The sequence below is a fragment of the Thermonema sp. genome, assembly GCF_026003375.1.
GTDB classification, from domain to species: domain Bacteria; phylum Bacteroidota; class Bacteroidia; order Cytophagales; family Thermonemataceae; genus Thermonema; species Thermonema rossianum.
The window spans coordinates 591,769-643,678 of sequence record NZ_BPHD01000003.1 but is presented as its reverse complement, the minus strand read 5'-3'; the positions used below and the strand labels follow the sequence as shown (position 1 = coordinate 643,678).

Genomic DNA, 51,910 nt, shown 5'->3' with positions numbered 1-51,910 from the left:
CCATGATACAGTGGGGCTTGGCTCACCGGCAGGCCTACATGTCTGAGTAAAACCGTAGCTTTGCGCTCAAAAAAAGAACAATGAAAGTAGGTTTGTTTTTTGGTTCTTTCAACCCCATTCACGTAGGGCATTTGATTTTGGCAAATGTGGCGGTAGAAAGTACCGATTTGGATAAAATATGCTTTGTGGTATCACCACAAAACCCTTTTAAAAAGCGCAGCAGCCTGTTGCATGAATTTGACCGCTTGGATATGGTGCGGGCGGCCATCCATGACAACCCACGTTTTGAAGTGAGCGACATAGAGTTTCACCTCCCCCGCCCCAGCTATACCATAGACACGCTGACCTACCTTCAAGACAAGTATCCTCAGCGCCGTTTTGCCCTGCTCATGGGCGAAGACAACCTGACACACTTCCACAAATGGAAAAACTACGAGCAAATCCTCGAATATTATGAGTTGTATGTTTACCCCCGCCCCCATGCCGGCGAGCACGCTTTCCGTAATCACCCCAAAATACACCATATAGAAGCCCCCTTGTTAGATATTTCGGCTACTTACATTCGCCGTTGCATACAAGAAGGGCGCTCTATTCGTTACATGGTTACCGAACCTGTAGCAGAGTTGATTTACAGCCGGAAGTATTATCATTGATACAGCTTCACCGAAATCAAAGCTATATGAAACACCTGCGCCTCCTTCTGCCTTGTCTTTTCAGTATTGCGGGCAGTCTTTATGCTCAATCGGACAGCCTGCTTACCACCAAAGTGGACAGCTTGCAACAGCTGTTGTTCCGTACGCAATCTACCTACCGGGACAGTTTACAGCTGCTCCGGCAGCAATACATGGAATTATCGCAGCACGTGCAATGGCAGGGGCAAATGATTCGTGAGCTAAGGGAACGCCGCCGCGCCAGTGCCCGCACACAGCATGAACGCCATGTGCAAAGCATTCGCCAAACGGTTTTGTTTTGTGAGCAAAGCAGCCGCAGCCTGCAAGCCATTCAGAACTCCATTGCAGGCAGCTACTATTTCAACACCATCGGTAGCCTGCACAACCCCACCAACCAAGAGCTGGGTTTCAGTTTAAAAGAAGCGACCATCCGCTTGGCACAAGAAAAAATATTTTCGCGCGTCAAACGCTTCAAGAAAGGGGCGCGTCTCGTTGCCCTGATGCAGCATATCTTCGACTCGCCTTTGTCGCAAGCCGTCAGCGAGGTGATTCCCACCATTCATTATTTTCAGTCCATCACACAACTGATTTACAAGGCCGCCTTCGAAGAAGAAGACATAGCAATGAGCGACCTGAAGGCCTTTGAAGAAGAGCTGCAAAAGTATCTTCGTCACTACGAAGCCTTGTCGGAAGCCAACCGGGAATTTCAGCAAAACCTTTCGAGCCTGCGTGTGCGCAGCCAAGCCCTGCATCAACTGCTGCTTGACTTTGTACGCCAGCAAAGCAGCAGCCTGCACCCCGGCAAGCGGACTGAAATAGCCCGGCTACCCTTACAAGACCTCATCAACCATTATTATCAATACAGCCATGTCGATAGCCTCATCCGTAACATAGAAGCTTCTTATACGGAAGAAGGCATCATTCAATACGAGCCATTGGTAAGTGATGCGCGCCTGATGTATCCTGTAATAGGCATTCAAAAGGTGCATCAAATTGACCAAGAACTGGAAGCCCTCTATCGCGAATATCTGTCCTTGCTGGACGGCTATCATCAACGTATAGAAGAGATTCTTCGCAACAGCAGGCAGTTGTCTCAACAACCGGAAGCCATCGACAAGAAAATTCAGGAACTGCAAGAGCAGTATGGGCGATTGCGCGCCGAGATTGTGCGCAGTGTCAATATAGAGCAAGTACATCATTACATGCACCGCATTCCTCTTTACTGACTTGAATAAAAACGGCAAAGCAGCAGAAAAGCGGCACCGGCGGTGCCGCTTTTCTGTTTTCTTTCACCCCAAAAGGCTAATCAAGAAAGTGGCACGGCGCCAAGGTCTGTCCGTTCCACTCCTTCAAATTCAAGAATAAAGTCTTTACCGAATGCCTTGGAAGGCGTATAGAACCCCTTCATCTGGTGCGGTTCCAACAGGCGGCGGGCAATTTCCACGGCTGTCAGAGAAGTCAGGCGGTAACCTTCGGGGGTGATGAGTCGCGCTTCTCGTCGTTGACCTTCTTTGTTTTCCACACGCCCCCAAAGATAGCTTTTACCTTCTTTCAGCAGCTTGTCGTCCGGTCCGGTATAACGCTTTTCAGCCTGCTTTTTCAAATAGTTTTTTACAATGGACAACTTCAGCAGCCAACGCCAGCGATATGCTTGGCGCATTTGCTCTATCATTGGCTTGGGCAGCGCCATAAATACCTGAATGTTGGGAATGCCCGTGCTGTAATAAGCCGTTGACACATCGCCCCACGGGATGCGGGCAGCCGTGGACATCTCGCCGTCGCCAAAGTCCATCGTCATCACTTCATGAGCTGCGGGCACCTCCACTATTTTACCGTCACGGCGTATGGCGCCCCCCTTGCCCAGGTTTTCGACCATAGTAAGAGCCGTACCGCGGGACATGCGCGATACCCCTTTGAACGCCAAAGTGAGTGTGTGGGCATCGGGCAGCAGGCTTTTTAAATGAGCTGCCAGACAATCGGACGGCACCACGTCGAAGCCGCTGCCGGGCAACAACACGATACCGCGCGATGCGGCACGCCCTGACTGCGCTGCCAAGTACTCAAAAACCTCTATTTCGCCCGTAATGTCCACGTAGTGGGTTTGGGTGGTCAGGCAGGCTTCCAGCACCGGGCGGACGGTATGAATAAAAGGACCTGCACACTGCAAAATTACTTTCACCTCTTTCAGGGCATCGCGCAAGGCAAGTCCGTCATCCAGAGAAAAAACACGGTATTCCAAGTCGTACTGCCGGGCAAGGGCTTCTGTCTTGTCGCGATTGCGCCCGGCAATCACGGGGCGTAAGCCGCGGCGTACGGCTTCGGCCACTATCAGCTTGCCGGTAAAGCCATAAGCGCCATAAATCAGTAAAGGGCTTGATTGGGTCATGGTATTTTCTTTTTTTGAAAAAGATACGTAAAAAATATAAAAACAATGTTCAGATACCTCCTCATGCATTCTTTGTTATTTTACTGCTTGCTTGGGCTATGCTTTGGTTGCCGCACGAAACCCCATGCAGGCACCACACAAAAAGAACGGCGGCAAGCAGCGCTTCCGCTTCCTGCCGTGGCACGTGGCAACGAGCCTTTTTGGCTGCTGCAAATACCGGACAGCACGACTGCCCTATGGGAACGTCCCGGCAGGGGCATAGACACCTTTCGTATATTCGACCGCGCATGGCAAAACAAACAATGGAAAATACAAGCCCGGAATGCAACACATCACCTTCAGGTTGTCTTTAGCCCCCGGCAATGTAGCGACGGCATGTCTGACCGTCTCTACCCTTTTTCAGTGGAAGTGCTTATTTTTGACAGCAAAAATACCCATACGCCGCAGCACTATAAGGGCTGTGGCGAATAGCAGATAATATGCCGGCACGAACCAAAAACCATTTTTTTCGATTCAAACAGTTTACCGTAGAGCATGCCTTGTGCGGCATGAAGGTAAGCACCGAAGCTTGCATCTTGGGCGCTTGGGCACCGGCACCGGCCACGCCCCCCACCCGCATTTTAGATATAGGCACGGGCAGTGGCCTGCTGGCACTCATGCTGGCGCAGCGTTTTGCGCAAGCCGAAGTCCATGCCGTTGAAATAGAAGCCAATGCCTGCCGGCAGGCATCGTTGAATTTCGCACGCAGCCCTTTTGCGGAACGTCTCCGGCTGTTTGAACAGCAGGATGTATTGCGATGGGAAGCCCCTTGTCTTTACGACCTTATCGTGGTGAACCCTCCCTTTTTTGCCAGCAGCATGCGCCCCCAAGATCAACGCAAGCAGCTGGCAACCCACGGTGTCGATTCTCTTCCGCCCTCCCGACTGGCTGCCTGTTGTGCCCGCTTGCTTTCAACCGAAGGGCATTTGGCTGTGCTCTATCCCCCGCACGAAATGCAGCAGTTTGAGCAGCATGCAAGAGCAAGCGGCTTGCATCCGAGGCAGCAGCTGCGTATTTACCACAGCGAAAAGCACCCGCTCTTTCGTCTTATTACGGTATTTGGCAGGCAACCGGCAGCCGGAAAACAACAGCACACGCTTTACATACGCCAAGCCAATCAGACAGACTACCACCCTGCTTATGTAGAGCTGCTGCGCCCCTTTTACATTATATTCTAAGCGACGGTCTCTTGCCAATACTCCGTGTCAGGCTTGCCTTCCAATGCTTCAATGACACTTTCCAAATATTCTTTGTTTTCGTGAATCATATTGAGAAAAGTAGCGGCTTCGTTCAGCCCGTAAAGCACCGTACCCTGCAGCACTTCTTCGTTTAGCTGTTGCTGCCATTGGCGGTTCCGCTCCCAAAGAGCTTGCATCACCAAATCTTGGCTCTGCAACCAAAACTCTTTTTTCTCTTCCAAAGCAGCCAAGGTAGTGGCTACTTGTTCGCGCATGTGGGCAAGCAACAGCTGCACTGCTTCGCGCTCGTCGTGCCTGTAGTGCTCTATGTTGTGGCGTATGTCTTTTAAACTCTTGGCAGCACGCAACAAACGACGTACCGACCATAAAAGGCCGGTCAGGTTTTGTGCGTTGGCTTCGGTTTTCATGTGCTGTTGCAACTGCACGATGTAAGCGATGATTTCGCTTCCCAGCTGCTTGATGGAGGCATAAACCACAGTAGGCTCACCGGCACCGGCTGCCTCACCCAAGCCCCACAACAAGCGCCCCCACGCCAACACGCGTTCTGCCAAATGCACTACTTCTTTTTGAAGGGCAATCAGGGCGGCATCGGTTTGTGAAACGGGTACCCGGTGAATGAAGTGGGCTTCTGTCTTTTTCTTGGGTTTCACCAGACGTTCAATCAAACGCATGAACGGACGGATGAAAGGCAGGAAGAGCACAGCGCCCAATATATTCATTCCGGAATGAAAGGTAACCAATGCCAGCAGGGGATCTGTAATGCCCAATAGTTTTTCCACCGCGGCAATTTCCCAAGGCAGCAGTGCAAAAGCTATCAGGTTGACAATTAGATTGTAAAGAAAATGAGTCAAAGCCACTTGCCGCTTGGCAACGTTGCCATCGAGTGTTCCCAGAAATACGGTTATGGTAGTGCCCAAATCTGCGCCAATCATCAAGGCTGCCCCCTGATAAAAGCCCAAAATGCCGGCATGCATGGCACTCAAAGTGATGGCCATCGTAGCCGAGCTCGATTGAATGATGGCCGTCAACACAAAGCCAAAAACAAAGAGCGTGAGACTGCCTGCATCTTGCCAGGCAGAGAGGTCCACCACCTCGGCAAAACGGGCAATGGCATTTTTCATCCACTCCAAGCCTATGAAAAGCAAGGCAAAGCCCGCAATGGCTTGCCCCGACAGCTGCAGCCAACGTTTGTAGTTCCATATGACCGCCAAAAACGCCCCAATGCCCAAGCCCCACAGAGCCAGTTCTTCTATGTTCAATTTAAAACCCAGCAAGGTTACCAGCCATCCGGTAGCCGTCGTGCCTATGTTGGCGCCCATAATCAGACCGAAGGCCTGCGCGAGCGTCAAGATGCCGGCCCCCACCAAAGCCACCACCATCAAAGAGACCAAAGAGCTGCTTTGCAGCAGGGCAGTGGCTACTGTTCCCCAAAAGATACCCAACAGGGGGGTACGCGTAGCCTTTCGCAACAGACGACTGAAGGAGCTGCCGCCGAGCTGTTCCAAGCCTGTTTCCAAAAGATGCATTCCCAGCAAAAAAGCGCCCAGTCCGCCCAAGAGCCGGCTCCATTCAATGACTTGTCCCATCGTGTATTTTCTTTTGGTGCGAAAATAAGACTTATCTTTTAAGTCTGTGGCCTAAGAAGAAAAAAAACAGCTGTGGCTTCCCCTTAGCAGTCCTCTTCTGTTGCGTCTGTTTCTACCCGGAATAAAATCTTGGCTTGTTGCAGCTGCTGCCGGAGCAGCGCCGCCTCTTTATGCTGCATGATAACATAACCGAAATGCTCCCCCACCCCCGCACGCGGTTTCACACGGGTGCCTGCTTTCAGCTTTGTGAAGCGGCTTTCTACAACCGCAGGAAGCGCCGCTATGTCTTTTAGCCCATCCACCGAACGAATCACGCCCACAGGCGGATAAAAAAAGCGCACGGCTGCATGTACGTTTGCTTTTGCCGGGAAGGGCGCCACGGGCAAGTGGCTCATCAGACGCCACCACTGCCCCCAGCTGTCGATACCATAGGCAAGGTCCATGAGCTTCATAATATGCCCTCCGGGCGGCCGCAGGGCTATTTCTCCGAATATCCATTGCCCCGAAGGGGTAAGAAAAGCCTCCAGGTGTGTGAGCGCATTGCGTAGCCCCAAAGCGGCAATCACCTGCCGGTTTAGTTCTTTCAACCCCTGCAAATGCTGCTCTGCGAGCATGGCAGGCAACAAATTGGCAAACTTGGGCTCTACATATTCGGTGCAGTTTTCAAGCAAAATATTACCTTCCTGTACCCATGTTTCCATGCTGTACTCCACGCCTTCCACAAAAGACTCCACCAGCATGCCGGCAGGTAAGTGTGCCGGTAACTCTTCTTCGCTGCGAAAGATGCTTGTACCTCTGCTTCCCGAGCTGTCGGGGGGCTTAAGCACCACGGGCAACTGCCAGCTTTTCAAAAAATCTTGTTTGGAAACGGGCGCTTCCAAGAAAGCAAAGCGGGCCATAGAAATGCCGGCCGTCTGCAAAAAGCCCTTCATGACATGCTTTAAGCTGCCGCGCTCCGCTTGTTCTACGGTTATGCCCGGGAGCCCCAACACCGCCCGCATGTAGGCAGCAGGCAAAACAGCGGCTTCGGTGCATGCCAAAACTGCCTGCGGCATACCATACTCTTGAACGAGCTGCAAGGCTTGGGCTTCCCAAGCCGGGCGCAGCATGCCCCGCTCCATAGCAAGCACTTTTAGGCAAGCGGCTTGCACAGGCGGCGGGTTCAGCTTGGGGTCACACCATAAAACATAGCGCACGGTGGCAGGTAGCACATGCAACAAAGGGGCACGCAAGCCTACAAGCCATAAAGTTATAGACTGTTCCAAGTGATTCCCTGTTTATTTTTTCTTTTTTTGTTGCCCGGGTGCATAGGGCTTTGCCGACTGGCTGCCCGTTACTTTTTTCATCTGACCGGGTGGCAAGGGCTTCCCTGCCGGCACATGCACGGAAGCGCTACAGGCTGATAAAAGCCATACTGCCACGCTCATAAGCCACAATCCCCAACGACGTCTCATAAGAAAGAATTTTGGAGTTGAAATAACGTTTTTTAAATAAATTTGGTTACCTTTTCAGTACGAATATTGTCTCTTGGCTGTTCGTTCATCTTTCGTACTTTTCGTAACTTTAAAGCACTAAACAACTTCCGGTATGCAAAAAATAATTTTCCTGTTTGCTTTATTATGCCTTGCAGCGATTACTCCTTCAGCCATTGCACAACAAAAAGAAGACAGCCTGCAAACCGCCGATAGTGTGAGTGTGGAACAGCGTCGCCTTGACGCCATAGAAAAAAGCTGCCTTTCCAAGATAGCAGAAGGCTTTCAAGTAGTGAAGACTTACCGTTTCAACGTATCGACCAATCCCAAAGAAGGATACAAAATCAATCAGAATTACATATTCAGCAGTACAGCCCAATATAATATTGCCATTTGTGGCGAATGGGAGGAAGACCGGATGCCGGTAATTTATGTATTCGACAGCCGGAATAACAAAATAGCAGAATCGAAAAACGGCAGCGTAAGCATCAAGCCACAACAAGGCGGCATCGTGCGTATTGTGTATGATTTTAAGAATCCGCCTGCTCAACTGCTGGGAGTGAGTATTATTGCTTCGGCACCTAAGGCAAAAAAGAAATAGGCAGCATTGGGAAAGCTTACTTTTCTTCCTCAATGCTCCACTTGCTTCCGGGGCTAAGCTGCTTTTTCTTTCATCTTTGCCATCTTGCCTTTCCTTTTTTGTCATTTCGAGCGTAAGCGAGAAATCTCTTTTTTTCTTCTTGCGGCAGATTTGAGTTTTCTCGCTCCGCTTACGCTCCGTTCGAAATAATACACTTTGCCGCACCCCGTTTGCACTTGTCAATAATTTAATAACGGAAGGGGCGGCTTTGTAAGTTGTGGAAGTAATGAAAGGTGGTTTGCCCGGCTTCCACGTCAAAGACGAAGTTATAGGTCTTATTTTCGCCTTCTGCGCCTTGCACTACCAGCTTTACCGTTTGCTTTCCTTCCGGCAAGCGCACACGCGTGTAGTGAATGGCATAGGGCAAAGTCATCCATGCGCGGGTGTCGGACTGCTGCCCCATTTGTAACAAAAGCCCCACCCACATGGCGGACTCTTCGTTGTCTTCTTCTATGCCCTTTTCTATGGCTTTGCGTAAAGCCATACGAAGCACCGCCGAAGACACTTCCCAGAACAAACGTTGTTTCAGTGTATAAAAGGCAACCGCATTGATATCTTCTGCCAATTCAAAAGCAAGCGTGTCATTACCTGCCAGCAAATAGGCCGACTGATAAACAGGGGGGCGCTCTTTGTATTCGGGAATTACTACATTAAAGACTTCCAGCTTGTCCAGCTTCTCTTTTTCGTCTTTAGACAAACGACTTTCAAAAGTCCAGCCGTACTCTTCGTTGTAAAAATAGGCTTTGTTGCCCTTCACACGCGTAGCAAATGAAATGCTTTTATCTACTTTTACCGGCGCCAGGCCTGTATGCCAAAAGAATATGAGTTCGCCGTAATCAGACTCGGACGGTTCGGCTTCATAGGTCATGCCAAACTCTTTTTCATAAGCGTGCATTTCTTCAATGAAGCCGCTCAAATAAGCCGTACGTAGCAGATCTTTTTTCAATTGCTGTGGTGCATGCACCCCGAACAACTCACTGTGAATGGTTTGGTATGCGTTCCACGCATTGCGGTAAGCAATGAAGGCATTGTTGTAATCGTGCATGGCGTCGTAGGCAAGCCCCATAATCAAGTAGAAGAAGGCATCGCTTCTATACTTCACCTCTTCCGTATTCTTGTAATAGCTTGTCCAGCGTCGCAGCAAAATATCGACGCGGCGGCACTCCACCAGCGCCTCTTCGTAGCGTTTTAGTTTTAAGTAAGCCAGCGCTTTGTAATAGTGCACCATCAGCAGCTCGAAGTACTCTCCCCGGTAAGGCGCGTACATGGGATTGATCAGCTCGGCAGCCCCTTCCGCCAAGTAATTGCGCGACAGATTGTCGCCCAAGCGATAGGCTATTTCAAAATACTGAATGGCATCTTCATAACGCTGCGCCATGAAGGCAGCCATACCCATGTTCATATAATGCAGCAGGTAATTGCGGCGGGGCACTTTCGACTTCTTCAATATCTGCAGTGCCTGCTCAAAGTCGCCTTTTTCGAAGGCTTTGTGGTATTCAAGATAACGCACATAGTAGGAAGAGCAGCCTCCTAAAAAAAGCAGGCAGCAGCCAAGCAACAAGCTACGTAGCCGGCGGCGTATCATCTGTTTAGTTCTTTACAAACTTTTTGATTTCTTTTTTGCCTATCCAAACTACTTCGTTGGTCTCGATATTGGTAAGTTCCAAATTCACCTGATAATAGATGACACGCTTACGCTTTTCTATGTCCACAATGGAAGAGATGGTCCCCAACAACATGAAATCGGCACCCAACTCTTTGCCCCACTGCTTCTGTGTAGAAGGCGACGCAAAGTTTTGTTGGTCAAGGCGTTCTTCCCGCACTTTGTCGCGCAGGGCGGCATTTTGCACAACCCGCACCCGGCGCGACTCGATAAGCGCCCGCTCAATGTCTTTAATAAAAGTCTCTGTATTGATGTGTTCGTGTGTTTTATTTTGAATGAAGCCCACTATCACGACCGGTTCGCGTTCATGGTCCATATAAAAATTACGATGCCAATGGGCTTCCATGATTTGGCGTGTCATTTCTTCGGCTACCAAACGGGAATCGGTGTCGTTCCATACACCGCTTAGGTCAATGGCCTGTGCGGCGTCGATTCGCTGAACACTATGGGGGGCACAGGCTGCCGACAGCATCAAACAAAAGCAGGCAGTCAATAGTGATTTTATGCTTTTCATAATGTAGGTTTTGAGTTTTAAGCTTAAAATTCTCCCACTATGCGAAAGTTCAAAAACCTTGCCGAAAGCGTATTGGGCACGGCATATCTTTGCCCTGTCACGTCTTCTATCCATGTGTAGGAAATCACGTTGTTGATACCCAATACATTCAGTATATCGGCGCCTATCCATAGGGACTTCAGGAAGGGGCGTTCGCGCCAGCGCACATCGGTAATGTATTTTGAAAAGCCCAAATCCACGCGCCTGTAGGCTCTTCCTTGAAAAGCACTGCGAAAAGCCGGCTCATTGGGCACGCCAAAGGGCAAACCGGTCCCCCACTGAAGTTGCATATTCACCCGCCAAGACGGATTGGAAGGCAAGTGGTCTTCGAGATAGACCCCCACAGTCAGACGCTGATCCATGGGGCGGCGCAAGTGCCCCCTGTCGTCAAAAGCGAGGTCTTCTTCGGTGCGCAGCAGACTGAGGCTTATCCAAGACTCCGTGCCTCGAATCAGTTCGCCGTTCAGGCGCATGTCCAAGCCGGCAGCATAGCCTGTGGCATCGTTGCGGGCATAATATCGAATGCGCACATTCTCTACGTCATAAGGATTCAACTGCATCAGATGCTTGTAGTAGGCTTCGGCAGTGAAACGAAACGGGCGCCCCAACAGCGGCAAAAGCAAATCGGCACCCATCACCACATGCCATGCTTGTTGGGCACGCACCTCGGGATGCAACTGCCCGGCAAAGTCGCGTAACTCGCGATAAAAAGGGGGCTGCTGATAAAGCCCCACGGCCCCACGCCACACCCAGTCGGGGCGCCGGCGGCGGCGCACACTCCATTGCAAAGAAGGACTTGCGTTCCATTCGTTGTTGTAAGTCCAATAGGTAGCACGCACACCGGCACGCAAGCTCACCAATGAATCAAGGTAAAGGCTTTGTTGTGCAAAAAAACTAAGGCGTTGCCCGTCTACCCGGTTGTGCCCGTCTATTTGCTCCGTGATGCGCACATAGTCGGCAGAGTCCACAAAACGGTATTCGTCAATAAACTCCTCCACTGTTTCATAGCTCCACCGCATCCCCCACTCGGTAAGGTGCCCTTGGCGCCAGTGAAAGGCCGAACGGTTTTCCAGGGCGGCCACCCATGCCCCCATACGGTTGCGCAGGTGCAGGTAATTGCTGCCTGCCCCCACTTGTTTCACACATTGATTGAAACCACCGGCGCCATAATTTTGCCCTACTTCACAGAGTCGGTAAGCCCCCTCCACCTCAGTAAATTCCCGCTCAACGGTGCGCATGTAAGCGAGCACCCACTGTGTTTTCAGTTGGTCGCTCCAGTGGCTTTCCAGCTGCAGGCTGTTTTGAGTAATGTCATAACGCATCTGCTCTTGCCCGTCGAAGCCCACTGACAAGCGTAACTTGCGATTGACGGTGCCGAAGTCTGTTTGTGCAAAGTCGGGCTGCACAAAATAACGGTTGCGCGCATAGGTCAGCAGGCTCTTCAGACTATGGCGCGCACTCAGCTTGTAGGTAAGCCACGCTTGCACGTCTATAAAGTTGGGCAAATACTGCCCCTTTACCGGTAGCGTATTGAGCAAGTAGCGGGCACTTTTGCGACGCACACCGGCTACATAGGTCAAACGTCCACCGCCTGTGCTGCCCTCTACATGGGCAGCGCTGTTGAGAATGCCGGCACTCACCGACGCCTTGAATTCTTTAGGTTCTTTGTAACGGATGAGCATCAAAGACGACAGTTTGTCGCCATAGGCGGCTTGCCAACCGCCACTGTAGAAGCGTACTTCTTCCACCAAGTCGGGATTCACGAAGCTGAGCCCCTCTTGCTGACCGGCCCGAATCAACAAAGGGCGGTACACCATCATGCCATTGACATACAGCAAGTTTTCATCGTAGTTGCCACCACGAACCGAATAGGACGATGACAGTTCGTTGTTGCTCACCACCCCGGGCAAGGTAGCCAATATCTTATTGAAGTCGCCGAAGGGCGTGGGCGCCCGCTTGGCCTGCAGCGCAGTAAAACGGAAGGCACTTACCTCTTCTTGCAACAAGGTATCCTTGGCTTCCACCACTACTTCTTCTATGCGCAGGTTCTCCCAAATCCACCGTACAGGCTCTGCGGCGGGCATTTGCACCGAAAAGGTCTTTTCTTTTCCCAAAAAATAAACGCGCAAGGTTTGGGAACCGTCAGGCAGGCGCAGTTCAAAATAACCACTGCTGCGCGTGACGGTATAGCGGCTTGAGTCGGTTGTCCACACCACCACTGCCTGCTCTATGCCTTGCCCTTGGGGGTCGAGCAAATAGCCACGCAGGGGCGTCTCTTGCTGCGCCCATGCATGCCCCCATAACAACACAAGCAAGCACCCCCATGCCCAACGTGCCATCATGCCGTTGTTTGTTTAAGCGTGGCAATTGTGTGCAGAGGATCGGCAGCAGAAAAGACAAAGCTGCCTGCCACCAACACATCGGCACCGGCAGCGAGCAAATCTGCCGCATTGCTTTGCTTTACGCCTCCGTCTATTTCAATCAGCGTCTGCAAGCCTCGTTCATCTATCATGCGGCGCAGACGGCGCACCTTGTCGTAGGTGTGTTCAATGAATTTTTGCCCGCCAAAGCCGGGATTTACCGACATCATACATACCAAATCGGCTTCGTGCAAAATGTCCTGCAGTGCTTCCACAGGCGTATGTGGATTGATGGCAATGCCTGCCTTGCATCCCAGTTGTTTGATTTGCTGCAAAGTGCGATGCAAATGGGGGCATGCCTCATAGTGCACACTGATAATGGAAGCGCCCAAACGGCTGAAAGCTTCCAAATAGCGCTCGGGCTGCACTATCATCAGGTGCACGTCCAACGGCTTGGTGGCATGACGCTGCACGGCTTCACACACGGGCATGCCAAAAGATATATTCGGAACAAAAACGCCATCCATAATATCGAGATGCAGCCAATCGGCTTGGCTTTGGTTCACCATCTCAATGGCTGATTGTAAGTTGGCAAAATCGGCGGCTAAAAGAGAAGGGGCTACAATAGGCGTTCGCATCTTTTTTGTGCTTTGGTTGGTTTTGGTTTCAATAAAAAAAGGTGTTTTCTTCTTTCTGTTGAAGCCGTCACTGCCTTCAACTCAACAAAGATAATAAAGATAGCGTGGAATAAACGCCCCGGCGCCTTTGTCTTCCCCTGCTTTTGCGTTCGCCTTTCTGTCATAGCAAAGGACGAAGCATGCCGCCACGTCCATCTTTTTTCGTATTTTAGCTATGCGTTTCAAAGAACAACACCATGCCACAAGAAGAAAAAGTACGCTGCCCGCAATGCGAATGGGAACCCGACGGGGGCGCCTACTGGCAATGCCATTGCGGGCAAGTGTGGGACACCTTCGAGACCTACGGGCAGTGCCCCAATTGCAAGACCGTGCACCGGCACACGCAATGTCCCATGTGTCATCGCTGGTCACCACATGCCGACTGGTACATAGACCTACCCCCCATTCGTTTTGAAGAAAAAGAAAATACCGAAGCCAACTCAAAGAAAAGCACTTCATGAAACTACGGATGCTTGTTTGTCTGTGCTTGTGCCTGAGCCTTGGCACACAAGCACAAGACCTTGCGCGCGTGCGCCAAACCATCGACACTTTGTGCAGCCCTTTCATGGATGGGCGCGGCTACCGCCACAACGGAAGCCAAAAGGCAGCATTCTATCTGGCAGAAGAATTCCGCGAAATAGGGCTTCGCACATTTGCAGATGCCCCCAATTACCTGCAGCCGTTCAAGCTGACAGTCAATACTTTTGATAAGGCTGTGCTGCGGCTAAACGGGAAGAAGCTGCGGCTTGCCTACGACTACCTGCCACACCCGGCAGCGCGTGGTGGCAAAGGACGAAAACGCCTGCTTTTTTTGGACTCTTCCTTTGTTTGGGACACCTCCAAACGTCAAGCCTTACTTCAGATGAAACACCCCGGGCGCTATGCCGTCGTGACGGATGAACGCAGCCTTGCCTACCTGCAAGAAGACAGCCTCATAGCCCGTAAGCTACAGCAAACCGGTGCATGGATAGACTTTGTGCCCCGTGTCATGGGCAGCCTTGCGCCCCGCGCGGTGCTGGTGCCCACTTTTCAAGTCCATGATTCGCTTGCCGTCTTGGTGCATGCGAGCAAGCGGCTGCGGTTCAAGCTGAAGCAAAAACAAATTGCCGGGTATCCTTGCTACAATGTAGCAGGGTATGTAGAAGGCAGCCGCTATCCACAACATTTTTTGGTCATCACGGCACATTACGACCATCTGGGCAGCATCGGCGAAGTGTATTTTCCGGGCGCCAACGACAACGCCTCCGGGGTAAGCATGCTGCTGGAACTGGCCCGCTATTTCAAAGCGCACCCGCTGCCCTATTCGGTGGCTTTTATTGCTTTCGGTGCCGAAGAAATAGGGCTGAAAGGCTCTTTGCACTATGTGCAGCATCCCCTCTTTCCTCTTTCCGATATCCGCTTTTTACTTAATCTGGACCTGGTAGGCACCGGCGAAGAAGGCATTACCGTGGTGAATGGCAAAGTGTATGAAGAAGCCTTCCGCCTGCTTACGCGCATCGACCTGCAAAAACAGTATGTGGCAAGCATAGAAGCAAGGGGCATAGCGGCCAATTCTGACCACTATTTCTTTTCACGCATGGGCGTGCCTGCCTTCTTCATTTATGCCCGTGGCGGCTCGCAGGCTTATCATGACCCCGGCGACCGCCCCCAAGCGCTCTCGCTTGCCGCCTACCGGAATCTTTTTTCCCTGATTGTGGATTTTTTTCGAACCTTGAGCGAAGATGCATACAACACTTCTCAGCCATAGGCAGAAGCCACACATTTTTATATCTTTGCGTTGCAAAACCAATCCATCCGGTACCATGAAATTCTTTATCGACACCGCCGACTTAGACGAAATACGCGAAGCCGCCGAATTCGGCATTTTAGATGGCGTAACCACCAACCCCTCTTTGATGGCAAAAGTGGGCGTTTCGGGCAAAAAAAACATTCTCGACCACTATGTAAAAATCTGTGAGCTGGTAGATGGCGACGTAAGTGCCGAAGTGGTAGCTACCGACTTCAAAGGCATCATTGAAGAAGGTAAAGAGCTTGCAGACCTGCATCCCAATATTGTGGTGAAGGTGCCCATGATTCCCGACGGTGTGAAAGCCATCAAGTATTTTTATGAAGAAGGCATCCGCACCAATTGCACGCTGGTATTTTCGCCGGGGCAAGCCATTCTGGCTGCCAAAGCCGGGGCTACCTATGTGTCGCCCTTCATCGGACGCTTGGACGACATCTCAACCGACGGCATGGAACTCATCGAACAAATCGTAACCATTTACAACAATTACGGTTTCGATACGCAAGTATTGGCGGCGTCTGTACGCCATCCCATGCATATCATTCAAAGCGCACTGATTGGTGCCGATGTGGTTACTTGCCCCTTGAGTGCCATCAAAGCCCTGTTTAAGCATCCTTTGACGGACATTGGCTTGGAAAAGTTTCTTGCCGATTACAAGAAAGCCAATCCCGGGGCGTAGGCTGTTCTTATCCGGAAAGGCATGTATTTCATCCACAGGGGATGCCTCCTCTGTGGATTTTGCTTTGTTCCAAAGCTAAAAGCTTATTGAGCCCCCTTTCGAGCGTAAACAAGAAACCTCTTTTGCAAAAAAGCTTGGTTTGAAGAGATGTCTCACTTCGTTCGACATGGCAAAAACATGTTTGGTTTGATAAGATTTCTCACTCCGCTTACGCTCCGTTCGAAATGACAAGCCGTGCTTCGCTCGTTCGAGATGACAAGCTGCGTGAGGTCTTAGGCTTGTAAACTTGCATAAAGAGGCAATGGACTTGCCCCTAAAAATAAAAAACGGCTGCCCGCTTTGGGGCAGCCGTTCGCTTGTCGTTTCCGGATGAGATGGGATATTGATTAGCGGTGCAAGTCGAAGCGGTCGAGATTCATGACCTTATCCCATGCCTTCACGAAGTCATGTACAAACTTCTCTGCGGCATCGTCGCAGGCATATACTTCTGCCAGTGCGCGCAATTCGGCATGTGCTCCAAAGATAAGGTCCACGCGGGTAGCGGTCCACTTGGGCACTCCTGTTTTGCGGTCACGTCCTTCAAACAGATACTGTTTGTCATCGATGGCACGCCATTCGGTGCTCATATCCAACAGATTCACAAAGAAATCGTTGGTCAGTGTTTCGGGGCGGTCTGTGAAGACACCATGCTTCGAGCCATCGTAGTTGGCGTTCAGCGCACGCATGCCGCCTATGAGCACGGTCATTTCGGGGGCAGTCAAATTGAGCAGCTGCGCCTTGTCCACCATCAGGTCTTCCGGACGTGCCAGGGCATCGTCGCAGATGTAGTTGCGGAAGGCATCGGCTACGGGCTCCAACACTGCAAAGGCCTCTACGTCGGTTTGTTCTTGGGTGGCATCGGCGCGGCCGGGTGTAAAGGGCACTTTCACCTCAAAGCCTGCTTTGCGCGCCGCTTCTTCCACGGCAGCACAGCCGCCCAACACAATCAAGTCGGCCAAAGATACCTGCTTGCCGTCTTTTTGTGCGGCATTGAACTGCTGTTGAATGCTTTCAAGCACTGCAAGCACTTTATTGAGCCGTTCCGGGTTGTTGACACGCCAGCTACGCTGCGGCTCCAGACGTATGCGCGCCCCATTGGCACCTCCACGGCGGTCTGAACCACGGAAGGTAGCCGCCGACGCCCATGCCGTAGTCACCAAATCGGATATGCTCAAGCCCGATGCCAGTATTTGCTTTTTCAATGCCTCAATATCTTGCTCGTCGATCAACGGATGGGTTACCGGCGGCAAGGGATCTTCCCACAAGAACACTTCCTTGGGCACGTCAGGACCTAAATAGCGGCTGCGTGGTCCCATATCGCGGTGGGTGAGTTTGAACCATGCACGAGCAAAGGCGTCGGCAAATTCATCGGGGTTTTCATAAAAACGGCGTGCGATTTTTTCATAAACCGGGTCGAAGCGCAAGGCAAGGTCGGTAGTCAACATAACCGGCGCATGCCGCTTGTTGGGGTCGTGGGCATCGGGTACAGTGCCCTCGCCTGCACCATTTTTGGGCTTCCATTGCCAAGCCCCGGCAGGGCTCTTGGTCAATTCCCATTCATATTCGAAAAGGTGCTTGAGGTAGTCGTGCGTCCAACGGATGGGATTGGTGGTCCAGGCACCTTCCAAGCCACTGGTAAAGGTATGCTCCGAATGCCCTTTGCCGTAGCTGTTTTTCCAGCCCAAGCCCATTTGTTCTATGGGGGCGGCAGCCGGTTCGGGACCAATGTATTTGGGGTCAACGGCACCGTGCATTTTACCGAAGGTGTGCCCGCCGGCAATCAGTGCCACGGTTTCTTCATCATTCATTGCCATGCGGCTGAAAGTGGTGCGTATGTCGCGTGCTGCCAACACGGGGTCGGGCTTGCCTTTGGGTCCTTCGGGGTTCACGTAAATCAAACCCATATGGGTAGCAGCCAGCGGGTTTTCCAACTCGCCCCCCGGCTCTTGTTGACGTGCCTCATGTCCGAGCCATTCGCGCTCGCTGCCCCAATAAATGTCTTCTTCTGACTGCCATATGTCTTCACGCCCACCGGCAAAGCCCAAAGTTTTGAAGCCCATGGACTCCAAAGCGCAATTGCCTGCCAGAATGATAAGGTCTGCCCAAGAAAGCTTGCGTCCATATTTCTTTTTGATGGGCCACAAGAGATAACGGGCTTTGTCAAGGCTTACGTTGTCGGGCCAGCTGTTGAGCGGCGCAAAGCGAATGGAACCACGACTGCCGCCCCCGCGCCCATCGGCAATGCGATAGGTACCGGCCGCATGCCAAGCCAAGCGGATGAAAAGCGGTCCATAGTGCCCATAATCTGCGGGCCACCAGTCTTGCGACTGTGTCATCAGCTCCATGATGTCTTTCTTCACCGCCTCCAAATCCAGCTTTTTAAACTCTTCGGCGTAGTTAAAATCTTTGCCCATGGGGTTGACCAACTCCGAATGTTGGCGCAGAATGTTGAGCCGCAGCATATCGGGCCACCAATCGATGTTTTTCGGTCCCTTGCCGCCGGCATACTTCATTTGCCCGTTGTGGAAGGGGCATTTGTTTACGCTGTTTCCGCTTTGTTTTGTTTCCATAGTCTGCTTCCTTTTTTAGATAAATAATTTAATAATTACTATTTTCAAATAATAATTTTTACTGACTACAAAGTAAAAAAAAGCATCATTATCATTCAAATCAATTTTGACTATATAGTTATAACTTTTAATTATAAACATTGATTGTTTTTATGTAAGGCAATAAAAAAAGCCTCCACCGGAACGTTATGGCTTGGTGGAAGCTTTCGGCTGAGCGGAAAGTCTTTTATTTTATTCCCCTTTCCAATACATTTTCACATGCAAGATGCCACACTCATCAAAAATATCGCCTTCAGGCACAAAGCCGGCGCGTTCATACAGGCGGCGCGCTGCCAATTGAGCATGCAGGTAAATCTTCTTGCCGGGATGCTGCCGGCGCACGTCATCCAAAACAGCCCGTACCAGCTGCGCGCCTATGCCCCGATTCCGGTATTCGGGCAGCACTGCAAAGCGCTCGAGCTTGACGCCTTCGCCGGTTACACGCCAACGGGCAGTAGCTACCGGCACGCCTTCTACCAAGACCAAAAAATGCCGGCTTTCGTTTTCGTGCTCATCCAACTCTTCGGAAGCAGGCACTCCCTGCTCTTCCACAAACACCCGGTAGCGAATGGCAAAGGCTGTCTGTAGCTCCTCTTGTGAATCAATGCGACGTATTTCCGGTGTATTCATGAACTACAATGAATTTTATAACAGAGCCGGTAAAAATAACGAAAGCCGGAAGTAAAAAGCAAAGCAAGAAGGGAGCATTTGCCAAAAAAGCTTTTGTTTTCAATCTTTTAATGTTTTATCTTTGCTGCTCTGAATAGGTTCTATTAAATTACGCGCAAACCGTCATTAGTATGAAATTCGTCGTATCAACCGGAGCACTTCATAAAAAACTATCTGCCATATCGGGCGTCATCAGCAACAACCCGATAGTACCTATTTTGGAAAACTTTCTATTGAAGATAGAAAACGGACAGTTGACGGCCATTGCTTCCGACCTGCAAACCACCATGATGACCTCCTTGCCGGTGGAAGTGGATGAAGAAGGCAGTGTGGCCGTGCCCGCCAAAATATTGATGGACACGCTCAAGAGCTTGCCCGAGCAGCCGGTTACCATCAGTGTGGATTTAGAGAGCTTCGTTACCGAAATCCATTCTGCCAACGGACACTACAAGCTGGCCGGCGAAAACGCCTTGGATTTCCCCAGCATTCCTACACCTCAATCGGGCACCGAAATCTTTATATCTGCCGACGTACTGAGCGAAGCCATCAGCAACACCATCTTTGCTGTAAGTAATGACGAGTTGCGTCCTGCCATGAACGGCATCTTCATAGAGCTGAAAGGTGACCATATCAATTTCGTGGCTACCGATGGCAACCGTCTCATTCGTTATCGCCGCAACGACATCAGCACGCCCATAGAAAGTGCATTCATTGTACCCAAAAAAGCTTTGAACCTATTGAAGGGGGCGCTGCCCAATGACAACACCGAAGTAGCCATTACTTTCACGCCTCATAATGCTTTCTTCTCTTTCAATAATACCCGGACGGTTTGCCGCCTGATTGAAGAGCGTTTCCCCGAATACGAAAATGCCATTCCGCAAAACAACGATAAAATACTGATAGTCAACCGTCAGGAGATGCTCAACTCTTTGAAGCGCTTGGATATTTATGCCAACAAAGCCACGCACCTGGTGCGCTTCAAGCTGGGGGGCAGCCGTTTGGAAATCTTGGCCGAAGACATCGACTTTTCTAACGAAGCCAGCGAAACCATCGCTTGCCAGTATGAAGGCGAAGCCATGGAGATAGGCTTCAATGCCCGCTATTTGATAGAAATGCTAAGCGCCATTGCCACCGATGAAGTGAAAATCACTTTGTCGGAAGCCAACCGTGCCGGCATCATTATGCCTGCCGAGCAATCGGAAGCAGAAGATATTCTCATGCTGCTGATGCCTATCATGCTGAACAATTACGTGTAGGCTATAAAAAAATAAGCAAGACAGTAGTTAAAAAAGAAGGGGCATCACTTCACCCCTTCTTTTCTTTTTTTGTAACTTTTATAGCTGCCAACTTAGCTTGAACAAGATGTTCAATGGACGAAGGCTATAGCGCTGCTCTTGCCGGCGGTTATTTTCCACACTCTGCAGCTCAAGTGCCGAAGTGTTGCCTATATTCCACCATTGGCATTCGAAGGACATGCGCCGCAAGCGATAGCGCACTCCCGCATCCATGAAAGCAATTGCCTGCTGCTTCCGCTCCGTGAAGCTGCCGAAGCCCTCCCACTGCAGGTGCAGCTCCCAACGCTCAGCGGGCAACCAACGCAGCAAGTAGCGTTGGCGCAGTTGCCATACCATAGGTGACGAGGGACGCTGCCCGCCCCACTGCGCACGGTTCCCTCTTGCTTCCAACTCTGCTACCAAATGAAAGAAGGTCAGTTTTTCGAAGGAAAGACTGCTACGCAGATGATAGCTGCTGTTTGTAAACCAAAAACCCTGCCCGTCCTGTTGCATTCTTTGGCGCAGGTAGAAGCTTGTACCGCTCAGCTCCCAAGTCGTACGCCAATGAAAGAAGTGTTTCTTGAAATGGAAGTTCGTCATGGTATAACTTACCGGTGCAGGTTCCGGCAGACGGTGGCGTGTCTCCAAAAAGCCGCTGTAATCGAAGGCATCCAAATAATTTTGCTCGCCTTGCTGCCGGCTTACGCTAACAAACAACCCCCACCCACCCGTGATATTGCTGAATGACAACGTGTAGTTTCCGGATACCACCTGTGACCAAGGTATGAAGTCGCCATTGACGAACGATTGCCTGTAGGTGCGCCACAAAGGTTGCCGGTTATTGACAAAGCGGCGTTCCGGTTGCCGGTAGGCAGACAACGAAAGCCCCATGCCCCAACGCCCCTGCCGCCAATTGAGCGAAGAAGAAGCTTTGCCGAAAGGTATAAAATCCAACAATTGATTGATGCGGTGCTGCGAGGCGCTGTACTCCCCTTCCACGCGCCACTGAAAGCCACTTCCCAAACGCCGCTGCCATTCGCCGGCAGCAAACAAATAAGCCGAAAGGCGTTCTGTATTTCCGCCCAGCGTGTCTTTGGTTCCCGAAGACCTGTTCATACTTATGCTTTGGCGCAGGGCTTGCGCTTGCAGGTCGGTTCCTATTTGCCACTGCCACTGTGTGCGCATGCTGCCGCCCCTTTGGTTACGGAACAAAAGCGTTTGCCACTCCGACAGACTCGCCTGCTGCCGCCAGCTTTCTGTTTCGGCAGAAAACCACTGCGCCGGACTTACGGTCAATTGTTGTGGCAAGTGCCGCGCGTAGGTATTGGCTACCCACTGCCTGACACGCTTCTCTTGCCCGGGCAGATAGCTCATATATTCGTTTTTCAGTTCCAAATAGGGCGCTTCCAATTGTTGAAGCAATTGGTTGCTTCCTTCCAACTGCCCCCAATGCCGGTCCATGTGGGCGCGTATCAAGGTGATATTTCTTTGATAGCGCTTTGTAGTATTTTGTTCGTAGTCCAGTTCGGCTTGTATTAGCTGTCGACGGCTCTCTAGGCGCTGCCTTTCGATGAGCCGGAAGGTATCTTGTAAAAGAAAAAAGCGGTTGTCGGTGTCCAAATCATAATGGGCAGCGTCGTAAAGGTAAGTTACATGGTAGCGCAGCTGTGCCGAAGCAGGCAGGCGGCTCACACCGTTCAGGGTAGTACTTGCCGATTGGTTGAAACGATAACGCTCGGGGGGCAGCAGAGGCACTGCCTGTGACGAGAGCGCCAGCAAGTCCTCCCGCGGAAGGTGGTAGCGGCGCAAGCGTAGATTTTCCACGCTCAACGGGTGCTCTGTAAGTGCTTTTTCAAGGTCTTTGGCTATGTTGTTGCTTTCTGCCACGTGGATGAACTGATGGCGGTCGAAAAATTTCACAGCCACCAGCCGGGCGTCCCAAAGTAAAAATGGTCCCCCCACGCCCGTTTCACCATTGAGTTGTACATGACGCATTGCCTCGGGGGTAAGCTTCAGATTGAGCGCCGGACCACCCCCTGCCACCCCCAGGCTGTCAAGCAATTTCACATCTTGGTGGTTTTCATAAAATTCCACCTCTTCTACCCACTGCCATGGCACATTGTTGGCAGCTATGTTGTAGCGCTGCCCGAGCATATCCAAGTTTTCAATGTAAAAGCGCCGGATGGGCATGCCTTTATATTTTATCATGCCGTCGGGGCTTACCTCCACCCCCGGCATCTTTTTCAGCACCTCTCCTATGTTGCGGTCTGCTTCGGAAGCAAAGGAAGCCACATCATACACTGCCGTATCTTTTTTGATGGTTACGGGGGCTACCTCCACCTTTACCTCCTCGATATCGAAGGCGGATTCCTGCAACACAAAAGAGCGGCGCTGCGTAGTTGCCGCAAGCACCTCGCGATAGGTGGCATAGCCTATATACCTGATTTCTATGCCTATGCTGTCAGGCGGGGCGGGCGGCAGACTGCACACAAACTGCCCTTTTTCGTCTGTAATAGTGTTTTTGATGATTTGCCCGAAAGCCGCATCATAGACAATGACAGTGGCAGCTATGAGCGGCTCCCCTTGGGTATCTGTTACCTGCCCACGGATGACCGCCTGTGCCCGGGCGGCTTGCACTGCCAACAGCCCACACAAACATAGCAGTATCCATCTGTGCATTTCACTCCAATTCTATGGGATTGGAAACTACTTTGATAACTTTTTTACCAATCTCTTTCTTATCTGCACCTTTTATCTCAACGCTGGCATTAGGATTGCCACTCATTGCTCTCACCTGGTACCCAAAGGGATCTTGTACAAACAGCTCACGCTCCTTCAGGTAGCGCTCCCTGCTTATCTTCACAAAATTTCTCGGTTCGGAAGGGTCATAGTGTGTGACCATCTCATAGCCGGCGGGCAGGCGTTCAAAGCCTATCAGTTCGAAGCGGAAGTGGCGCAGGCTGTCTTCGGCATAGACCACCAAGCCGGGCAAGCCGTAAAACTTCCAAGGTCCGAAAGGCGTCGGTATATCGGTGGTGTACCACACCTCCCACTGTCTGCCACGAAATGTCGCCACTGCCTTTTGGCAAGTGTAATTGCCGATTTTTTTGCTTTCCTGCCGGTACTGCCAGTCAAACAAAGGGTATTCTTCTTCGTAGAGCCAGAAGGCACCCCACAAATCCGCTGTAAAAAAAGTAAGCTTCTTGTTGTTTGGATAATGATGAACCACTACTGTACTTGTGTAGGCACGCATCTGCTGCCCGGAAACCGGCACCTGGAAAGGGGCACCGCTTTTTATGGAACGACGAATGCCTTCATACATTAACGAATCATAGTAGCGCCGGGTAGGCGAGTAATACACCGAATGATTCGAAGAGAATTCCAAATACATAGTATCTATCTCCAACATGTTGGTGTCTTCAGGGGCGGGCAAATAGTACTCCCGGTACACTGCCCGGAACTCACCTTTTCCTAAGCGGGCTTGTGCCCAGACTGCTACAACAGAAACCGCAAATACAAATGTTAGTAGATACTTTTTTTTCATGGTAGTTGAAATTTTATGGTTATTACAGTGATGGCTAAAAAGCCATAGCCCGCTTTAAGCAAAGCTATGGCTTCAAGTCATTATCTACGACGTGGGAAAGTAATAATTACAGATTCGGCTCCGGCACAGATAGCTCCATCCGCAGCCATAATAGCAGTAACTATTTCAGAGGTTGTTACGTTACACGCCGTGACCGTAACCGCTGCCCCGCAGCTTAAAGTAGCCCCAAAAGTTACACAATCATTAGGTTTCGCCACTGTTGCCTCTTCATTTGAGTTTTCGGCTAAAGTTGCCTCAAAAGCAGGCACAGTGGGAAGCTGCGATGCGGCCTCATTTGCCCAAGCAGCAGGCACAGCAGCAAGAAAGCTTAGAAGGAATAACAACAATAACTTTTTCATAGTACTTGATGTTTTTGGTGAAACATTAAGTTATCGAAAGCTTGCGCGCTTGCTTTCTTGCCGCTAAGAAAGAAAGAAAGAAAGAAAGAAAGAAAAAGTCAATACTTTTGCCTAAAAAATTTTTAATAACCTGATATTAACAAAGATAGAAATGCAAGACTAATTTAAACCCAAAAAATAAATCTTTATTAAATCAACAAAAAAACACAAAACAAAACAAATCAACGAAAAAACATACACTAACCCACACCTTCTTATGCTTCTTGCTTGTAAGAAATCTTTCCGCTCCGGGCTGTTTTAACTTTTATCAAACAAAGTTATTCGCCCGATAATGCATGTAATTTAAAAACGATGAAAGATTATTTTCACACGACGAAAGAAGCGTTTTTAACGATAAAAGAAAAAAATCTTTAAAAACAACCACTCCCCTTTCCGGCAACACCACACACTAATCGACAAAAGACACATTTTACTCGACGAACGAAAAAAGCACCGGCCTAAAACCGGTGCTGCACACAGAATAATCAATACAAAACATACTTGCGATTTACTGCACAGCAGACAACCAATATACTTTTGGATAAGGTGCTACTTCTTGCGGGCGGGTAGCCAAAAGAAAAAGCAGCCGCGTGGTGAGTGCTGCCACTGCCCAGCTGCCTACCGACAACTGCGGGGGCGACACGTCTCCCGGCATGGCGGCATAGCGGGCAGCCACTTCGCGCAGCCAGGCGGTCTCTTCTGCCGGAAGATGTTCTTCCAACAGGTGCTGTATAAAACGCACTTCAGCCTTTTGTGGGTCATTGCCTATGATATCCTCCAGGAAAGGACCTTGGGGTGGCACTACCACCGCTAAAGCAGCCCACCCTAAATTATAAGGGTGCACCACCGGTATCTGACGGCGTGCACAAGCACGGTCAAACCAAAAAGGCACTTCGGAAGTAAAATCCAGCGCATTGACAGCCATATCTACTCCTTCAAGGCAATCGTCTATGTTATCCTTATCGATAAAGGCGGATACAGCCTCCACAGAAGCTTGCGGATGGATGGCCCGCAGGTGCTTGGCAAGGGCCTCGGCTTTCAACCTGCCGATGTCTTGTTGTGTGTAGTTTTGCCTGTTCAAATTGCTCAGCGACACCGTATCGCCATCCACGAGCCGCAAGCGCTCAAAACCCAAGCGCAAGGCACACTCTGCAATGTTGCTACCAATGCCGCAACCCGCCAAAAGGACACGACAGCCTGCCAGGCGGGCTTGCTCTTCTGTTTTTATGTAAAGATAGTTTCTATCGTATCGCATAGCGTTCTGCTTGAGTATTGACCCAGCTCTCCAAATCATGGTGCTCTATCATCACAGGTACCGTGAGAGAGCCCACAATGTATTTAGCTTCACCCAACTCTTTGATATTCAAACCGAGCTTTTTCAGCAGGCGCAATACACCGGCATCCACTTCTGCCACCAATACACCTTGATGCGCAGCTACAAAACCTACTGCCCAGAAGCAAAGCGCCGGTAACACACTTTGTTTTGGCAAAGGGATGTCGTCGTGCCAATCGGCTGCCAAGCGCCCACAGTGCCAAATGGGACGCTCACTAAGCGTTGCCGGGTCAATACCGAAATATTTTTGCAAAGGAAGCTCCAAAGAAGCATTCCATAAAGTAAGCTTCACACTTCCTACCTTGTATTTGCCTATTTTAAAAAGCCAATAGTGTGAAAAGGGATAAAAGAGTTCGTCTTCTTCGAGTAGCTCACGGTAGTCGGCTTCTGTCGGCTGCCAGCCGTTCAGACGTGAGTAAGTGCGCGCATACACATCGAAAACAAAGCGGGTAAAGCTTGGCAGTTCTTCGTAACGCACCTCCCATACGCTGTAAGGTCCTATTTGCCCCGCCCATTGGTGTTTCTGGTTTTGCCCGATTAAAAATGCAGTTGTATTCATCACCGTATCTGTTAGTAGTTTTACCTACACAGAGTTACGCAATGCCGGGGCGCTTGTTGGCTGCCCCGGTACCATTCCAATATCATCGGTGCAATATTTCCCGGAGAGTTGGCCGTTTTATCAAAAAAGCGACATACCAAAGGCAAAGTCGCTCATAACAAGTGTTTTGTGTTATTTTTTTTGTAACTTGTAGAAAAACCAAATCATTGAAAAGCTATGACTAAAATCAGAGGTAAAAAAGTGCTGGTCACCGGCGGTGCCAATGGCATTGGGCGCTTGCTGGGCGAACGCTGCCTGAAAGAAGGCGCAGCCCATCTGGTCATTTGGGACATTAACGAGCAGCGCTTAGCCGAAACAAAAAAAGCATTTGAAAAGCAGGGCTACCAGGTCAGCAGCTATATTGTAGATGTGTCGAATGTAGAAGAAATCAAGACGGCAGCGGCGCTTACCTTATCCGAAGTAGGCAAGATTGACATTTTGTTCAACAATGCCGGTATTGTAGTGGGCAAGTTCTTTCATGAACACACTCACGAAGAAATCAGCAAAACCATCGATGTGAATGTTCTGGGGGTGATGCATGTGGCACGCGCTTTCTTGCCTGACATGCTGCGCGAAAAGAGCGGCCACATCGTGAATATAGCATCGGCTGCCGGCCTGTTGGCCAATCCCAAAATGTCGGTGTACGTGGGCAGCAAGTGGGCAGTGCTGGGCTGGTCTGAGTCGCTGCGTATTGAAATGGAAGAAGAAAAAACCGGTGTGAAGGTAACCACGGTCACGCCCAGTTACATCAAAACCGGCATGTTCGAGGGGGTGAAACCACCGCTATTGGCACCGTTGCTTGAGCCGGAAGAGATTGTAGATAAAATCATCGATGCAGTAAAAGAAAATGAAATTTTGGTTACGGCGCCCTGGTCGGTACACCTGATTCCTATCTTGCGCGGCTTGATGCCTGCACGTATTTTTGATTGGGTCATAGGCAAAGGGTTGGGCATTTACGAGTCGATGGCAAGTTTTGTGGGACGCCCCAAAGAAGAAGCCGTGCCGGAAAAGAAAAGCTCAAAAATCAAACTGGATGAGTAGCATTTGATTATTGTCTGAAGCGAGCCTCTGCCGTATGGCAGGGGCTTTTTTTATTCCACCGCTTTTTTTAAAGTGCAGGCGTATTCCTGTTTTTGTATTTTTGCCGGGTAGCCTCTAAAAAAACCGGAAAGACTATGACATTATGGAAGCATTTTGTATGGGTAGCAATTGGCGGAGCAAGCGGCAGCATGCTGCGCTATGGTACGGCACTGCTTTTTAAAGAATGGCAATGGGAACGCTTGCCGTTTGCCACGCTTACCGTCAACTTACTGGGCTGCCTTTTGATCGGTTTTCTCTATGGGTTATTGAACGAATTGCCTCACTTTCCCAGAAAATATATATTGCTGTTGGCAACAGGTTTCTGTGGTGGGTTTACTACTTTTTCTTCTTTCGCCTTTGAAAATGTGGAATTGTTGGAGACACAAAGCCTTGGGCACAGTTTGCTTTATATCTTTTTGAGTGTTGCCGGGGGGATGCTCTGTGTGATAGCCGGCGTGTGGATAAGCCGCCAGGTAGTGTAAAAACATACTTCTCTTATTGGTCATGCCGAACGCAGTGAGACGCCTCGTCAAACCAAGCTTTTTTAAGACAAGAGATTTCTCGCTTGCGCTCGAAATGACAAAGGAACGAATGCTAAAAAGATGTTTCCGGAGAAAAAAAAGCTTTGTAGAAAGGCTATTGGTCATTTCGAACGGAACGAAGTGAAGTGAGAAATCTCAAACCTGCCGCGATAAGAAACGCTTGTGCTCGAAATGACAAAAGGAAATGCTCGAAACGATAAGTACAAAAGCAGGACGACGAAAGCAAGCCAAACAAAAAAACGGGCAGCCGTCTGACTGCCCGCAATGATTGGCTTCTTCGTTCGTATGAACGGGCTTACGCCAACTCGCCTTTCACTGCCTTTTGTACCTTCTCGGCGGCTTCTTGCAGCGTGATGGCAGAATATACTTTCAAGCCTGATTCGTCGATGATTTTGGCAGCTTCTTCGGCATTGGTGCCCTGCAAGCGCACGATAATCGGCACATTGATTTCACCAATGTTTTTGTACGCTTCCACTACGCCATTGGCTACGCGGTCGCAGCGCACAATACCACCAAAGATATTGATAAGAATGGCTTTCACGTTCGGGTCTTTAAGGATGATGCGGAAGCCTGCCTCTACGGTTTGTGCATTGGCTTTGCCACCTACATCCAAGAAGTTGGCGGGTTCGCCTCCCGACAGTTTAATCATATCCATGGTAGCCATTGCCAAGCCGGCACCGTTTACCATACATCCCACGTTGCCATCCAGCTTCACGTAGTTTAATCCATACTCACCGGCTTCTACTTCGGCGGGGTCTTCTTCGGTGATGTCGCGCAGGGCAGCCAAGTCAGGATGACGGAAGAGTGCGTTGTCTTCCAAGTTTACTTTGGCATCTACGGCTATAATTTTGTTGTCCGAAGTTTTCAGGGCGGGGTTAATTTCCACCAAAGAAGCCTCAATATCTACATAAGCGCGGTAAAGGTTCTTGATGAACTTCACCATTTCCTTCATGGCCTCGCCTTCCAGTCCCAGCGCAAAAGCTACTTTGCGGGCTTGGAAGTCGCGCAAGCCTACACGTGTATCGATAAATTCTTTTACGATTTTATCGGGGTGTTTTTCTGCGACCTCTTCTATATCCATGCCCCCCTCAGAGCTGGCAATGATGACGTCTTGTCCGGTAGCGCGGTCCAACAGAATAGAGATGTAGTACTCTTTGGGCTCAGAAGGTCCGGGATAATACACGTCTTGTGCAACAAGCACTTTGTGTACTTTCTTTCCTTCGGGGCCGGTCTGGGGGGTTACCAGCTGCATGCCCAATATTTTGCCGGCTACCTCTTCTACTTCGTTGATGCTTTTGGCAAGCTTCACACCACCACCTTTGCCGCGTCCACCGGCATGGATTTGCGCTTTGATAACAAAGATTCCGGTACCGGTTTCTTCTTGCAGCTGACGGGCAGCCTCTACGGCTTTGGCAGGCGTGTCGGCTACGATGCCTTCTTGCACGCGCACACCGTAGCGCTTCAATATGTCCTTAGCCTGATATTCGTGAATGTTCATGTTGTATAGACGTTTATTGATTAGAACACGATTGTTTGAACGTTTCAAATATACAAAAACAAGCGGCTTGAAAGCAAAAAAAGATGCCCGAAGGCATCTGTATTCTTATGTATTCTTAGGCTTCCAGCTCTACACGCTCTGCCAGGCTTGGGTCGAGCATGTCGGTTTCTATGCGCAGATTATTGATAATAAATTCCTGACGGTCAGTTGTATTGCTTCCCATGTAGTAAGAAAGCAGCTTTTCTATGTTGGTATGCTCTTGCAAGATAACAGGCTCGAGACGCATGTCTTCGCCGATAAACTGCTTAAACTCTTCGGGCGATATTTCACCTAAGCCTTTGAAGCGTGTGATTTCCACACCCTTGCCCAGCTTTTCTACTGCCTGTATCTTCTCTTGTTCCGAATAGCAGTAAATGGTTTGTTTTTTATTGCGCACGCGGAATAAGGGGGTATCTAAAATATAGACATGACCGTGGCGTACCAAGTCAGGATAAAAGCGCAAGAAAAAGGTCAGCAACAGCAAGCGTATGTGCATGCCGTCGGTATCGGCATCGGTGGCAATTACCACACGGTTGTATCGCAGCCCTTCCAGGCCGTCGTCCAGCCCCAAGGCGTGATGCAAGAGGTTCAGCTCTTCGTTTTCATACACTACCTTCTTGCTGGCATTCCAGCAGTTGAGCGGCTTGCCACGCAAAGAAAACACGGCTTGGGTGCGCACGTCGCGCGCCTTGGTCATGGAACCACTGGCCGAATCGCCTTCGGTGATGAAGATGGTGGTTTCGTAACGCTCGTCTTTGTTGGTATCGTTGAAGTGAATGCGGCAGTCGCGTAGTTTGCTGTTGTGCAAGCTGGCTTTCTTCACTCTCTCTTTTGCCAACTTACGGATGCCGGCAATCTCTTTACGCTCCTTTTCCGACTGCTGAATGCGCTTGAGCAGGGCTTCGGCGGTTTCGGGGTGCTGGTGCAGGTAGTTGTCCAGCTCCGTTTTCACAAAGTCAAGGATAAAAGTCCGTATGGTAGGACTGTTGGGGTCGGGCGACAGGTTGGTAGAACCCAGCTTGGTCTTGGTCTGCGACTCAAACACAGGTTCTTGCACGCGGATGCTAATGGCTGCCACAATGGAAGCCCGGATGTCGGTGGTGTCGAAATCTTTTTTGTAGAAGTCGCGCACCGTCTTCACGACTGCCTCACGGAATGCCTGCTGGTGGGTGCCCCCTTGGGAAGTGTATTGCCCGTTCACAAACGAATAATAATCTTCGCCATATTGCGAGCCATGGGTCATGGCTATTTCTATGTCTTTGCCTTTCAGGTGAATGATGGGGTAGCGAATTTCCTCTTCATTCACTTTATGACGCAACAGGTCCAAGAGGCCGTCCTTAGAATGAAACTCTTTGCCGTTGTACACCAAGGTCAGTCCGGCATTCAAGAAAGCATAATTCCACAGCAAGTTTTCCACGAACTGCGGAATGAATTTAAAATGTTTGAAAATGGTTTCATCGGGTTCGAAAACAACCAAGGTGCCGTCCGGCTCGTCGCAAGGCTTTACGGGGTGGTCTTTGACCAGGACGCCCCGCTCAAACTCCGCTATTTTGGTTTTTCCTTCGCGCACAGATTGCACCATAAAGTAGGTAGAAAGGGCATTGACGGCCTTGGTACCTACCCCGTTCAAACCAATGGACTTTTGAAATACGGAAGAATCATATTTTCCGCCGGTATTTATCTTCGACACACAGTCAATCACTTTGCCTAAGGGGATACCGCGCCCATAGTCGCGCACACGCACGCGGCGGTCTTCTATGGTTACCTCTATGCGATTGCCATAGCCCATCAAATGCTCGTCTATGGCATTGTCTATCACTTCTTTCAACAAGATATAAATGCCGTCTTCTTGCGAAGAGCCATCGCCCAGTTTTCCTATGTACATGCCGGGTCGCAGGCGTATGTGCTCCCGTGGTTCAAGGGTGCGAATGCTGTCTTCGGTATAAGCTACTCCGTTGCTGCTGTTTGTGTTTTTCTTTGCCATTGTTCGTTCCTTCAAAGCTTATGTTCTGCAAATGTAAAGGAAAAATATGTTCCTTCAGTCTTGTTTGATGATACAACTTTTCACGAAAAGAAGCAAGAGCACCCCCGGTAAGCAAAAAGCGGAAGGCTGTCAAACAGCCCTCCGCTTTTGTTTGAAATGTGGGCGGTCTGTCAGGCGTCGAGCTCCAGAACAAGGTCGTTTTGTTCTACCAGTGTGCCTGCCGGCAGGTGTATCTTCCCTACTTTTCCTGCGCGCGGCGCTGTCACTACCGACTCCATTTTCATGGCTTCAATCACAAAAAGCGGTTGGTTCACCTTTACCTCCTCGCCTTCTTTCACTTTGATTTCCGATATTTTGCCTTGCAAGGGGGCGCCTACGTGGTGTGCTTCGGTGGCTTTGGCATGTGCTTGTTTCACTTGCCCCACCGACTCATCGCGCACACGCACGCGGCGCAGCTGACCGTTCAGCTCAAAAGAAACCGTACGGTAGCCCTCTTCATCCACAGTAGATGACACGCCCACTTTTTTAATCAGGATGGTTTTGCCTTCGTCTATGTTCACCAAAATCTCTTCCCCATCTTTCAGGCCATAATAAAATGCCGGTGTGGGGATATACCACACATCGCCATAGCGGCTGCGGTGCTCGTGGTATTGCTCAAACACCGCCGGATATAAGCAGTAGGACAGGAAGTCCAAGAAAGAATATTCCTCACCAAACTTTTGCCGGAAAGCATCAAATTCAGCATCAAAATCAATGGGCTCAAGATATTCGTTCGGGCGCTTGTCGAAGGGTTGTTCCCCTTTCAGCACCAGCTGCTGCAGTTTTTCGGGAAATCCGCCATAGGGCTGCCCCAGCTCGCCGCGGAAAAACTGCTTCACCGACTCGGGGAAAGCAAGCGTGGCGCCCTTCTCCAAAATTTCCGCGGGGGTGAGCCCGTTCGAAGTCATGAAAATAGCCATGTCGCCAACTACTTTTGAACTTGGCGTTACTTTAACAATATCGCCAAACAGTTCATTGGCAAGACGGTAATTCTCCTTGATGGTCTCGAAACTTCCTTCCAGCCCCATGGATTCGGCTTGCGCTTTCAAGTTAGAGTATTGCCCACCGGGCATTTCGTGCTCATATACCGTGGCAGTGCCGGCCTGCAGCCCGGCTTCAAAGGGGTAATAATACGCCCGCACGGCTTCCCAGTAGTCGGAAAGTTTATTCAGGTGATTAAGGTCGTAGGGGTTTTCCCGCTCGTGTCCCTTGAGCATGGCTACAATAGAGTTGAAGTTGGGCTGCGAAGTAAGCCCCGACAGTGCGGCAATAGCCACGTCCACCACGTCCACGCCGGCATCGATGGCTTTCAGGTAAGTGGCCGGCTGCACCGAAGCGGTATCATGGGTATGCAGGTGAATGGGTATGCTCAGGTGCTCTTTCAGCGCATTGATAAGCATTTCAGCAGCATAGGGTTTCAATAAACCGGCCATATCTTTAATGGCTAAAATATGCGCGCCGGCATCTTCAATGCGACGTGCCAAATCAATATAGTATTGCAGGTTGTATTTCTTGCTGCGCCCGGGGTCTTGCAGATCGCCCGTATAACAAATGGCAACTTCAGCAAGGCTATTGGTGTATTTGCGTACTGCCTGAATACTTACTTTCAGGTTTTCAAGGTAGTTCAGTGAGTCGAAGATACGAAAGATGTCGATGCCCTCTTGCGCTGCCTTTTCTATGAACTTTTCTATCAGATTATCGGGATATGCCTTATAGCCCACGGCATTGGAGCCACGCAGCAGCATCTGAAGCAAAATATTGGGCACAGCTTGGCGTATCATACGCAGCCGCTGCCAAGGGCATTCATTCAGGAAGCGCAGGGCTACGTCGAAAGTAGCACCGCCCCATACCTCCATAGAGAAGGTTTGAGCGTGGTGGTGGGCAAAGCAAGCCGCCGCCTCCACCATATCGATGGTGCGCATACGGGTAGCCAACAGCGACTGATGGGCATCGCGCAGGGTGGTGTCTGTAAACTGTATTTTCTTTTCTTGCTTCAACCACTCTACAAAACGCTCCCGCCCCATCTCTTCAAGCATCTGCTTGGTTCCGGGCGGCGTTTCGGTATAACGGTCTTTGGTGGGCAGCTTCGCTTGTTTGAAAGTGCGGTCGTCCAGGCGTTTGTTTTTCAGGTCAGGATGTCCGTTCACGGTGACATGTGCCAAATATTGCAGGGTGCGGGTGCCGCGGTCCAAGCGTTTCTCTATGTCGAAGAGCTCGGGGTGTTGCTGTATGAAAGTTCACGGTGGCTTCGCCCCGCTGAAAAACCGGATGGGAAATCACATTGAGCAAAAAGCCGATGTTGGTCTTCACGCCCCGGATGCGGAACTCGCGCAAAGCACGATGCAGGCGCTGCGCAGCCCCTTTCAGGGTACGCCCCGAAGCAGATACTTTCACCAGCATGGAATCGAAAAAAGGCGAAACACGCACACCGGGATAAGAGCTGCCCTCATCAAGGCGTATGCCAAAGCCGGCTGCATTGCGGTAAGCAATGACGGTTCCGAAATCAGGCTTAAAGTCGTTCAAAGGGTCTTCGGTGGTGATACGGCACTGAATGGCAAAACCATTGACCTGAATGTCGTCTTGGCTGTGAATCCAAATGGGTGGGTCACTCAGTTTATAACCACGGGCTATTTCTATTTGTGAACGCACGAGGTCAATGCCGGTGACCTCTTCGGTGATGGTGTGCTCTACTTGTATGCGCGGGTTTACCTCTATGAAGAATATACTTTCTTGCGGGTCCACCAAAAACTCTACCGTGCCCACATTGTTGTAGTTCACGTGGCGGGCAATGCGCAAGGCATAGTCGTAGAGTTTTTGTTTGGTTTCGTGCGAAAGTGTTTTGGCAGGGGCTACTTCCACTACTTTCTGAAAGCGGCGCTGCACCGAGCAATCCCGTTCGTAAAGATGCACAATATTTCCATAGTTATCGCCCATGATTTGCACCTCTATGTGCTTGGGGTTGTCTATGTAGCGCTCCATAAAAATGGTATCGTCGCCAAACGCACGCCCTGCTTCGCGCTTGGCTTCTTCGAAGGCTTTCAGCAGTTCCTGCTCACTGCGCACTACACGCATGCCCCGCCCCCCACCACCGGCTGCTGCCTTCAACATGATGGGGTAACCAATGCGTTCGGCTTCTTTTAGGGCTGTTTGTTCGTTGGTAATCGGGCTCCGGTTGTCTTCAATCACGGGTACGCCGGCTTGGCGGGCTATCTCTTTGGCAGACACCTTATCGCCCAGTGCCGCCATGACTTCCGAACGCGGTCCTATAAAAATAATACCTTCTTCTTCGCAGCGGCGGGCAAAATCCACGTTTTCAGAAAGGAAGCCATAGCCCGGATGGATGGCATCCACCTGTTTGCTTTTGGCCAGCTGTATGATTTCTTCAATGTCCAGATAAGGCTTCAAGGGCTCGTCTTCGTCGCCTATCAAATAGGCTTCATCGGCTTTGAAGCGGTGCAGGGAATAGCGGTCTTCATAAGTATAAACAGCTACGGTGCGAATATGTAGCTCAGAAGCAGCGCGTAAAATACGAATGGCGATTTCACCACGATTGGCTACCATCAACTTCTTGATGGGACGCGGAGGCAAAGGTGTTACCATAGTATTGAATGATTTTTAAAATGGAAGACAGGTGTTATACAAATACAGTAGCGAAACTAATAAAAAAGTGTATTTTTTTCAAAAAGCGAATTTTCGCAAAAATGATTATGGCAAATAAAAAAGCTGCGGAAACAGTCTTTCGCTTCCACAGCTCTCTTTTTTGGTTTGGTTGATATAGTTTCCTAAACCCCTCGCCGCTTGATGCGTTTTTCCACTTCTTCGGTTTCTTGCTGTATTTTTCGAAGACGCTCGTTGTTTTTGGCAGTCAGAATCACCGAAGCCAAGTTTTCCGATACGCGTGCCAGGAAGTCCCGTTTGTATTCGGGTATGGGGGTCAGACTCATCAACTCCACTACCGCATATACGTTTTCGTTCAGCTTCAATGGTGCCACCAATACACTACGGGGCTTGGCACCGCCCAAAGCAGAGCTTATTTTATCGAAGGTCGGGGGTACATCTTCGAGGTAAATCATATTTTTATCGCGAAAAGCTTGCCCCACAAGCCCCTCGCCGGGCAAAAATTCTTTGTCTATATAGCGCCGCTTGTTCAGGGCATAGGCTGCATAAAGCTTAAGGGTAGTTTTGGCAATATTTTCTTCAACGAAATAGATGGCTCCCTGCTGTAGGTCCATGTATTTTACGAGATTGGAAACAATGAGGTAGGCCAACTCATCAAGCGCCAAGTTGGAGGCGCCGCGCAGTACACCTGCGAAATGAGCGACCCCTGCTTCTATCCAGCGCTCTTCTTGGTCGCGCCGGGCTACTTCTTTCAATTGTTGCCGCATTTGCTCGAGAATCACGATGAGGTTGTTTTCCGTATCGCTCAGTACTTCTTTACTGCCTTTATATTGTGCATCGAGATTCCCTTGCCCTATTTCCTTGGCAAACTCGGAAGCATGGTAGAGTGTCTCGGAAATGCGGTTCAGGTTGCGTGCTACGGTACCTATCTCATTGTTGTTGTAGTGTGTTACCTTCACGCCCAGCTGCCCATTGGCCAGCAAAGCCGTAACCCTTGCTATCTGGCGTATAGGTTGAAGAATTAAGTAACGCCCCACAATAAACAAGATAAAAAACAGCAATACGGTCAGGCTAAGCAAGGTATAAAACCACACATATTGAACATGCTCCTGCTTTTGAGCCCAGTCCAAATAAATTGCCTTCAAGGCATTGTTTTTACTTGCAAATTCAGAGGCTTGAATACTTACCCACGCCCTGTCGTAAGTAGCTTGACGGGCTTCGGGCATACCACTCAAGTAACGCACCAACCATTCTATGGAAGGCGATAGTTCCTTCCAGTCTTTACGCAGCTCTTTTAGCTTTGCTTCGGCTTCTTTGACCCGCACAATTTGCACTTTCTGCCGGTTACCGATGGTATGCACGCCCCCACTTTGCAGCACTTCCAAGTAGGTGGTGTAGCGTGCCCGCAGCTGTTCCAACTTATCGGCAGAATGAGAAAGGACAACGGTAGTATCGGACGTAGTAGCCCACACTTCTACCATGCCGGCGATTTCATCTGCCAAGCGACCGGTCTCTACTGCCAATGCTACCGTATTGACATGCTTCATCTTAATGCCTTTGTAGTACACAGTAGCGAAGTAGGCAAAAAGCAACAGCATGGAAAAAGCGGCTGCCACCAAGGCAATCAGTCGCAAAGGCAGATTGTTCAATAATTTCATAGGCACTCACTTTGAAAGTGAAATATAAAAAAACTTTGCCATTCTCTTACACCTTATTTCATTTATTGAAGGCTGTTTGTGAGTGTGCTTCTTCCGGATCAAGTGCCCGGAAAAGGTCTTCGCCTTGCTCCTGCGGCAAAATGGTAAGCACGTTTGCCAACACCAGTAAAGTAAGCGTGCGGGAGGCCATACGTCTTGTAATGCCGGCTACTTCGGCAAAAGTGGATACATTGATATGTCCATGCTCAGCCAGGTGGCGCATCAGCAGCTGCTCTTTGGTGCCATAACGAAAACGGAAAGATTTATTTTTCCGCTTCTCCCGCAGGATGACACGCATTTCTTTGCTTGCCTGTATGGTCTTGTCATTGACCCGCACATATACTTTTTTGCTGCCGCTTTCGTCTATAAAGTAAAGCAGTGTCGGTGATTTGGGGATGTTAAATATAAGCACTTCCCTTTCTTTCCGGTCTTCTACTTGGAGCACATCCAGGCGATACTCCAAAGCCGGCTGTATGTGTTTCTGTATGGCACGCCGCAGCACGTATAATTCTTCATCCGGAAACTTTACGCCTTTTATTTTCAGATCATCGCTTACACCTACTATCAAAATGCCGCCTTCGGTATTGGCAAAGGCAATCATCTCTTTAATGATTTTTTCCGGGTGTGAAGATTTCAGTTTGAATTCGAGATGCAAGCCCTCGCCTTGCCGCACCAGCCGCTTTAGCTCTTGCCATTCCATAACTATGTGTTTTTCCAAAAAAACAGGACCTATATGATAGGCAACAAGGCGCAAAGAAAAAAAATTACAGCAAGCAAAGCGAATTTTTAAAAGCATGCCTTTGCAGCCCTCTCCATGCAGATGAAAGCGGTAGCTTTTTTAGCAGGACTTCTAAGTGCCGTACATGGTGCGCGTCGGTAGCTACAAAGTCAGCCATTCCTTCTTTGAGCAAAGCTTCGGCCTGTTTGCGCACGCCGGCGCCATAGTAGCCTATAAAAGAAAGCAAATTCAATTGGAAGAGTCCGTCATAGCGGCGCCAAAGCTCTATCAGTGGCTTTCCTATGTAAAGGTAGCGCTCCGGGTGCGCCAATACGGGCACATAAGCCCGGTGACGCAACTCAAAGAGCACTTCGGCAAGCAGGGCCGGCTGTTGAAATACAGGCAGTTCAAGCAAAACATACTGCTTTCCAAATGTAAGCAGCGTTTCGTTCTGTTTCAGTGCATCGAGCAAGTGTTCATCGGCATAGTACTCGGCGGCATAGGCAGTGCGAGGCAAAGGGGCAGCCACCGCCTGTGTCTTCACCTCCTTATAGGCAGCGGCAATGGTATGGGGTGTATTGGGGTAATGGGGCGGCAGTATGTGAGGCGTAGCCACGGTGGTATGCCATCCCATATGCCGCATAAGTAGCAGCATATCGAGAGATTCTGTAAGAGTCTTTACGCCATCATCGATGGCAGGCAGCCAATGTGCGTGCAAATCGGCACCTAAATGATTGGAAATCCAGGTAAATAACTGCTTCTCACGCCGGCGTGTACTCCCCCAAAAGGCAAACCACATGTTTTTTTCATCTTTTTCGTTGTAGTATATGCTTCAAGCGATGCCAGATAGAAGTACTCTCCACGTTTTCATCACCATAATAGCCGTAGCCGTAGCCGTAGCCATAGCCGTAGCCATAGCCGTAGCCATAGCCGTAGCCGTGTTCTTCACTGCTCACGGCATTTAGAACCAATCCCACGCGGTCAAGGCGGTGTGCCTTAACCATCTGTTCTATTCTTTTGACAAACAAACGCTTGGAGTAAGAAGCACGCAACACAAATATACGCAGGTCCGCATGCTTCATAATTAACATACCGTCTGTAACTAACCCTACCGGTGGAGTATCCAGTATGACCACATCATACTTTTCCTTTAAGTGTTTTAATGTGGTAGTGAAGGTCTCACGCAAAATCAGTTCAGAGGGGTTGGGGGGTATGGGACCGGCCGGAATAACAAAGAGGTTTTCCACACTTGTAGGGTGCACACAGGCTGCTATATCATGTTGTCCACTAAGCAAGGTGCTGGCGCCCTTGTGGTTAGGCAACTCCAAAGAAAGATGCAAGCGGGGTTTGCGGAGGTCTAAGTCAACCAAAACTACTTTCAATCCGGACATGGCAATAATAGCCCCCAAATTAAGGGTAGTAAAAGTCTTGCCCTCCCCACTAATAGTAGATGATATGGCAATGCTCGTGTTTTTAAATCTGCTTAGTGTTTTATCGGGTGAGGGCGGTAGCATAAAATCAAGATTTGTACGTATGGTACGAAACGCCTCACTCACAAACGATTTGGGGTTATCGTTCACCACTATTTGAGACACCGCCATATCCTTTTTACGGCTTCTGGGCAAGCTACCCAATACAGATAGCCGGGTCAGGCGCTCCAAGTCTTGCACAGACTCAACGGTATTGTGCAGCAAGTACTGTATCACGAGCCATAAGAGGGTAAGTACAACTCCGCTCCCTATGGAAGCCAAATAAACATTACGGCGATTGGGAGCTATCGGCTGGTGAGGTACAACGGGCGCAGACAGCACCTCAAAATCAGGCACGGTACCGGCTGCCGCCAAACCCAATTGTATCTTCTGACTAAGTAATTCGTTATAATACCGTTCAATAAGCGAGTACTTTTGCTGTAGTTTATTGAAAGACCGGTTTCGGGAAGGGATACCAACAAACTCGGACTCCGATCGTTCAATTTGGCGATTCAGTTTAAACAATTCCGCAAGCAGATAGCGCCGCTTCTCGGCAATATAGGTACGCATTTGTTCTTTTAAAGCGGCTACCTGCATGGTGCTTTTTCTGTATAACAAAGTGTTTTCGTTGACTGATAAACGCAGCTGTGCTTGTGACTGCTTCAGTTCATTGAGCTTCATTAAGTTTTGCAGAATAAACTCGTCTTCTATGGCAGTAAAAAAGAAAGAGTAAGGGCGGGTGGTGGTATCATCAAGCAGCTGCTCTACTTTATTAAGGGCCGCTACTTGCTCTTCAAGCAGGGTTTTCTCCTTTGTCAGGCTTTTGATAGCCTGAATATAGTCTTCTATATTATCGCCTACTTCTTGCGATTTGTTTGAAATGATAAACGCTTCTATTTCCCTTTCAATGCCCCCCAGCTCTGCCTCTGTTTCTTGTATTTTCTGCTCAAGCCATTGCTCTTTTTGTTTATTGGCCTTATTCTTAATATCAATGCTTACCGCTGTATATGCCTCCACTGCCTCCTTGATGATTTCATATGTTTTGTAAGGCTCATAGCCCCGGAATGTAATCTGTATTACCTTAGCCGCCTGATTGGCAATGCGCGCCTCCAAATTGCCTTGAAGGTACTTATACAGGTAATTGTCAGTGTGAAATACGAAATACAAGGGGGTTGAAAATTCCTGCAAAGCATTTTCCGGAACGTTGGCATGAATAAGCAAGCGCATGCCGTCAACTGCAAGCGGCTTCCCCAACGTGCCTTCATACTCTTGTGTTTGTTCGCCCGCCTTCACTTTTAAGCGGTAACTTCCATTACCGGCGTAGTCAAAATAAATTTTACGCTCGTACCAAGCAGGGTCACTTATCTCATAGTCCCTTACCTCTATGGGGGCCGTTTTATATAACTCTTTTTCCAGGATGCGTCCTTCGGCATAGTAACCCACGCGCAGGGGCAAAGCGTCTATAATCCGGCTGTAAATAAGCGGCGACTGAATGACTTCCAGCTCACCGGCCATTAAGTTATCCCATTCCTGGCGCATCACATTGCCAAAGGGCGAAAATTGCACCTCTGCCTTGGGGATCAGCTTCAGGGTAACTTCTGCCTGATAAAGCGGCTTGGTATAGCGAAGGAACAGGTAACCGCCTAAAAAGGCAAGAAGCGGAAAAAGCAGCACACTCCACCAATGACGTCGAAAAATAAGCTTTACTTTAGCCCAGTCCACGCCCGGCTCTTCTTGCCCGGACGACGGGGTCTCGAAGGAATATGGATTAGCTTGATAATGGGCTATGGCTTTTAATTCTTCCTCTTTCATGGGTGGGGCTGCTTCAACTTACGCTTATTTTTCCATTTAAAACTGCCGGGTAAGCAAAATGGTGCTAATCACGAAGGTGCTCAAGCCGGTAATCATACTAACCACCGGCGATACATCCTTGAATGCTTCAATAAAGGGCCGGCGCAGGGGTTCTATATAAATGATGTCGTTGGGAAGCGCTTCCATATTGACGCGCCGCATGCCTTCCACCGTAGTTAAGTCAATCACATACACATTGGGGTTTTGCAAACTACCACGTACCAAGCGCACGTTCGTGAGGCGCATTTGGTTGTTTACGCCCCCCGCTTCGGCAAGCACTTCCAGCAAGGTCATGCCTTCATGCTTCAGAGGCAAGACGGTGGCTTCTTGCCCCCGAAATACTACCACCCGCCGGCTGGTGGGGTTTATTTTCACGAAAGCGCCTTTATAATACGCACTATAGGCTACGGACAGCAGGCTGTCGGCCTGCACAAGTGTATAACCTGCCAGTTTCTGCCTGCCCACCAAAGGCAGCACCACGGTGCTATCGGCCTGAATGCGATAGACCCAAAACCCCTGCTGCGTTTGAAACATCTGCGGGTTTGTGCCTCCTTGTTGCCCTACCCCGCCGTTCAGTGCATCTACTACTTGTATTTCCTCGCCTTGATTGCTGTACACCCGCAACTGAAACTCCTCATAGGGGCGCAGTATGTAGTTGTTTTCTGCCTCATAACGCTTTTCCAGCAAACTGTCATAAATAATGTCGCGCTCTGTCTGTAGCAACAAGCTTTGCCTGTACACCCCACAAGAGGTAAGCAAGAGTAGCAGCGCGATTCCTGTCAACAAGACCCTCATGGCGTATAAAATTCTTTGATTTTGGGTAGTACTTCTTCGCAAAATACCTTAAAGGAAGGCAACTGCCGGTCTTTGCCCGATACAATAGGCGCACTTACACCCCAATCAATAGCCAAGTCAGGGTCGTTCCACACAATACCCGACTCAGCCTCCGGATGATAGTATTCACTGCATTTATAAGCAAAGACCGTATCTTCGAGTGTTACAAAGCCATGTGCCATGCCCTTGGGCACAAACAAGCGCTTATGCTCACGTGCGTCTAAATGAAATGCCTCCCAGCGCCCAAAAGTAGGCGACCCGGGGCGTATATCCACCACCACATCTATGACACTTCCCCATATGACGCCCACCAGCTTGTCTTGTTCATAAGGCGGCAGCTGCAGATGCAGCCCCCTCAACACGCCTTTCTTCGAAAAAGACTGATTGTCCTGCACAAAAGCAACATCAATGCCTTGTGCTCGCAGTTTTTCCTGCTGAAAAGACTCGAAAAAGTAACCTCTTTCATCCTCAAATACACGGGGATATATTTCATATACCCCCTCGATGGTCGTAGGTTTTACAAGCATAATACTTAAACGGGTTCGTAACTTTCTTTATAAAATCACAAGCGATTTCAAACAAAAATAGAACTTTTGCCCGGAAAAACAATCAGGCATCAGGGCTTCAAAGCCTGCAATACACGCTCATAGGCTTCTATGACCCGTTGCACATCGAAATGTGCTTCTACACGACGGCGCGCTGCTTGTCCCATGCTTTCACGCACCTCTACGGGCAGCGCCATCATGCGCTTCATACACATAGCCAAGGAGTGAGCATCGGCGGGCTTGCACAGAAATCCATTTACGCCTTCTTGCACAATATTGTTACACCCCGGCACATCGGTGGCAATCAGCGGGCGCCCCATGGCAGCCGCTTCGAGCAAAGCCCGAGAGGTGCCTTCCCGGTAGGAAGGAAGCACCACACAGTCTGCCGCCGCAATCAGCGGGCGCACATCATCAAGCACACCGGCATATTCAATATCGCCGGCTGCCACCCAAGCCTCGATCTGTTCGCGCGGGATATCCACCGCCGTCGGGCAGTCAGCTATTTTGCCTAAGAGGATCCCCCGCACCTCAAGCGCATATTTTTGCCGGAGCAAGCGCAGGGCTTCTACAAACTCCACTACCCCTTTGTCGTAAAGTGCACGGGCAATCAAAAGAAAAGTAAAAGGACGGGCAGCAGGCAAGGGCGAGGGCACAAAATAAGAAGTATCGATACCCGAGCCGGGTACCAAACCGGAGCGTTCTGCCCGTACCAGACGCTTGCGCAGAAAGAGTTGGCGGTCGTCTTCATTTTGAAAGAAAACCCAGTCTGCTGCCGGCAGCATCAAACGATACATCCAACGGGCTACGCGCGTGGCGGGCGTGGCGTGCAGAAAGACCGTACCTAAACCCGATACATTACACACCGAGCGCACCCCCGCCCACCGGGCAGCCACCGAGCCATAAAGATTGGGCTTCACCGTAAAATGTAAAGCCACATCGAAGCGATGCTTACGGTAATAAGTATACAGCTGCCACAGAGTCTGCAAATCTTGCCGTGGATTCACCCCTTTGGCTTGCATATGCAAAGGCAAATAAAGAACACCCAAGCGCCGGAGCGCCGGCGTGAATTCGTCATAAGGCGCAATAGCCCACACCTCCTTGCCTTGTGCAAGAAAATGATGGATAAGGGGCGCACGAAAGTGCAGCAAATTCCAACTGCTGTTAGCCACCAATGCTATTTTATGCATGGAACGTGTAAATTCTATTGAACGAAATTCAAAAGGATGGCTGTTTTATAAAAGAGCTAAACAAAAACACTAATTTTGCAAATTAACACAATTTGCACTGTAAACATAGCCTATGATTGATAACTTCAAAGAGTTAAAAGAAAACGAAAGTGCCGTTTTGGTAGCACTGCAAACCCCCAAACTAAGCCGCGAAAGAGTAGAAGAGTATTTGGATGAGCTGGCTTTTCTGGCACAAACCCTCTCCATCGATGTCAAAGGGCGCTTCATTCAGCGCCTTGAACGCCCCGACCCGCGCACCTTTGTGGGCAAGGGCAAGCTGGAAGAAATCAAACAGTATATTGAAGAACACAAAATAGACACCCTTATTTTTGATGATGAACTCAGCCCTTCGCAAGTGCGCAATCTGGAAAAATATTTCAACAAGCGCATTTATGACCGTAATCTATTGATACTTTATATCTTCTCGCAAAGGGCACAAACAGCCCAAGCCAAAGCACAGGTGGAGCTGGCACAATATGAGTACCTCCTGCCGCGCCTGACCGGTCTTTGGACCCACCTCGAACGCCAACGCGGCGGCACGGGCACGCGTAGTGGGGCCGGAGAGAAAGAAATAGAAACCGACCGCCGGATTGTAAAACAAAAGATAGCTTTACTCAAGAAAAAGCTTGAGAAAATAGACAAACAAAACCAAACCCGCCGCAAGCAGCGCCAAAGCATGGTGCGTGTGAGTTTTGTAGGCTACACGAACGTGGGCAAATCAACCCTCATGAACCTGCTTACCAAAAGCAACGTGTTGGCAGAAAACAAACTTTTCGCGACCCTCGACTCCACGGTAAGAAAAGTAGTATGGGACGGCATTCCCTTCCTGCTTGCCGACACCGTAGGATTCATACGGAAACTGCCGGCCACTTTGGTCGAAAGCTTCAAATCTACCCTGGATGAAGTGCGGGAAACCGACATACTGGTGCATGTGGTGGACATCACCCATCCCTCTTTCGATGAGCAGATAGAGGTGGTCAACCAAACACTGCAGGAGATTGACGCCGGCGACAAGGATATTCTACTGGTATTCAACAAGGTAGATGCGCTGCCGCTTGAAAAGCAGGAGCTGCCGCAGCTATTGCAACAAAGCCATTGGGTAGGCAAAGTGCGGGGCATTGCAGCGGTATCGGCACTGCAAAAACAGGGCATCGATGAGCTGCGCAGCAAGCTGCTGTCAATTGTAAAAGAACGTTTCTACCAAATCTACCCCAACTATTTAAACACGCCTTAAATACTCTGCATTCTTGACAATTTAGAGGTGATTTCAGATAATTGCACTTGGAAGTTGTCCCCGTAGTTTAATGGATAGAACAGGAGTTTCCTAAACTCTCGGTGCAGGTTCGATTCCTGCCGGGGGCACTATTTTTTGACAGAAAGGGAAATACGCACGCACAAACCTTTGTCGCGCTCGCCGCTGACAGATATGCTCCCGCCCATGGCCTCTGCCTTCACTTGTGCCATATATAACCCCATCCCCTTCCCGGAGCTGCTGTGAAAGGTCTGGTAAGGATGCAGTATTTTGGAGTGGAAAGCATCGACATCCAAGCCCAAGCCGTTGTCTTCTACCTCTATTACATGAAAGTCGCCTGACACAAACACCCGGACACGAATAACAAGCGCTCGTGCAGGATTCCGGAAGCGAAAACAGTTATCCAAAACGCTTTCAAGAATATCTGTCAAATAGGTACGATTGGCATGAACCACACTCACTTGATATTCTTCCTCCAAAGAAAAAGGGAAAAGATAGCGCGTCTTTAAGCCCTGCAGTACTTCGGCTATTACCTCCTGCACCGGTACCAGCTGTACTTCCACCAAGCCTTCTGAACGTATGGCTACGATTTCGTTCAAATCGCGCAGAACCGCATCGGCTTCATAAGCCGACTTTATTACTGACTGCACCAAGGTATCTACCGAAACGCCCACAGCTGCTGTCGCTCCCCCCTTGCTTTCCATCTCTATGAGCTGCGCCAAACCCATCATGCGTGCCAAAGGCGCCCGCAGGTTATGTGCCAAGGCAAAAGCATAATCTTCTACCTGCCGTGCATATTGCAACAAACGTTCGTTCGATGCCTTCAGCTCGGCGGTACGTTCTGCCACACGCTGCTCCAGCTCGGCATTTAACTTTTTGATTTCATTTAACTGCTGTTCTATTTGCTTGCGCTGCTCCGCCAACTGAATACTCTGTTGCAACAATTCTTCATTTTGCGTTTCTATTTCTTCTTTTTGCTGCTGCAAGTTCTGCAGCTTCTCTTGCAGGTCTTTTTGCAAATGCTCGCTTGTGTTTTGATACAACTCGGCTTTTTCTTCTTCTATTGCCAAGCGTTCCCGCATTTGAGCGGTTTGCCACAAAGCATAGCGGTGAAACAAAGCCAATACGAAAAATAAACTCTGCAGCAGCACACTCACCTCTGCCCAATGATAACGCGCAAAAAACAAACTGTTACCCGTCAAGGCTGCCATCACATACACCCCCATGCAGAGCGAATAGATGCCCCAGCCTATCATCAAAAAAAACAGGGCACGCTCGCCCCGCCGCCAGCTTAACCATACCAGATAAGTCATTACGACATTCATCAAAACAGCAAGGCTGCCTGCCAAAGCAGAAATGAGCGCATAAGAAAAAAGCCAGCTTCCCCACAGGCACGCCAAACCGAATCCCAAATAAAACTTCAGGGAAACTCCCCCCCAAGCCGGCATGTGTTTGCGGGGCACCAACGTGCGCACCAGCCCCACGGCGCCAATAATCCATATACCAATAGCAGAACTCAAAGCTAATTTTGCACTTGCCGCCGGCAAATGAAACCACCACTGCGGAACACCCGCACTAATGCTCAATGTAATGCCGGCACCCAATAGAAAAAGGGTAAAATAAAAATACACACCTTCTTTAAAGTAGCCCCATGCCAAGCAGGACAACAAAAAAAGCAAGGCAGTAAAGCCGGTTGAAAGACCGTAGAACAGAAAATAGGCAGCTTCTTTCTGATGCAACTCTTGCGGCGACAGACAGTAAACGGGCAGTACCAGCGGTGTTTCAGATCGTATTTTCAGCAGAAAAGCAGCAGTAGTATCCTCTATTGCACAGCGGGGAAATATCGATATATGTTGCTGCCCGGCGGCACTGCCCCAGCACGGTTGCCACCGCCTCCCCGCCACGTCTTTTTTAAAAAACACGACTTCATCCAGGAACGCATTCCCTACAGCTATTACCCGCTGCCACCCCTCCTTTTCCGGCAAAACGACCCTTACCTTGAGCCATACTTCCTTATGGGGCAATACCCCCAGGCTAAGCCCCTTGGCCGGCACGGCTTTCCAAGGCAAAGCAGCCTGCTCAATAGACTGCACACGGAAACTGTCGGCCGGCAAAACTACATAATACATCTCCATCCGGGGCTGTGAGCTAAGCTTTTGCCTTTGACACCCGCCCAGTATCGCGCTTAAAAACACCCATAGCAGGGACAATATGTAAGTATAGAAAAGCCTTTTCCGGTGCCGCACAGATAGTTTTTATTTTGTATTTTTAATGTAGTAGCTTCGCCAATTCCCGGGGGAATTTCCCGCGAAGAGAAGGTGCTCAGAATTTCATACTTTTTACCTATAAAAGCAAGAAAATGCAGCAAATTGTTCTCTTTATTTCGTTACTGTGGACGTTGGCAGTCATTCCGGCGGCTGCGCAAAGTGTGCAGGCCGACATCGCCGGGGCGGTCAATCAAGTATCTGTTAGCCGCCTGCAAGCGCTCCTGCAGGAATATGAGCAACTGGGTATTAAGAACATAGGTAGCCAAAATCTGGAAGCCACGCGTGCGTGGATAAAACAGTGCTATTTGGACATGGGCTACGCCCCGGAGCAAATCAGCGAGCACGCCTTTTCTTATACCCAAAAAAACCTGTATAACATTGTCATTACCAAAGAAGGCAGCCTGTTCCCTCACATTTACATTTACTTGACCGCCCACTACGACAGCACGCCCAATGGACCGGGTGTCAACGACAACGGCAGCGGCACCGTGGCGCTACTCGAAATTGCCCGTATCATACAATCTTGGAACCTGCCCTACTCGGTACGCCTGGTGCATTTCAGCGCCGAAGAAGTAGGACTCGTAGGCAGCAAGCGCTACGTATCGGAAGTGGCTGTTCCCCGGCACATCGCCATCCGGGCACTCATCAATTTGGATGAAGTGGGCGGCGACAAAAACAAAAACAATACTTTTGTGCATTGCGAGCGCGACGAAAGCAATACTTCTACGGTAAACAATGCCATTTCGGCACATTTCACCCAAAGAATGGCAAACATCACGGAACTGTACACTTCCCTAAATGCCGTGGTCAGCCATGCCTATGCGTCGGACTATATGCCCTTTGAGGCAGCAGGCTACAATATCATGGGCTTTTATGAAAGCTACCAAACGGCACACTATCATAGCAGCACCGACTTGCTGCAAAATATGGATGTCCCCTATTTCCACAAAGTGGTGCAGGCTGCCCTGGCTACCCTGCTGCATTTTGCCGGCGAAGTGCCCCCCCAAATCGAGCGCCTCAGCCCACAAGCCGGCGACAGCCTCTACCGGTCGCAGCCGGACAGCCTGCTCATAGACTATGACCGCCCACTGCAATACTTTGGCGGCAAGTTGCAGATTCACCGTAGCTCAGATGACCAAGTGGTGCAAAGCATCACGCTTCAGCAAAATCATATTCAAGGGAAGTCAATCAAAATAGCTTTGAGTGAAAAGCTTGCTCCCGGGCAGGGCTATTATGTGACCCTCCCCTTCGGTTGGGTATCCGGTGCAGACGGCATCCTTACCGACTCACTGGGCAAGGGGCAATGGCAATTTTATGTTAAAGACGAAACCCCTCCTGCCGAACCCGCCTCCCCGCCACTCAACAACGATACGCCGCAACCGCAAGGGCTGCAGCTATATCCCAATCCGGCGGGGCAAGAGCTGCACATTCAACTAAACGGCGTAAAGCCGCAGGCCACCCTCCGGGTGTTCAATAACGAAGGTAAACTCATACATGAGCAATCTTTAACAAGCACGGCAAACATCCGCTTAGATATTTCTCAATGGGCACGCGGCGTGTATTTCATCAAGGTGGAAGCGAAACAAAAACAATGGGTGCGACGCTTTGAAAAAGTTTTTTAAAATAAACCAAACTTTCGTATCGTTGTTAACAAAAGTATTAAAACCTCAAACAATATGCATAAGCTATACACTTTACTCATATCCGGCTTGCTCTTTTGCTTGGCAAGCCACGCCCAAAATCCGGCGCCGGCGCCGGCACAGAGCCGTCCGGTAGTGATAGAAAACACTACTTTGCACCTGGGCACCGGACAAGTCATGCAACATGCCTACCTGGCTTTTGAGCAAGGCAAAATTACGGACATCAGCCAAGACCCCATCCGCATCGAAGGGGCAGAAGTCATCGACGGGCGTAACAAGCACGTGTATCCCGGCTTTATTTTGCCCAACACAACGCTCGGCTTGCGTGAAATCGATGCGGTGCGTGCGACCTTGGACTTTGCCGAAACCGGGCAGTACAACCCCAATGTACGGGCGCTGGTTGCCTACAATACCGATTCGGAGATTATCCCCACTGTGCGCCTCAACGGTGTGCTGATTGCACAAACGACGCCCCGCGGTGGGGTTATCTCGGGCACTTCGTCTATTATGATGCTCGACGGATGGACATGGGAAGAAGCCGTGCTGAAAGCCGACGACGGCATTCACCTCAACTGGGTGCCTATGTTCCGGCGCCGCGGCTGGCAGAGCCCCATTGAGCCCAACAAAGAACGCAGCAAGCAGCTGCAATACATAGAAGACTTTTTTGCCGAAGCGGCAGCCTATGCCAAGCAAAGCCAAGCCGGGGAAGTAAATTTAAAATTTGAAGCCATGCGTGGCTTGTTCGACGGCAGCAAAACACTGTATGTGCACGCCGACCGGGCACGCGAAATGGTGGAAGCCGTTCAGTTTGCAAAAAAAATGGGCATCCGCCGCGTGGTGTTGGTTGGAGGCACCGAAGCATGGCTCATTGCCGGTTTTCTGAAAGAGCACCAAGTGCCGGTATTGCTCAACCGGGTGCATGACCTCCCCCCCTATGAAGACAGTGACGTGGACCATTTCTATAAGCAAGCAGCGCTTTTGTTCCGCGCCGGTGTTTTGGTAGGCCTGCAGTATGCCGGCGATATGGAAGCCATGGGAAGCCGCAATTTGGGCTTTACGGCCGGTACGGCGGCGGCTTATGGCTTGGCCCCCGAAGAAGCATTACAGTTGATTACCCTCAACAATGCCCGTATTTTGGGCATAGACAAGCAGACAGGCAGCCTCGAAGTGGGCAAAGATGCTACGTTGTTCATTTCCCGCGGCGATGCCCTCGACATGCGCAGCAATCAAATAGAGCGTGCCTTTATTCAAGGTAGAGACATTACGCTTGAAAGCAAACAGACCCGCTTGTATCATATTTACAGCAAAAAATACGGTTTGAGAGAATAGAAAAACTTTGCTTGTCTTTTTTGCAAAAAGCGACTGCCGGCAAGCTGCCGTGAGTAGTCGCTTTTTCTGTTTTTCCTGAAAAAAGTCAAACCGCTGACCAAGTTTGTTTTTCAAAGAAGGTATCTTTCGTGCAAATGAAAATGCTTATTGTCATGCATAGCCACGAAACGAAAGACAAACTTGCTTTTTGGCAAAACAACAACTGGGAACCGGAACTGTTCATCTCCGGTGGGGCTATTTTTGTACTTATGCAGTTGAACGAATGGTTGCACAGATTCAGCACACTGCTTTTTGAACAAAGTGGCTTTTTTGAAAACATTCTCATCTTTCACTTTGTCATTACGGCTATTCAAGCCCTTATTTTTGGCTTTGGCTTACACTTGATTTGCCGTGGCTTTTGGGTGGCTATGGTAGGTCTAAGCATTGCCTTTCCGCAAGACATACGCCCCGAAAAGCTTCCCCAACAAGAGCCTTTTCGCAGCTTCATTCAGAAACACCTAAGCAGCAATCGCGCTTTCATAGAGAAACTACACCACACGGCCGGGCTGGTGTTTGGCTTGTCGGTATTGTCGGCATGGGTCATCTTGAGCATATTCACGGTATTGCTGGCACTGGTGCCCCACACAGGCTTGCGTTATGCGCTGGGCGAATCGTGGTTTTTGCTGCTGCGCCTTGCCGCCGGCTTCTTGCTGTCTGCCGGTCTTCTGTATCTGCTCGATTTCATTACTTTCGGTTGGTTAAAAAAGCAGGCAGGCATTGCCCGGCTTTACTACCGGGTTTACCGCTTTTTTTCTTTGCTTTCTCTGGCTTTCTTTTATCGTACGGCTTACTACACCATTGCTACCAACATTAAGCGCTGGAAGTTTGACCTGTATTTGCTGGTGTTTGTCAGTATTGCCGTGCTCAGTACGGCTTACACTTATGGCGGCTTGATTCATTGGGGCAATCCGCTGCATTACCTTCATCTTCAGCAAAACAACGAGCAAATAGAAGCCCGCTTCTATGATAACTTGCGTCCTGAAGGGGCACTTATTGAACTGGCAAGCATTCCTTCCGATATAGTTGACGAGCCGGTGGTGCGCCTTTTCGTCGTACGCCAAGGGTACATAGAAAGACTGGCAGGCATTGACCCCAAACAAGCCAATATCTCTACCCTTGCGCGACATTACCGCGTTTCGCTCAATGGCAAAGCATTTGATGCTTTACAGTGGTTTTACTTTACCCACCCCCAAACCAAAGAGAAAGGCATAGCCACCTACATTCCACTTCATGCCCTTGCCCCCGGCTTGCATACGCTCGCCGTTCACTTGCCCCGCCTGCCGAATCGCTTCCGGCAGGGCTACGTGCAGATTCCTTTCTACAAGAGCACTCCGGCTGAGGGGCAGCCAAAAACTCAACACTGACAATAAACAGGCGGCTTGCCCGGCATTGCCACACCAACAACCTACCCTCTTTTGCTTTGTGCCAGCAACTCACGGGCACTCTGCAGTGCCGAAGGCGATGGCTGCTGTCCACTAATCATCTGCGCGATTTCGTGCACTCGCTCCTCGGGGCTCAACAACTTCAAGCGGCTGAAGGTGCGGCTGCCTGCTTCGTCTTTATAGACGTAATAATGTGCATCGGCAAGGGCAGCAATCTGGTGCAGATGGGTAATGGCTATCAACTGATGTTGTTTGGACATGTCGGCCATCATGCGTGCTACCTTCATGGCGGTTTCGCCCGAAATGCCCGTGTCTATTTCATCCAAAATCAAGGTGGGCAAGGCTGTTTTTTGCGCCAGCAGATATTTGATGGCCAGCATCAAGCGGGAAAACTCCCCGCCGGATGCCACCGCCTTCAGGGGACCCGGTGCAATACCTTTGTTGGCACTGAACAGCAGCTGCACTCTGTCTAAGCCCCCCTCATAAAGCACCTCACAGGGCTCTACCAGCACTTCTACGGTAGCATGCGGCATGGCCAGCTCCTGCAGAAGGTTTACCAACGCTTCTGCCAAGGGGGGGGCATGCTCCCGGCGGCGTGCCCGCAGGGTCAGCGCCATTTCCTGCAATTGCTTTTCTTGGCGCTTGAT

The 51,910-nt window shown here is 49.9% G+C and carries 41 protein-coding genes, 1 tRNA gene and 1 pseudogene (1 of these 43 cut by a window edge); 16 read left to right on the top strand and 27 right to left on the bottom strand.

Features of this window, described 5'->3' with window-relative positions; genetic code table 11:
• Positions 1–80: 80 nt before the first annotated feature.
• Entirely contained in the window at positions 81–653 is a 573-nt protein-coding gene (gene nadD / locus QVE43_RS12505; protein WP_288007640.1) for a nicotinate (nicotinamide) nucleotide adenylyltransferase, read from the top strand.
• Between the two features lie 26 nt (positions 654–679).
• Positions 680–1,897: a hypothetical protein gene (locus QVE43_RS12500; protein WP_038030365.1), complete on the top strand. Its 1,218-nt coding sequence runs from the start codon at positions 680–682 to the stop codon at positions 1,895–1,897.
• Positions 1,898–1,977: 80 nt separating this feature from the next.
• On the opposite strand, the gene QVE43_RS12495 is transcribed toward QVE43_RS12500, so the two are convergent.
• The gene (locus QVE43_RS12495; RefSeq protein ID WP_288007638.1) at positions 1,978–3,057 is read right to left on the bottom strand and encodes a trans-acting enoyl reductase family protein; all 1,080 of its coding nucleotides are present in this window, start codon (positions 3,055–3,057) and stop codon (positions 1,978–1,980) included.
• Between the two features lie 45 nt (positions 3,058–3,102).
• Between QVE43_RS12495 and QVE43_RS12490 the strand changes: the two genes are divergently transcribed.
• The gene (locus QVE43_RS12490; protein WP_288007636.1) at positions 3,103–3,528 is read left to right on the top strand and encodes a hypothetical protein; all 426 of its coding nucleotides are present in this window, start codon (positions 3,103–3,105) and stop codon (positions 3,526–3,528) included.
• 8 nt (positions 3,529–3,536) lie between these two features.
• Positions 3,537–4,274: a tRNA1(Val) (adenine(37)-N6)-methyltransferase gene (locus tag QVE43_RS12485; protein WP_288007634.1), complete on the top strand. Its 738-nt coding sequence runs from the start codon at positions 3,537–3,539 to the stop codon at positions 4,272–4,274.
• On the opposite strand, the gene QVE43_RS12480 is transcribed toward QVE43_RS12485, so the two are convergent.
• From QVE43_RS12480 to QVE43_RS12470, 3 genes are all read right to left on the bottom strand, one after another.
• A complete protein-coding gene (locus QVE43_RS12480; protein WP_288007632.1) occupies positions 4,271–5,881 on the bottom strand; it encodes a Na/Pi cotransporter family protein in 1,611 nt (536 codons plus the stop codon). The two genes, QVE43_RS12485 and QVE43_RS12480, sit on opposite strands and share 4 nt — an antisense overlap.
• An 83-nt stretch (positions 5,882–5,964) precedes the next feature.
• The gene (locus QVE43_RS12475; RefSeq protein WP_288007630.1) at positions 5,965–7,146 is read right to left on the bottom strand and encodes an ATP-grasp domain-containing protein; all 1,182 of its coding nucleotides are present in this window, start codon (positions 7,144–7,146) and stop codon (positions 5,965–5,967) included.
• Between the two features lie 12 nt (positions 7,147–7,158).
• The gene (locus QVE43_RS12470) at positions 7,159–7,335 is read right to left on the bottom strand and encodes a hypothetical protein (protein ID WP_169737621.1); all 177 of its coding nucleotides are present in this window, start codon (positions 7,333–7,335) and stop codon (positions 7,159–7,161) included.
• A 133-nt stretch (positions 7,336–7,468) separates the two neighbouring features.
• Here QVE43_RS12470 and QVE43_RS12465 point away from each other — a divergent pair, with 133 nt between their 5' ends.
• Positions 7,469–7,954 (top strand): hypothetical protein, encoded by a 486-nt coding sequence (locus tag QVE43_RS12465; protein WP_288007627.1) that lies wholly within the window; start codon positions 7,469–7,471, stop codon positions 7,952–7,954.
• Between the two features lie 226 nt (positions 7,955–8,180).
• On the opposite strand, the gene QVE43_RS12460 is transcribed toward QVE43_RS12465, so the two are convergent.
• Genes QVE43_RS12460 through rpe form a run of 4 tightly spaced genes read right to left on the bottom strand, consistent with a single transcriptional unit; the run spans position 8,181 to position 13,207 of the window.
• Positions 8,181–9,578, bottom strand: a complete 1,398-nt coding sequence (locus tag QVE43_RS12460; RefSeq protein WP_288007625.1) for a COG3014 family protein — start codon at positions 9,576–9,578, stop codon at positions 8,181–8,183.
• A gap of 4 nt (positions 9,579–9,582) precedes the next feature.
• Positions 9,583–10,170: a penicillin-binding protein activator LpoB gene (locus QVE43_RS12455; protein ID WP_288007623.1), complete on the bottom strand. Its 588-nt coding sequence runs from the start codon at positions 10,168–10,170 to the stop codon at positions 9,583–9,585.
• Positions 10,171–10,193: 23 nt separating this feature from the next.
• Complete coding sequence (locus QVE43_RS12450; RefSeq protein WP_288007621.1) at positions 10,194–12,551, bottom strand: TonB-dependent receptor; 2,358 nt, start codon at positions 12,549–12,551, stop codon at positions 10,194–10,196.
• On the bottom strand, positions 12,548–13,207 hold the full coding sequence (gene rpe / locus QVE43_RS12445; protein WP_288007619.1) for a ribulose-phosphate 3-epimerase: 660 nt from the start codon (positions 13,205–13,207) through the stop codon (positions 12,548–12,550). The genes QVE43_RS12450 and rpe overlap by 4 nt, the downstream gene beginning before the upstream one ends.
• A gap of 236 nt (positions 13,208–13,443) precedes the next feature.
• Between rpe and QVE43_RS12440 the strand changes: the two genes are divergently transcribed.
• From QVE43_RS12440 to fsa, 3 genes are read left to right on the top strand one after another with little or no spacing between them, the layout of a single operon-like run.
• The gene (locus QVE43_RS12440; protein WP_288007617.1) at positions 13,444–13,707 is read left to right on the top strand and encodes a hypothetical protein; all 264 of its coding nucleotides are present in this window, start codon (positions 13,444–13,446) and stop codon (positions 13,705–13,707) included.
• Positions 13,704–14,993 (top strand): M28 family metallopeptidase, encoded by a 1,290-nt coding sequence (locus tag QVE43_RS12435; protein WP_288007615.1) that lies wholly within the window; start codon positions 13,704–13,706, stop codon positions 14,991–14,993. Before QVE43_RS12440 ends, QVE43_RS12435 begins: the two co-directional genes overlap by 4 nt.
• A 55-nt stretch (positions 14,994–15,048) precedes the next feature.
• Positions 15,049–15,711: a fructose-6-phosphate aldolase gene (gene fsa, locus QVE43_RS12430; RefSeq protein ID WP_288007613.1), complete on the top strand. Its 663-nt coding sequence runs from the start codon at positions 15,049–15,051 to the stop codon at positions 15,709–15,711.
• 386 nt (positions 15,712–16,097) lie between these two features.
• On the opposite strand, the gene katG is transcribed toward fsa, so the two are convergent.
• Positions 16,098–18,320 carry a catalase/peroxidase HPI gene (gene katG / locus QVE43_RS12425; protein WP_288007611.1) on the bottom strand — a complete coding sequence of 741 codons (2,223 nt, stop codon included), beginning with the start codon at positions 18,318–18,320 and terminating at the stop codon, positions 16,098–16,100.
• Between the two features lie 231 nt (positions 18,321–18,551).
• Entirely contained in the window at positions 18,552–18,989 is a 438-nt protein-coding gene (locus QVE43_RS12420) for a GNAT family N-acetyltransferase (protein ID WP_038030387.1), read from the bottom strand.
• Between the two features lie 170 nt (positions 18,990–19,159).
• Between QVE43_RS12420 and dnaN the strand changes: the two genes are divergently transcribed.
• Complete coding sequence (gene dnaN / locus QVE43_RS12415; protein ID WP_288007609.1) at positions 19,160–20,284, top strand: DNA polymerase III subunit beta; 1,125 nt, start codon at positions 19,160–19,162, stop codon at positions 20,282–20,284.
• 78 nt (positions 20,285–20,362) lie between these two features.
• Here dnaN and QVE43_RS12410 read toward each other — a convergent pair whose 3' ends face one another.
• The 5 genes from QVE43_RS12410 to QVE43_RS12390 all read right to left on the bottom strand — a co-directional run bounded on the left by QVE43_RS12410 (position 20,363) and on the right by QVE43_RS12390 (position 26,175).
• Positions 20,363–22,981: a carboxypeptidase regulatory-like domain-containing protein gene (locus tag QVE43_RS12410; RefSeq protein WP_288007608.1), complete on the bottom strand. Its 2,619-nt coding sequence runs from the start codon at positions 22,979–22,981 to the stop codon at positions 20,363–20,365.
• 1 nt (position 22,982) lies between these two features.
• Positions 22,983–23,846 (bottom strand): GLPGLI family protein, encoded by an 864-nt coding sequence (locus QVE43_RS12405; RefSeq protein ID WP_288007606.1) that lies wholly within the window; start codon positions 23,844–23,846, stop codon positions 22,983–22,985.
• Positions 23,847–23,926: 80 nt separating this feature from the next.
• Positions 23,927–24,244: a hypothetical protein gene (locus tag QVE43_RS12400; RefSeq protein WP_288007604.1), complete on the bottom strand. Its 318-nt coding sequence runs from the start codon at positions 24,242–24,244 to the stop codon at positions 23,927–23,929.
• Positions 24,245–24,791: 547 nt separating this feature from the next.
• The gene (locus QVE43_RS12395; RefSeq protein WP_288007602.1) at positions 24,792–25,538 is read right to left on the bottom strand and encodes a ThiF family adenylyltransferase; all 747 of its coding nucleotides are present in this window, start codon (positions 25,536–25,538) and stop codon (positions 24,792–24,794) included.
• A complete protein-coding gene (locus QVE43_RS12390) occupies positions 25,525–26,175 on the bottom strand; it encodes a hypothetical protein (protein ID WP_288007600.1) in 651 nt (216 codons plus the stop codon). The genes QVE43_RS12395 and QVE43_RS12390 overlap by 14 nt, the downstream gene beginning before the upstream one ends.
• Positions 26,176–26,391: 216 nt before the next feature.
• Between QVE43_RS12390 and QVE43_RS12385 the strand changes: the two genes are divergently transcribed.
• Together QVE43_RS12385 and crcB are read left to right on the top strand one after the other, a co-directional pair.
• Complete coding sequence (locus QVE43_RS12385; protein ID WP_038030401.1) at positions 26,392–27,255, top strand: SDR family oxidoreductase; 864 nt, start codon at positions 26,392–26,394, stop codon at positions 27,253–27,255.
• Between the two features lie 134 nt (positions 27,256–27,389).
• The gene (crcB, locus tag QVE43_RS12380) at positions 27,390–27,776 is read left to right on the top strand and encodes a fluoride efflux transporter CrcB (protein ID WP_288007597.1); all 387 of its coding nucleotides are present in this window, start codon (positions 27,390–27,392) and stop codon (positions 27,774–27,776) included.
• Between the two features lie 355 nt (positions 27,777–28,131).
• Here the strand turns inward: crcB and sucC are convergent, their stop codons facing one another.
• From sucC to QVE43_RS12330, 10 genes and pseudogenes are all read right to left on the bottom strand, one after another.
• Positions 28,132–29,334: an ADP-forming succinate--CoA ligase subunit beta gene (sucC, locus tag QVE43_RS12375; protein WP_288007595.1), complete on the bottom strand. Its 1,203-nt coding sequence runs from the start codon at positions 29,332–29,334 to the stop codon at positions 28,132–28,134.
• Between the two features lie 115 nt (positions 29,335–29,449).
• Positions 29,450–31,357 (bottom strand): DNA topoisomerase IV subunit B, encoded by a 1,908-nt coding sequence (locus QVE43_RS12370; RefSeq protein WP_288007593.1) that lies wholly within the window; start codon positions 31,355–31,357, stop codon positions 29,450–29,452.
• Between the two features lie 170 nt (positions 31,358–31,527).
• Positions 31,528–34,996 (bottom strand): annotated as a pseudogene (locus QVE43_RS12365) (pyruvate carboxylase).
• Positions 34,997–35,178: 182 nt separating this feature from the next.
• On the bottom strand, positions 35,179–36,672 hold the full coding sequence (locus QVE43_RS12360) for a GAF domain-containing protein (RefSeq protein ID WP_038030410.1): 1,494 nt from the start codon (positions 36,670–36,672) through the stop codon (positions 35,179–35,181).
• A 58-nt stretch (positions 36,673–36,730) separates the two neighbouring features.
• The gene (locus QVE43_RS12355) at positions 36,731–37,411 is read right to left on the bottom strand and encodes a helix-turn-helix domain-containing protein (RefSeq protein ID WP_038030568.1); all 681 of its coding nucleotides are present in this window, start codon (positions 37,409–37,411) and stop codon (positions 36,731–36,733) included.
• A gap of 64 nt (positions 37,412–37,475) precedes the next feature.
• Entirely contained in the window at positions 37,476–38,228 is a 753-nt protein-coding gene (locus QVE43_RS12350) for a tyrosine-protein phosphatase (protein ID WP_288007590.1), read from the bottom strand.
• A 7-nt stretch (positions 38,229–38,235) separates the two neighbouring features.
• Positions 38,236–40,710: a polysaccharide biosynthesis tyrosine autokinase gene (locus QVE43_RS12345; protein ID WP_288007588.1), complete on the bottom strand. Its 2,475-nt coding sequence runs from the start codon at positions 40,708–40,710 to the stop codon at positions 38,236–38,238.
• 36 nt (positions 40,711–40,746) lie between these two features.
• Positions 40,747–41,544: a polysaccharide biosynthesis/export family protein gene (locus QVE43_RS12340; protein ID WP_288007586.1), complete on the bottom strand. Its 798-nt coding sequence runs from the start codon at positions 41,542–41,544 to the stop codon at positions 40,747–40,749.
• On the bottom strand, positions 41,541–42,110 hold the full coding sequence (gene rfbC, locus QVE43_RS12335; RefSeq protein WP_038030416.1) for a dTDP-4-dehydrorhamnose 3,5-epimerase: 570 nt from the start codon (positions 42,108–42,110) through the stop codon (positions 41,541–41,543). The genes QVE43_RS12340 and rfbC overlap by 4 nt, the downstream gene beginning before the upstream one ends.
• An 89-nt stretch (positions 42,111–42,199) precedes the next feature.
• Positions 42,200–43,315 carry a glycosyltransferase family 4 protein gene (locus QVE43_RS12330; protein ID WP_038030418.1) on the bottom strand — a complete coding sequence of 372 codons (1,116 nt, stop codon included), beginning with the start codon at positions 43,313–43,315 and terminating at the stop codon, positions 42,200–42,202.
• 112 nt (positions 43,316–43,427) lie between these two features.
• Here QVE43_RS12330 and hflX point away from each other — a divergent pair, with 112 nt between their 5' ends.
• Positions 43,428–44,588 (top strand): GTPase HflX, encoded by a 1,161-nt coding sequence (hflX, locus tag QVE43_RS12325; RefSeq protein ID WP_288007583.1) that lies wholly within the window; start codon positions 43,428–43,430, stop codon positions 44,586–44,588.
• Positions 44,589–44,644: 56 nt separating this feature from the next.
• Positions 44,645–44,716: transfer RNA gene (locus QVE43_RS12320), tRNA-Arg, on the top strand.
• Here QVE43_RS12320 and QVE43_RS12315 read toward each other — a convergent pair.
• Positions 44,717–46,735, bottom strand: coding sequence for a sensor histidine kinase (locus tag QVE43_RS12315; protein ID WP_288007581.1), 2,019 nt, complete (start codon positions 46,733–46,735; stop codon positions 44,717–44,719).
• Between the two features lie 230 nt (positions 46,736–46,965).
• On the opposite strand from QVE43_RS12315, the gene QVE43_RS12310 reads away from it, so the two are divergent.
• The 3 genes from QVE43_RS12310 to QVE43_RS12300 all read left to right on the top strand — a co-directional run bounded on the left by QVE43_RS12310 (position 46,966) and on the right by QVE43_RS12300 (position 51,245).
• Positions 46,966–48,495, top strand: coding sequence for a M28 family peptidase (locus QVE43_RS12310; RefSeq protein ID WP_288007579.1), 1,530 nt, complete (start codon positions 46,966–46,968; stop codon positions 48,493–48,495).
• A gap of 54 nt (positions 48,496–48,549) precedes the next feature.
• Positions 48,550–49,842: an amidohydrolase family protein gene (locus QVE43_RS12305; RefSeq protein ID WP_288007577.1), complete on the top strand. Its 1,293-nt coding sequence runs from the start codon at positions 48,550–48,552 to the stop codon at positions 49,840–49,842.
• Between the two features lie 152 nt (positions 49,843–49,994).
• Complete coding sequence (locus tag QVE43_RS12300) at positions 49,995–51,245, top strand: hypothetical protein (protein WP_288007576.1); 1,251 nt, start codon at positions 49,995–49,997, stop codon at positions 51,243–51,245.
• A gap of 41 nt (positions 51,246–51,286) precedes the next feature.
• On the opposite strand, the gene recN is transcribed toward QVE43_RS12300, so the two are convergent.
• Positions 51,287–51,910, bottom strand: partial view of a DNA repair protein RecN gene (gene recN, locus QVE43_RS12295; protein WP_288007574.1) — the 3' end only. It continues 1,044 nt past the right edge of the window; 624 of the gene's 1,668 nt are visible here — the last part of the coding sequence; its start codon lies off the right edge, out of view; its stop codon occupies positions 51,287–51,289.

Coding starts and splice junctions, on each gene's coding strand:
- nadD (WP_288007640.1), top strand. CDS start 81: ATGAAAGTAGGTTTGTTTTTTGGTTCTTTCAACCCCATTCACGTAGGG.
- QVE43_RS12500 (WP_038030365.1), top strand. CDS start 680: ATGAAACACCTGCGCCTCCTTCTGCCTTGTCTTTTCAGTATTGCGGGC.
- QVE43_RS12495 (WP_288007638.1), bottom strand. CDS start 3,057: ATGACCCAATCAAGCCCTTTACTGATTTATGGCGCTTATGGCTTTACC.
- QVE43_RS12490 (WP_288007636.1), top strand. CDS start 3,103: ATGTTCAGATACCTCCTCATGCATTCTTTGTTATTTTACTGCTTGCTT.
- QVE43_RS12485 (WP_288007634.1), top strand. CDS start 3,537: ATGCCGGCACGAACCAAAAACCATTTTTTTCGATTCAAACAGTTTACC.
- QVE43_RS12480 (WP_288007632.1), bottom strand. CDS start 5,881: ATGGGACAAGTCATTGAATGGAGCCGGCTCTTGGGCGGACTGGGCGCT.
- QVE43_RS12470 (WP_169737621.1), bottom strand. CDS start 7,335: ATGAGACGTCGTTGGGGATTGTGGCTTATGAGCGTGGCAGTATGGCTT.
- QVE43_RS12465 (WP_288007627.1), top strand. CDS start 7,469: ATGCAAAAAATAATTTTCCTGTTTGCTTTATTATGCCTTGCAGCGATT.
- QVE43_RS12460 (WP_288007625.1), bottom strand. CDS start 9,578: ATGATACGCCGCCGGCTACGTAGCTTGTTGCTTGGCTGCTGCCTGCTT.
- QVE43_RS12455 (WP_288007623.1), bottom strand. CDS start 10,170: ATGAAAAGCATAAAATCACTATTGACTGCCTGCTTTTGTTTGATGCTG.
- QVE43_RS12450 (WP_288007621.1), bottom strand. CDS start 12,551: ATGATGGCACGTTGGGCATGGGGGTGCTTGCTTGTGTTGTTATGGGGG.
- rpe (WP_288007619.1), bottom strand. CDS start 13,207: ATGCGAACGCCTATTGTAGCCCCTTCTCTTTTAGCCGCCGATTTTGCC.
- QVE43_RS12440 (WP_288007617.1), top strand. CDS start 13,444: ATGCCACAAGAAGAAAAAGTACGCTGCCCGCAATGCGAATGGGAACCC.
- QVE43_RS12435 (WP_288007615.1), top strand. CDS start 13,704: ATGAAACTACGGATGCTTGTTTGTCTGTGCTTGTGCCTGAGCCTTGGC.
- fsa (WP_288007613.1), top strand. CDS start 15,049: ATGAAATTCTTTATCGACACCGCCGACTTAGACGAAATACGCGAAGCC.
- katG (WP_288007611.1), bottom strand. CDS start 18,320: ATGGAAACAAAACAAAGCGGAAACAGCGTAAACAAATGCCCCTTCCAC.
- QVE43_RS12420 (WP_038030387.1), bottom strand. CDS start 18,989: ATGAATACACCGGAAATACGTCGCATTGATTCACAAGAGGAGCTACAG.
- dnaN (WP_288007609.1), top strand. CDS start 19,160: ATGAAATTCGTCGTATCAACCGGAGCACTTCATAAAAAACTATCTGCC.
- QVE43_RS12410 (WP_288007608.1), bottom strand. CDS start 22,981: ATGCACAGATGGATACTGCTATGTTTGTGTGGGCTGTTGGCAGTGCAA.
- QVE43_RS12405 (WP_288007606.1), bottom strand. CDS start 23,846: ATGAAAAAAAAGTATCTACTAACATTTGTATTTGCGGTTTCTGTTGTA.
- QVE43_RS12400 (WP_288007604.1), bottom strand. CDS start 24,244: ATGAAAAAGTTATTGTTGTTATTCCTTCTAAGCTTTCTTGCTGCTGTG.
- QVE43_RS12395 (WP_288007602.1), bottom strand. CDS start 25,538: ATGCGATACGATAGAAACTATCTTTACATAAAAACAGAAGAGCAAGCC.
- QVE43_RS12390 (WP_288007600.1), bottom strand. CDS start 26,175: ATGAATACAACTGCATTTTTAATCGGGCAAAACCAGAAACACCAATGG.
- QVE43_RS12385 (WP_038030401.1), top strand. CDS start 26,392: ATGACTAAAATCAGAGGTAAAAAAGTGCTGGTCACCGGCGGTGCCAAT.
- crcB (WP_288007597.1), top strand. CDS start 27,390: ATGACATTATGGAAGCATTTTGTATGGGTAGCAATTGGCGGAGCAAGC.
- sucC (WP_288007595.1), bottom strand. CDS start 29,334: ATGAACATTCACGAATATCAGGCTAAGGACATATTGAAGCGCTACGGT.
- QVE43_RS12370 (WP_288007593.1), bottom strand. CDS start 31,357: ATGGCAAAGAAAAACACAAACAGCAGCAACGGAGTAGCTTATACCGAA.
- QVE43_RS12360 (WP_038030410.1), bottom strand. CDS start 36,672: ATGAAATTATTGAACAATCTGCCTTTGCGACTGATTGCCTTGGTGGCA.
- QVE43_RS12355 (WP_038030568.1), bottom strand. CDS start 37,411: ATGGAATGGCAAGAGCTAAAGCGGCTGGTGCGGCAAGGCGAGGGCTTG.
- QVE43_RS12350 (WP_288007590.1), bottom strand. CDS start 38,228: ATGTGGTTTGCCTTTTGGGGGAGTACACGCCGGCGTGAGAAGCAGTTA.
- QVE43_RS12345 (WP_288007588.1), bottom strand. CDS start 40,710: ATGAAAGAGGAAGAATTAAAAGCCATAGCCCATTATCAAGCTAATCCA.
- QVE43_RS12340 (WP_288007586.1), bottom strand. CDS start 41,544: ATGAGGGTCTTGTTGACAGGAATCGCGCTGCTACTCTTGCTTACCTCT.
- rfbC (WP_038030416.1), bottom strand. CDS start 42,110: ATGCTTGTAAAACCTACGACCATCGAGGGGGTATATGAAATATATCCC.
- QVE43_RS12330 (WP_038030418.1), bottom strand. CDS start 43,315: ATGCATAAAATAGCATTGGTGGCTAACAGCAGTTGGAATTTGCTGCAC.
- hflX (WP_288007583.1), top strand. CDS start 43,428: ATGATTGATAACTTCAAAGAGTTAAAAGAAAACGAAAGTGCCGTTTTG.
- QVE43_RS12315 (WP_288007581.1), bottom strand. CDS start 46,735: ATGTATTATGTAGTTTTGCCGGCCGACAGTTTCCGTGTGCAGTCTATT.
- QVE43_RS12310 (WP_288007579.1), top strand. CDS start 46,966: ATGCAGCAAATTGTTCTCTTTATTTCGTTACTGTGGACGTTGGCAGTC.
- QVE43_RS12305 (WP_288007577.1), top strand. CDS start 48,550: ATGCATAAGCTATACACTTTACTCATATCCGGCTTGCTCTTTTGCTTG.
- QVE43_RS12300 (WP_288007576.1), top strand. CDS start 49,995: ATGCATAGCCACGAAACGAAAGACAAACTTGCTTTTTGGCAAAACAAC.